The sequence below is a fragment of the Polynucleobacter sp. JS-Fieb-80-E5 genome, from assembly GCF_018882015.1.
In the GTDB taxonomy this organism is placed as follows: Bacteria; Pseudomonadota; Gammaproteobacteria; order Burkholderiales; family Burkholderiaceae; genus Polynucleobacter.
Genome location: NZ_JACVPH010000003.1, coordinates 115,344 through 171,383 on the forward strand (window position 1 = coordinate 115,344; position 56,040 = coordinate 171,383).

General features: G+C 46.2%; 62 protein-coding genes and 2 tRNA genes (2 of these 64 running past the window's edge). 48 read left to right on the top strand and 16 right to left on the bottom strand.

Annotated features, from left to right (window positions below):
• A protein-coding gene (locus tag ICN44_RS05445; RefSeq protein WP_216263045.1) for a bifunctional 2-polyprenyl-6-hydroxyphenol methylase/3-demethylubiquinol 3-O-methyltransferase UbiG crosses the window boundary here: on the top strand, nucleotides 1-75 show its 3' portion. It extends 543 nt beyond the left edge of the window; only the last 75 of its 618 coding nucleotides appear in the window; its start codon lies beyond the left edge, outside the window; it ends in the stop codon at nucleotides 73-75.
• A 10-nt stretch (nucleotides 76-85) separates the two neighbouring features.
• A complete protein-coding gene (locus ICN44_RS05450; protein WP_216263046.1) occupies nucleotides 86-802 on the top strand; it encodes a Crp/Fnr family transcriptional regulator in 717 nt (238 codons plus the stop codon).
• 48 nt (nucleotides 803-850) lie between these two features.
• On the opposite strand, the gene ICN44_RS05455 is transcribed toward ICN44_RS05450, so the two are convergent.
• Genes ICN44_RS05455 through modB form a run of 3 tightly spaced genes read right to left on the bottom strand, consistent with a single transcriptional unit; the run spans nucleotide 851 to nucleotide 2,711 of the window.
• Entirely contained in the window at nucleotides 851-943 is a 93-nt protein-coding gene (locus ICN44_RS05455; RefSeq protein ID WP_216157674.1) for an IS3 family transposase, read from the bottom strand.
• 2 nt (nucleotides 944-945) lie between these two features.
• Nucleotides 946-2,058 carry an ABC transporter ATP-binding protein gene (locus tag ICN44_RS05460; RefSeq protein WP_216263047.1) on the bottom strand — a complete coding sequence of 371 codons (1,113 nt, stop codon included), beginning with the start codon at nucleotides 2,056-2,058 and terminating at the stop codon, nucleotides 946-948.
• Nucleotides 2,058-2,711, bottom strand: a complete 654-nt coding sequence (gene modB, locus ICN44_RS05465) for a molybdate ABC transporter permease subunit (RefSeq protein WP_215321942.1) — start codon at nucleotides 2,709-2,711, stop codon at nucleotides 2,058-2,060. The genes ICN44_RS05460 and modB overlap by 1 nt, the downstream gene beginning before the upstream one ends.
• Nucleotides 2,712-2,812: 101 nt before the next feature.
• On the opposite strand from modB, the gene ICN44_RS05470 reads away from it, so the two are divergent.
• From ICN44_RS05470 to mnmH, 17 genes are all read left to right on the top strand, one after another.
• A complete protein-coding gene (locus tag ICN44_RS05470; protein ID WP_216156792.1) occupies nucleotides 2,813-3,154 on the top strand; it encodes a metalloregulator ArsR/SmtB family transcription factor in 342 nt (113 codons plus the stop codon).
• Nucleotides 3,155-3,189: 35 nt separating this feature from the next.
• Nucleotides 3,190-4,590 (top strand): sulfite dehydrogenase, encoded by a 1,401-nt coding sequence (gene soxC / locus ICN44_RS05475; protein ID WP_216263048.1) that lies wholly within the window; start codon nucleotides 3,190-3,192, stop codon nucleotides 4,588-4,590.
• Entirely contained in the window at nucleotides 4,574-5,662 is a 1,089-nt protein-coding gene (locus ICN44_RS05480; protein ID WP_216263049.1) for a c-type cytochrome, read from the top strand. The genes soxC and ICN44_RS05480 overlap by 17 nt, the downstream gene beginning before the upstream one ends.
• Before the next feature lie 67 nt (nucleotides 5,663-5,729).
• Entirely contained in the window at nucleotides 5,730-6,182 is a 453-nt protein-coding gene (gene soxY, locus ICN44_RS05485; RefSeq protein WP_215363350.1) for a thiosulfate oxidation carrier protein SoxY, read from the top strand.
• A gap of 56 nt (nucleotides 6,183-6,238) precedes the next feature.
• A complete protein-coding gene (gene soxZ / locus ICN44_RS05490; protein ID WP_215363351.1) occupies nucleotides 6,239-6,547 on the top strand; it encodes a thiosulfate oxidation carrier complex protein SoxZ in 309 nt (102 codons plus the stop codon).
• Between the two features lie 56 nt (nucleotides 6,548-6,603).
• Nucleotides 6,604-7,419 (top strand): sulfur oxidation c-type cytochrome SoxA, encoded by an 816-nt coding sequence (gene soxA, locus ICN44_RS05495; RefSeq protein WP_216263050.1) that lies wholly within the window; start codon nucleotides 6,604-6,606, stop codon nucleotides 7,417-7,419.
• A 19-nt stretch (nucleotides 7,420-7,438) separates the two neighbouring features.
• Entirely contained in the window at nucleotides 7,439-8,077 is a 639-nt protein-coding gene (soxX, locus tag ICN44_RS05500) for a sulfur oxidation c-type cytochrome SoxX (RefSeq protein WP_216263051.1), read from the top strand.
• A 45-nt stretch (nucleotides 8,078-8,122) separates the two neighbouring features.
• Nucleotides 8,123-9,853 (top strand): thiosulfohydrolase SoxB, encoded by a 1,731-nt coding sequence (soxB, locus tag ICN44_RS05505; RefSeq protein ID WP_216263052.1) that lies wholly within the window; start codon nucleotides 8,123-8,125, stop codon nucleotides 9,851-9,853.
• Between the two features lie 20 nt (nucleotides 9,854-9,873).
• A complete protein-coding gene (locus tag ICN44_RS05510) occupies nucleotides 9,874-10,311 on the top strand; it encodes a DsrE family protein (protein WP_216154070.1) in 438 nt (145 codons plus the stop codon).
• 43 nt (nucleotides 10,312-10,354) lie between these two features.
• A complete protein-coding gene (locus ICN44_RS05515) occupies nucleotides 10,355-11,275 on the top strand; it encodes an MBL fold metallo-hydrolase (RefSeq protein ID WP_255537434.1) in 921 nt (306 codons plus the stop codon).
• A 58-nt stretch (nucleotides 11,276-11,333) separates the two neighbouring features.
• Entirely contained in the window at nucleotides 11,334-11,651 is a 318-nt protein-coding gene (locus ICN44_RS05520; protein WP_216263053.1) for a hypothetical protein, read from the top strand.
• A gap of 20 nt (nucleotides 11,652-11,671) precedes the next feature.
• Nucleotides 11,672-12,793, top strand: a complete 1,122-nt coding sequence (locus ICN44_RS05525; RefSeq protein ID WP_216263054.1) for a YeeE/YedE family protein — start codon at nucleotides 11,672-11,674, stop codon at nucleotides 12,791-12,793.
• A gap of 24 nt (nucleotides 12,794-12,817) precedes the next feature.
• Nucleotides 12,818-13,255, top strand: coding sequence for a YeeE/YedE family protein (locus ICN44_RS05530; protein WP_216263055.1), 438 nt, complete (start codon nucleotides 12,818-12,820; stop codon nucleotides 13,253-13,255).
• Nucleotide 13,256: 1 nt separating this feature from the next.
• Nucleotides 13,257-13,697: a DUF6691 family protein gene (locus ICN44_RS05535; protein ID WP_216263056.1), complete on the top strand. Its 441-nt coding sequence runs from the start codon at nucleotides 13,257-13,259 to the stop codon at nucleotides 13,695-13,697.
• A gap of 60 nt (nucleotides 13,698-13,757) precedes the next feature.
• Nucleotides 13,758-14,102 (top strand): TIGR01244 family sulfur transferase, encoded by a 345-nt coding sequence (locus ICN44_RS05540; RefSeq protein WP_215321955.1) that lies wholly within the window; start codon nucleotides 13,758-13,760, stop codon nucleotides 14,100-14,102.
• A gap of 16 nt (nucleotides 14,103-14,118) precedes the next feature.
• Nucleotides 14,119-14,538 (top strand): thioesterase family protein, encoded by a 420-nt coding sequence (locus ICN44_RS05545; RefSeq protein WP_216263057.1) that lies wholly within the window; start codon nucleotides 14,119-14,121, stop codon nucleotides 14,536-14,538.
• A gap of 6 nt (nucleotides 14,539-14,544) precedes the next feature.
• Nucleotides 14,545-15,618: a tRNA 2-selenouridine(34) synthase MnmH gene (gene mnmH / locus ICN44_RS05550; protein WP_216263058.1), complete on the top strand. Its 1,074-nt coding sequence runs from the start codon at nucleotides 14,545-14,547 to the stop codon at nucleotides 15,616-15,618.
• On the opposite strand, the gene ICN44_RS05555 is transcribed toward mnmH, so the two are convergent.
• The gene (locus ICN44_RS05555) at nucleotides 15,615-16,799 is read right to left on the bottom strand and encodes an acyl-CoA dehydrogenase (RefSeq protein ID WP_216263059.1); all 1,185 of its coding nucleotides are present in this window, start codon (nucleotides 16,797-16,799) and stop codon (nucleotides 15,615-15,617) included. The genes mnmH and ICN44_RS05555 overlap by 4 nt on opposite strands.
• 105 nt (nucleotides 16,800-16,904) lie before the next feature.
• Here ICN44_RS05555 and ICN44_RS05560 point away from each other — a divergent pair, with 105 nt between their 5' ends.
• Entirely contained in the window at nucleotides 16,905-17,615 is a 711-nt protein-coding gene (locus ICN44_RS05560) for a queuosine precursor transporter (protein ID WP_216263060.1), read from the top strand.
• A gap of 114 nt (nucleotides 17,616-17,729) precedes the next feature.
• Nucleotides 17,730-19,337 (top strand): ABC-F family ATPase, encoded by a 1,608-nt coding sequence (locus tag ICN44_RS05565; protein WP_216122281.1) that lies wholly within the window; start codon nucleotides 17,730-17,732, stop codon nucleotides 19,335-19,337.
• Nucleotides 19,338-19,378: 41 nt separating this feature from the next.
• Here ICN44_RS05565 and ICN44_RS05570 read toward each other — a convergent pair whose 3' ends face one another.
• The 4 genes from ICN44_RS05570 to ICN44_RS05585 all read right to left on the bottom strand — a co-directional run bounded on the left by ICN44_RS05570 (nucleotide 19,379) and on the right by ICN44_RS05585 (nucleotide 22,954).
• Complete coding sequence (locus ICN44_RS05570) at nucleotides 19,379-19,642, bottom strand: DUF1289 domain-containing protein (RefSeq protein WP_216263061.1); 264 nt, start codon at nucleotides 19,640-19,642, stop codon at nucleotides 19,379-19,381.
• Nucleotides 19,639-20,811 (bottom strand): GNAT family N-acetyltransferase, encoded by a 1,173-nt coding sequence (locus tag ICN44_RS05575; RefSeq protein WP_216263062.1) that lies wholly within the window; start codon nucleotides 20,809-20,811, stop codon nucleotides 19,639-19,641. Before ICN44_RS05575 ends, ICN44_RS05570 begins: the two co-directional genes overlap by 4 nt.
• Before the next feature lie 2 nt (nucleotides 20,812-20,813).
• Nucleotides 20,814-21,200 (bottom strand): lactoylglutathione lyase, encoded by a 387-nt coding sequence (gloA, locus tag ICN44_RS05580; protein WP_216263063.1) that lies wholly within the window; start codon nucleotides 21,198-21,200, stop codon nucleotides 20,814-20,816.
• Between the two features lie 83 nt (nucleotides 21,201-21,283).
• Entirely contained in the window at nucleotides 21,284-22,954 is a 1,671-nt protein-coding gene (locus ICN44_RS05585) for an electron transfer flavoprotein-ubiquinone oxidoreductase (protein WP_216263064.1), read from the bottom strand.
• Nucleotides 22,955-23,112: 158 nt separating this feature from the next.
• Here ICN44_RS05585 and ICN44_RS05590 point away from each other — a divergent pair, with 158 nt between their 5' ends.
• The 16 genes from ICN44_RS05590 to ICN44_RS05665 all read left to right on the top strand — a co-directional run bounded on the left by ICN44_RS05590 (nucleotide 23,113) and on the right by ICN44_RS05665 (nucleotide 37,182).
• Nucleotides 23,113-23,814 (top strand): CoA transferase subunit A, encoded by a 702-nt coding sequence (locus ICN44_RS05590; protein ID WP_216122271.1) that lies wholly within the window; start codon nucleotides 23,113-23,115, stop codon nucleotides 23,812-23,814.
• 42 nt (nucleotides 23,815-23,856) lie between these two features.
• Nucleotides 23,857-24,507, top strand: a complete 651-nt coding sequence (locus tag ICN44_RS05595) for a CoA transferase subunit B (protein ID WP_215363397.1) — start codon at nucleotides 23,857-23,859, stop codon at nucleotides 24,505-24,507.
• Between the two features lie 35 nt (nucleotides 24,508-24,542).
• Nucleotides 24,543-26,429, top strand: coding sequence for an alpha/beta fold hydrolase (locus ICN44_RS12410; protein WP_216263065.1), 1,887 nt, complete (start codon nucleotides 24,543-24,545; stop codon nucleotides 26,427-26,429).
• 27 nt (nucleotides 26,430-26,456) lie between these two features.
• Nucleotides 26,457-28,490, top strand: a complete 2,034-nt coding sequence (locus ICN44_RS05605) for a bifunctional (p)ppGpp synthetase/guanosine-3',5'-bis(diphosphate) 3'-pyrophosphohydrolase (RefSeq protein ID WP_216263066.1) — start codon at nucleotides 26,457-26,459, stop codon at nucleotides 28,488-28,490.
• An 18-nt stretch (nucleotides 28,491-28,508) separates the two neighbouring features.
• A tRNA-Val gene (locus ICN44_RS05610) sits at nucleotides 28,509-28,585 on the top strand.
• A gap of 124 nt (nucleotides 28,586-28,709) precedes the next feature.
• On the top strand, nucleotides 28,710-30,632 hold the full coding sequence (gene thrS / locus ICN44_RS05615) for a threonine--tRNA ligase (RefSeq protein ID WP_216263067.1): 1,923 nt from the start codon (nucleotides 28,710-28,712) through the stop codon (nucleotides 30,630-30,632).
• 43 nt (nucleotides 30,633-30,675) lie between these two features.
• Nucleotides 30,676-31,200 carry a translation initiation factor IF-3 gene (infC, locus tag ICN44_RS05620; protein WP_174249837.1) on the top strand — a complete coding sequence of 175 codons (525 nt, stop codon included), beginning with the start codon at nucleotides 30,676-30,678 and terminating at the stop codon, nucleotides 31,198-31,200.
• Nucleotides 31,201-31,327: 127 nt separating this feature from the next.
• Nucleotides 31,328-31,525, top strand: a complete 198-nt coding sequence (gene rpmI / locus ICN44_RS05625) for a 50S ribosomal protein L35 (protein ID WP_046330084.1) — start codon at nucleotides 31,328-31,330, stop codon at nucleotides 31,523-31,525.
• 25 nt (nucleotides 31,526-31,550) lie between these two features.
• Nucleotides 31,551-31,916: a 50S ribosomal protein L20 gene (gene rplT, locus ICN44_RS05630; protein WP_011902675.1), complete on the top strand. Its 366-nt coding sequence runs from the start codon at nucleotides 31,551-31,553 to the stop codon at nucleotides 31,914-31,916.
• Nucleotides 31,917-31,941: 25 nt separating this feature from the next.
• The gene (pheS, locus tag ICN44_RS05635; RefSeq protein ID WP_216263069.1) at nucleotides 31,942-32,988 is read left to right on the top strand and encodes a phenylalanine--tRNA ligase subunit alpha; all 1,047 of its coding nucleotides are present in this window, start codon (nucleotides 31,942-31,944) and stop codon (nucleotides 32,986-32,988) included.
• Between the two features lie 33 nt (nucleotides 32,989-33,021).
• Nucleotides 33,022-35,478, top strand: a complete 2,457-nt coding sequence (pheT, locus tag ICN44_RS05640; protein ID WP_216263070.1) for a phenylalanine--tRNA ligase subunit beta — start codon at nucleotides 33,022-33,024, stop codon at nucleotides 35,476-35,478.
• Between the two features lie 45 nt (nucleotides 35,479-35,523).
• Complete coding sequence (locus ICN44_RS05645; protein WP_072582283.1) at nucleotides 35,524-35,847, top strand: integration host factor subunit alpha; 324 nt, start codon at nucleotides 35,524-35,526, stop codon at nucleotides 35,845-35,847.
• Nucleotides 35,825-36,175: a MerR family transcriptional regulator gene (locus tag ICN44_RS05650; RefSeq protein ID WP_215361724.1), complete on the top strand. Its 351-nt coding sequence runs from the start codon at nucleotides 35,825-35,827 to the stop codon at nucleotides 36,173-36,175. Before ICN44_RS05645 ends, ICN44_RS05650 begins: the two co-directional genes overlap by 23 nt.
• Nucleotides 36,176-36,200: 25 nt before the next feature.
• Nucleotides 36,201-36,277, top strand: a tRNA-Pro gene (locus ICN44_RS05655).
• 23 nt (nucleotides 36,278-36,300) lie between these two features.
• Nucleotides 36,301-36,714, top strand: a complete 414-nt coding sequence (locus ICN44_RS05660) for a PaaI family thioesterase (protein WP_216263071.1) — start codon at nucleotides 36,301-36,303, stop codon at nucleotides 36,712-36,714.
• A gap of 183 nt (nucleotides 36,715-36,897) precedes the next feature.
• On the top strand, nucleotides 36,898-37,182 hold the full coding sequence (locus ICN44_RS05665) for an H-NS family nucleoid-associated regulatory protein (protein ID WP_215360063.1): 285 nt from the start codon (nucleotides 36,898-36,900) through the stop codon (nucleotides 37,180-37,182).
• An 82-nt stretch (nucleotides 37,183-37,264) separates the two neighbouring features.
• On the opposite strand, the gene ICN44_RS05670 is transcribed toward ICN44_RS05665, so the two are convergent.
• Nucleotides 37,265-37,963: an excisionase family DNA-binding protein gene (locus ICN44_RS05670; protein ID WP_216263072.1), complete on the bottom strand. Its 699-nt coding sequence runs from the start codon at nucleotides 37,961-37,963 to the stop codon at nucleotides 37,265-37,267.
• 299 nt (nucleotides 37,964-38,262) lie between these two features.
• On the opposite strand from ICN44_RS05670, the gene ICN44_RS05675 reads away from it, so the two are divergent.
• The 9 genes from ICN44_RS05675 (at nucleotide 38,263) to bamC (ending at nucleotide 49,717) form a co-directional block, all read left to right on the top strand.
• Complete coding sequence (locus ICN44_RS05675; protein WP_216263073.1) at nucleotides 38,263-41,118, top strand: 2-oxoglutarate dehydrogenase E1 component; 2,856 nt, start codon at nucleotides 38,263-38,265, stop codon at nucleotides 41,116-41,118.
• Nucleotides 41,119-41,170: 52 nt separating this feature from the next.
• Nucleotides 41,171-42,379 carry a 2-oxoglutarate dehydrogenase complex dihydrolipoyllysine-residue succinyltransferase gene (gene odhB / locus ICN44_RS05680; protein WP_216263074.1) on the top strand — a complete coding sequence of 403 codons (1,209 nt, stop codon included), beginning with the start codon at nucleotides 41,171-41,173 and terminating at the stop codon, nucleotides 42,377-42,379.
• A gap of 12 nt (nucleotides 42,380-42,391) precedes the next feature.
• Nucleotides 42,392-43,828, top strand: a complete 1,437-nt coding sequence (gene lpdA / locus ICN44_RS05685) for a dihydrolipoyl dehydrogenase (RefSeq protein ID WP_216263075.1) — start codon at nucleotides 42,392-42,394, stop codon at nucleotides 43,826-43,828.
• Nucleotides 43,829-44,932: a cell division protein ZapE gene (zapE, locus tag ICN44_RS05690; RefSeq protein WP_216263076.1), complete on the top strand. Its 1,104-nt coding sequence runs from the start codon at nucleotides 43,829-43,831 to the stop codon at nucleotides 44,930-44,932.
• A 9-nt stretch (nucleotides 44,933-44,941) separates the two neighbouring features.
• On the top strand, nucleotides 44,942-45,793 hold the full coding sequence (locus tag ICN44_RS05695) for a 3',5'-nucleoside bisphosphate phosphatase (RefSeq protein WP_216263077.1): 852 nt from the start codon (nucleotides 44,942-44,944) through the stop codon (nucleotides 45,791-45,793).
• Nucleotides 45,794-45,846: 53 nt separating this feature from the next.
• The gene (locus ICN44_RS05700) at nucleotides 45,847-47,049 is read left to right on the top strand and encodes a tryptophan--tRNA ligase (RefSeq protein WP_216263078.1); all 1,203 of its coding nucleotides are present in this window, start codon (nucleotides 45,847-45,849) and stop codon (nucleotides 47,047-47,049) included.
• 63 nt (nucleotides 47,050-47,112) lie between these two features.
• Entirely contained in the window at nucleotides 47,113-47,622 is a 510-nt protein-coding gene (locus ICN44_RS05705) for a class I SAM-dependent methyltransferase (protein WP_370624872.1), read from the top strand.
• Nucleotides 47,623-47,699: 77 nt separating this feature from the next.
• A complete protein-coding gene (dapA, locus tag ICN44_RS05710; protein ID WP_216263224.1) occupies nucleotides 47,700-48,572 on the top strand; it encodes a 4-hydroxy-tetrahydrodipicolinate synthase in 873 nt (290 codons plus the stop codon).
• Nucleotides 48,569-49,717 (top strand): outer membrane protein assembly factor BamC, encoded by a 1,149-nt coding sequence (bamC, locus tag ICN44_RS05715; RefSeq protein WP_370624873.1) that lies wholly within the window; start codon nucleotides 48,569-48,571, stop codon nucleotides 49,715-49,717. Before dapA ends, bamC begins: the two co-directional genes overlap by 4 nt.
• Before the next feature lie 61 nt (nucleotides 49,718-49,778).
• Here the strand turns inward: bamC and ICN44_RS05720 are convergent, their stop codons facing one another.
• Nucleotides 49,779-49,952 carry a hypothetical protein gene (locus ICN44_RS05720; protein WP_215360080.1) on the bottom strand — a complete coding sequence of 58 codons (174 nt, stop codon included), beginning with the start codon at nucleotides 49,950-49,952 and terminating at the stop codon, nucleotides 49,779-49,781.
• Between the two features lie 110 nt (nucleotides 49,953-50,062).
• Nucleotides 50,063-51,295 (bottom strand): cupin domain-containing protein, encoded by a 1,233-nt coding sequence (locus ICN44_RS05725; RefSeq protein ID WP_216263079.1) that lies wholly within the window; start codon nucleotides 51,293-51,295, stop codon nucleotides 50,063-50,065.
• A 54-nt stretch (nucleotides 51,296-51,349) separates the two neighbouring features.
• On the opposite strand from ICN44_RS05725, the gene ICN44_RS05730 reads away from it, so the two are divergent.
• A complete protein-coding gene (locus ICN44_RS05730; protein ID WP_216263226.1) occupies nucleotides 51,350-51,952 on the top strand; it encodes a peptidylprolyl isomerase in 603 nt (200 codons plus the stop codon).
• A gap of 95 nt (nucleotides 51,953-52,047) precedes the next feature.
• Here ICN44_RS05730 and cysE read toward each other — a convergent pair whose 3' ends face one another.
• On the bottom strand, nucleotides 52,048-52,812 hold the full coding sequence (gene cysE, locus ICN44_RS05735) for a serine O-acetyltransferase (RefSeq protein WP_215360084.1): 765 nt from the start codon (nucleotides 52,810-52,812) through the stop codon (nucleotides 52,048-52,050).
• A 23-nt stretch (nucleotides 52,813-52,835) separates the two neighbouring features.
• Nucleotides 52,836-53,588, bottom strand: coding sequence for an RNA methyltransferase (locus tag ICN44_RS05740; protein WP_216263080.1), 753 nt, complete (start codon nucleotides 53,586-53,588; stop codon nucleotides 52,836-52,838).
• Between the two features lie 140 nt (nucleotides 53,589-53,728).
• On the opposite strand from ICN44_RS05740, the gene ICN44_RS05745 reads away from it, so the two are divergent.
• A complete protein-coding gene (locus ICN44_RS05745) occupies nucleotides 53,729-54,517 on the top strand; it encodes an inositol monophosphatase family protein (RefSeq protein ID WP_072582299.1) in 789 nt (262 codons plus the stop codon).
• A 33-nt stretch (nucleotides 54,518-54,550) separates the two neighbouring features.
• On the opposite strand, the gene ICN44_RS05750 is transcribed toward ICN44_RS05745, so the two are convergent.
• The 3 genes in view from ICN44_RS05750 to ICN44_RS05760 are tightly spaced (each overlapping or abutting the next) and all read right to left on the bottom strand, a layout consistent with a single transcriptional unit that may run on beyond the window.
• Nucleotides 54,551-55,333 (bottom strand): UDP-2,3-diacylglucosamine diphosphatase, encoded by a 783-nt coding sequence (locus tag ICN44_RS05750; protein ID WP_215360090.1) that lies wholly within the window; start codon nucleotides 55,331-55,333, stop codon nucleotides 54,551-54,553.
• A complete protein-coding gene (locus ICN44_RS05755) occupies nucleotides 55,330-55,833 on the bottom strand; it encodes a peptidylprolyl isomerase (protein WP_215360092.1) in 504 nt (167 codons plus the stop codon). Before ICN44_RS05755 ends, ICN44_RS05750 begins: the two co-directional genes overlap by 4 nt.
• On the bottom strand, nucleotides 55,805-56,040 hold the 3' portion of the coding sequence (locus ICN44_RS05760) for a M48 family metallopeptidase (protein WP_216263081.1). Its footprint extends 679 nt past the window's final position; the window shows 236 of its 915 coding nt (coding positions 680-915); the start codon falls outside the window, past its right edge; the stop codon is at nucleotides 55,805-55,807. The genes ICN44_RS05755 and ICN44_RS05760 overlap by 29 nt, the downstream gene beginning before the upstream one ends.

Below are 56,040 nucleotides of genomic sequence, written 5' to 3' on the forward strand. Positions count from 1 at the left end.
TACGAGAAAGAACTTTCTGAGGGCCCGCGCCACACTGGCATGTCTGCAATATTGGGATTGGTTGCTAAGAAGTGACTGCTTTCCTATGAAGACTATTGAAATTAAAAGCGCATGGCAGGGTAATAGTGACTGTAATGCCTGCTCCATCCGTAGCTCTGCACTCTTTGCCGAATTAAATGAAGAAGATTTTTCCAAAATTCATTCGCCAATTGATGATTTACGTTTCGAAGCAAATGCAGGGATTTACACGCAGGGAGATTCTGCTGAGCATTTATTTACCTTGCGTGAGGGTTATATAAAGCTATTGCATATCAATTCCGATGGCTCAACTAGAATAGTCCGATTAGTAATGCCGGGTGATTTGTTTGGTATGGAGGCTTTGTTGGGTAAGAGTTATACCCATTCTGCTGCAGCTTTATCCAATATCCACCTGTGCCGCATACCAAAAGCCATTATTTCCAGCTTGGGTGAAGAGTCTCCACGCTTACATCGCCAAATTGTAAAAAAATGGGGTGAAGCCCTGACTCAGTCGGAGTCATGGTTTTCTGAAATCAATACCGGAAGAATTGAGGCGCGTTTAGCGAGATTTTTCTTGCGAATTGCCAAGATCTCAGGTGATATGGCAGTTGCGCCACTCTTTAAAAGAGAGGATATGGGCCTAATGATGGACGTGAAGTTTGAAACTATTAGTAGAGCCCTTGCTTCTATGGCGGAACAGGGTTTAATTTCCAATATCGGAAAGTTAAGCATTCAAATTCCGAGTATAAAAAATCTTGAAAGTTTTTCTCAAGCCGGCGTTTGAAAATAAAAGAACTTCTTTGTTGGCTTACTAGGGGGGCGATTGAGTTCGTTATTGCGTTGGGCTCAATCCCTTTAGTTTTTGTTTGATTCGAGCATGGTTGTACTGGTGGATGTATTTCTTAAATTCTGTTTTCCTTAAAATCTCTAGTTGCCATCAACAAAACGTCTGGGATCATTGATTGGTCGTAACGGCATGATGTGAATTTGATTGCCATTTAATTCAATATACATTTGGCTGCCAACTTCCATATTCAATCTTTTCACTTCAGATGCTGATGCAACCCATTCAATTTTATGTATGCTATTTTGAATTTGTAGTTGGATCACCGCAATTTGGCCTAAGACACTAATCTCTGCAGCAATCGCTGGAGTGCTGGTCAAGGTTGGTGCGTTATGGATACTCAAACCATCTTGCGGAATCACCCATGCTACTTGGGCATTGGCGGGGATTTTGCCTTTATCGGCCACGGAAAAGGTTTTATCGCAGCCATCCCAAGTGAGATTGCCCGCATTAAATATCCCATGAAATAAATTGCTAATGCCAACCAACTCGGCTACACGCGAGTTTCTAGGTCTTTGAAATAGCACTTGGGGCGCTGCCGTTTGTAAGCTGATGCCGTTATCAATCACGGTAATACGGTCGGCAAGCAGATCAGCCTCACGCAAATCATGTGTAACCAACACAATCGGAATGTTTAAATCCTTGCGTAAATCAGCAAGAGTTTTATATAGACCTTGTCGCGTTGGCGCATCAACAGCGGAAAATGGTTCGTCTAACAATAAGATCTTTGGCTGTCGTGCCAATGCGCGAGCAAGTGCTACGCGTTGCTGTTGTCCGCCCGAGAGTTGGTGTGGAAAACGATGGGCAAGTTCAGCAATGCCCATGCGACCTAGCCAGTCCTGAGCAAGGGCTTTACGCTCAGCCACCTTATGTGCAGAATTCTGTAAAGGGATGAGAACATTCTCAAGCGCGGATAGATGCGGGAAGAGAGCGTATTGCTGAAATAAAAATCCACAAGAACGTTGCGCGGGAGACAGGTTCTGTATTACTCCTGCAAGTTCATTGGCCTCAAACCAGGTCTCACCATTACATTCAATTTTTCCAATCTTAGCTTGGCTGAGGCCGGCAATCGTTCTCAGAGTGCTGGTTTTGCCGCTACCAGATGGCCCCACAAGAGCATGCAATTGACCGGCTGCACATTCCAGCGTAATTTGCAGAGGGTTAGGGAGTGCTTGGCTTATTTTGAGTTTAAGCATCAGCCCCTCCGTTGGCGCTGTTGGGAGACGCTTTTGCCAAAAACACCATATGAAAGGGCAATTGCAATCAGAGATATACCTAGCAGCAATAAGGCCAGTGCGCCGGCGCCTGAGGTATCAAAACTTTGCACTTTGTCGTAGATCGCAATCGATACTGTTTTGGTTTCTCCGGGGATTGCGCCCCCAACCATGAGGATGACCCCAAATTCACCTAGGGTATGAGCAAAGGTCAGCACTGCGGCACTGGTAATGCCTCTCCATGCCAGTGGAAGCTCAATCAAGCGAAAAATTTGCCAATTGGATAGGCCGCTGACTTGGGCGGCCTCAATAATTTCCGGGTTGATAGCTTCAAATGCGCGCTGAATCGGCTGTATTGCAAAAGGCAGGTTGACTATGAGGGAGGCAATGAGGATTCCGGCAAAGGAAAACACCAGTGGAATACCTAAAAAAGTCTTTCCGCCCAAGCCAACCAAAAGGTAATAGCCCAAAACAGTGGGAGGTAAAACGAGTGGCAGGGCTAGGGCAGCTTCCACCCAGGGTTTGCTTCTATTAAGGCCTAAGAGGCTATGGGCAACCCAAACTCCAAATGGAAGGATGAGGACCAGGGTCCAAAGCGCCAGCTTAAGCGAGAGAAGGATTGCATCCGTATCCATGGCTTGATTGTATTGCTAAGCAATGTAGGGTATCTCACTATACCGATTTACCAGCTTAAAGGGTCAAATATATGCGTATACATGCATATATTAAAAGGCTAGTGAAATTGAGGGTAAAGGTTCAAAAGGCGACAAAAAACTTATCTCCAAAACAGATGGAGAAGGTATTTGCGCATGTGGCTGCTTATTTCAATGTTCTATCTGAGCCCGCACGTTTACGCATCATGTATGCAGTCTGTAGCGGTGAAAAATCCGTCTCTGAGGTTGTAGAGATGTGTGGCACGAGCCAGGCCAATGTTTCGAGACATTTATTGGCGCTTCATAAAGCTGGAATTCTAATGCGCCGCAAAGAGGGTGTAACGGTTTATTACTCGATTGCGGATAACGCAACCGTAGAGATGTGTCAGACAGTCTGCGCAAAGATTGCTGAAAGCATTCATTAAGTTTTGCAGTAAATCACTTTTCAAGTAGAGGTCAAATGACTAAGAAGCAGATTGAATTAAGTGCCGAGGATATCTCGGCGGTTGAGAAGCCGGCTAATAGAGCTCGCTTGGTGAAAGCGCCCGAGCACTTTATCTCTCAGAAGTTAATTGCCGATATCAATTCAAATGGCCTAGATGAGACCCGTCGCGGCTTCTTACGTAAGGGCTTTTTATCAGCCATTGGTGGTGCAGCTGCTGGCCTGGCTGCCCCAATGGCTTTTGCTGCTGGAGAAGGTGACCCGGCAATCCTAGAGAAGCAAGAGTGGCAAACCACTTTAGGCAAGAACGTTGCCACCATGCCTTATGGCGTTCCATCTATTTATGAATCTAATCTCATTCGTCGTGAATCACCTGGCTTAACGCGCGTTTCTGCAGCTTCAGTTGCATTTACCCCATTGCAGGGTTTGTTTGGAACTATCACTCCAAACGGTTTGCACTTTGAGCGTCATCACCAAGGTTGGTACAACCTCAACCCTGAAACCCATCGCCTCATGGTGAACGGTTTGGTGAAGAACGCTCGCGTCTTTACGATGAATGATTTAATGAGATTGCCTTCAGTTTCTCGTACGCACTTTATTGAGTGTGGCGCTAATACTGGTTTAGAGTGGGGCAACGTAGCTGTGCCAACAGTGCAGTACACCCACGGGATGCTTTCTTGCTGTGAGTTTACTGGCGTGCCTCTCAAGGTATTGCTTGAAGAATGCGGCGCAGATTTGAAAAAAGGCAAGTTCATGCTTGCTGAAGGTGGCGATGGCTCTGGAATGACCCGCACCATTAATCTAGAAAGCTGCTTAGAAGACACAATCGTCGCCTGGAGTATGAATGGTGAGATGTTGCGCCCAGAAAACGGTTTCCCATTACGCCTGGTAGTGCCTGGTGTGCAGGGCGTTAGCTGGGTGAAGTGGTTGCGTCGCCTAGAGGTTGGTGATATGCCTTGGAATGCGAAAGATGAAGCTGTTCACTACATTGAATTGATGCCGGATGGTATGCACCGCCAATATGCATCGATCCAGGAATGCAAATCAGTAATTACTACACCTTCAGGTGGCCAGCAATTGCTGGATAAGGGCTTCTACAACGTCAGCGGTATGGCTTGGTCTGGTCGCGGCAAGATTAAGCGTGTTGATGTTTCTTTTGATGGTGGTAATAACTGGCGTACTGCTCGTTTAGAGACTCCAATTCAAACCAAGTCTATTACTCGCTTCAATATTGATTGGGTATGGGATGGATCTCCGGCAATATTGCAATCTAGAGCAGTGGATGACACTGGTTACATTCAGCCGTCGATAAAGGTCTTGCGTGATGTGCGGGGTAATCGATCGATTTATCACAACAATGCAATTCAGTCATGGAAATTGGATTCAAACGGTGAGGTGAGCAATGTACAAGTCGGTTAATTTTATTGCTCGTTTGAGTCTGCTAAGTATTGCAGTATTAGCTACCCAGATTTCGTTTGCACAAAGTACACAAGGCTCCGCCAAGTTTCCAGGCATTGGAAGAAATGCAACTCCTGCAGAAGTCATGGCTTGGGATATTGATGTGCGCCCAGACTTTAAAGGCCTACCAAAGGGATCTGGCTCTGTTGAGCAAGGTCAAGCAATTTGGGAATCTAGGTGCGCTAGTTGTCACGGTGTTTTTGGTGAGTCAAATGAGATCTTTACTCCGATTGCTGGTGGAACAACTGTTGATGATGTAAAGACTGGCAGGGTTGCCTCTTTGTCGGATCGTAAGCAGCCTCAGCGTACTACTTTGATGAAGGTGCCAACTGTTTCAACATTGTGGGACTACATCTATCGCGCCATGCCTTGGAACGCACCGAGATCACTTACTCCAGACAATACTTATGCGCTGGTTGCATATATTCTCAGCTTGGGTGAAATAGTCCCGGATGATTTTGTATTGAGTGATGCCAACATTGCCGAAGTCCAGAAAAAAATGCCTAACCGTAACGGCATGACTCGTAATCATGGTTTCTGGAGCGTGAACGGCAAACCCGATGTCAATGGCTCATCTTGCATGAATAATTGCGTGAAGTTTGTACAAATTGGCTCTACGCTTCCAGACTTCGCTAGAAATGCTCACGGCAATATTGCAGAGCAAAATCGCCTCTATGGCCCATATCGTGGATCAGACTCAACCAAGCCGCCGCTTGATAAACTGCCAGGCACATCAGGTGAGGGGCTCGCACATGCCTCTGATACTCATGCTGCAAGCACAAAGGGTCCTGCAGCGCTGTTTAAGAATGAAAACTGCTCGGCATGCCATGCCCCAAATGCGAAATTGGTTGGCCCATCAATTGCCGATATTGCAGCTAAATATAAGGGGCAGAGTGGAGCTCAAGAAAAGCTGATGGCTAAGGTCAAAAATGGGGGATCGGGGGTGTGGGGAGCGATCCCAATGCCGCCACAGTCCCAGTTATCCGATGAGGACAGGGCGACTCTAGTGCGCTGGGTGCTTACAGGACAATAGGTTTACAGAGGTTTTTTTAAAATACCGCTATATTTGAGACTAAGAGTAGATTATTAAAGGAGTTTTTATGAATCAGCAGCGACGCAGTTTATTGAAATATTCAGCCGTTTTCGGCTTAATGGCTTCTGCGGGTCTTATCAGCGTAGCCCAAGCTCAAGAGTGGAATAAAGCCGCTTTTGAAGGTAAGAGCCTAGATGATGTATTCAAGATCTTGGGTGCAGGTAGCCCAGACAAATCTAGTGCCGTTACCTTGAATGCCCCAGATATTGCAGAAAATGGTGCGGTAGTTCCAGTTGGTATTGTTACAACTCTGAAAGCAGAGCAAATGGCAATCTTGGTTGAGAAAAACCCAAGCGCCTTAGCTGCGCAATTCTATATTCCTGCAGGTACTGAGCCTTTTGTTACTACTCGTATCAAGATGGGTCAAACTTCCAATGTGTATGCCTTGGTAAAAGCTGATGGCAAATGGAGTATGGCTGTTAAGGAAGTAAAAGTGACTTTAGGTGGTTGCGGCGGTTAATCAACCCCAGCCCAAATAAAAACCATTAATTAATTACTAGATTACAAGAGGAATATATGTCTGATCCAATGCGCGTAAGAGCGGCCGAAAACGGCGGAATTGTGGATGTAAAAATTTTGATGAAGCACGATATGGAATCTGGTCAGCGTAAAGATGCTGCTGGTAAAACGATTCCTGCGTGGCACATTACTACTATCAATGTCAAAGCTAACGGTAAAGATGTATTGAATGGTCAGTTTGGCCCTGCGGTTTCTAAGGATCCATTCTTGAACTTCAAATACAAGGGCGCCAAAGGTGACAAGATTGTTGTGAGTTGGGTTGATAGCAAAGGTGACAAGCGCACCGACGAAGCAACTGCTTCTTAATTTGCAGGTTGAATCAATAAATCTTTACCACCTCATGGGTTTTGAAAGGGTTGCAAATGCAGCGTAAATTTACATTAGGGCTAGCCTCAGGAATGGCGGCTGCTTTATTAATGGTCTCATCTTCTGTATCAGCGCAAAATAGTGCTACAGACGATATTGCAAAATATCGCGAGATGATTGCTGATGGCAACCCTTCAGAGCTTTACGAGGCAGCTGGTGAGGAGTTGTGGAAAAAGCCTGCTGGCCCTAAGAACGCTACTTTAGAAAAGTGTGATTTAGGTTTGGGGCCAGGTGTAGTAAAGGGTGCTGCAGCTCAGTTACCGCGTTACTTTAAAGACACCAATAAGGTTCAAGATCTCGAATCCCGTTTAATGACTTGTATGCAGAAGCTACAGGGCCGTGATCCGCAAGAGATGATTGATGCCCCGTTTCAAAAGGGCCCTAAGAAGGATATGGAGGCCATTGTTGCTTACGTAGTCACCTTGTCTAAAGGCGACAAAATTAAAGTGAGCACAGCGCATCCGAAAGAAAAAGAAATGTATGAGCTTGGTAAGCGTGCATTTTTCTTCCAGGGCGGCCCAATGGATTTCTCATGCGCCTCTTGTCATGGTGAAGATGGTAAGCGTATCCGCTTGCAAGACTTGCCAAACATCACCACTCAAAAGGGCGCTGCCTTAGGCTGGGGTTACTGGCCCGCATATCGCGTATCGAGTGGACAGTTCTGGACGATGCAGCAACGTTTAAATGATTGCTATCGTCAGCAACGTTTCCCATTTCCAATTTATGCCTCTGATTTAACTATAGCGGTATCAATGTATATGGCTAAGAACGCTAATGGCGGCACAGTTGAAACCCCTGGCTTAAAGCGTTAATGGATAAGAGATAGAGACTATGAACATGAAGAATATTAAATCCCTCTTAGCTATTAGCTGTTTTGCTTTGGCTTCAGTAGTAATGCATGGCAATGTAATGGCGCAGCAAGCCAATGATCCTAAATTCAACAAAATGATGAAGGATGGCTTTAAGGCTGATGGCATAGCTGGCCTAGACCGAATTCAGCAAGATGAAACCCAAAAGTTTTGTTCTGATCCTGTGTTTGCTAATAGCAAGCAGGGTACAAAAATGCGCGAAAAGATTCAGAAAATGAATATGGATAGCATCAAGCAGCCGTCCGATGGCAAGTACATCGGCGACTGGAAAAAGGGTGAGGCGATTGCGCAGAGCGGTCGCGGTGCTACCTGGACCGATAAAGCTGACACTGTTATAGGTGGTGGCTGCTACAACTGTCACCAAATCGATCCTAAAGAAATTTCCTATGGAAATATTGGTCCGTCGTTGACTGGCTATGGAAAGATGCGCGGATATTCTCAAGAGGTGGTGACCTATACCTGGAATCGTATTAATAATTCCAAGGCTTACAACGCATGCAGCAACATGCCGCGATTTGCGCATTTCAAGCTCTTAAATGAGCAGCAGATTCAGGATGTGATGGCATTGCTGCTTGATCCTGCCTCACCAGTCAATAAATAAGTAATAAAAACAGGCCGACAGGCCTGTTTTCACAAAGGGAATGTTATGTCTTTAAGTCGTCGCGATTTTCTACAGGCCTTAGCTATTGCATCTGCAGGCGGAATGAGCTTGCAATCAAACTTTGTTAATGCACAAAGTACTGCGCAAAAATTCTATGACTTGCCTAAATTTGGTAATGTTCACTTTTTGCACTTTACAGATTGTCATGCCCAACTATTGCCAATTTATTTTCGTGAGCCTAATGTAAACCTCGGTATTGGCGCGCAAGAGGGTAAGACTCCTCACTTAGTTGGTGAATATTTCTTAAAGGCTAATGGTATTGCACCGGGTACGCGCGATGCTCATGCCTTTACCTATTTAGATTATGTTGCTGCCGCACAGAACTACGGCAAGATGGGCGGATTTGCTCATATGGCTACATTGATTAAGCAAATGAAAGCAAGTCGTCCTGGCGCTTTGTTGCTTGATGGTGGCGATACTTGGCAAGGCTCAGGAACGGCACTGTGGACCAATGGTCAAGATATGGTTGATGCCGCTCTTGCCTTGGGTGTTGATGTGATGACACCCCATTGGGAAATGACTCTTGGCGAAAAGCGCGTCATGGAAATCGTGAATGGCAATTTCAAGGGCAAAGTTTCATTTGTAGCGCAAAACATTAAAACAGCCGATTTCGGTGACTCAGTATTTAATCCCTATGTCATGAAAGTACAGAATGGCATACAGGTGGCCATCATTGGTCAGGCCTTCCCTTATACGCCCATTGCAAATCCCCGCTACTTCACTCCCGATTGGACATTTGGTATTCAGGAAGAGAATATGCAAAAGACCATAGATGAGGTTAGATCAAAAGGCGCAAAGGTGGTGGTGCTTCTATCTCATAATGGTATGGATGTGGACTTGAAGATGGCCTCCCGCGTACGCGGACTGGATGCTATTTTGGGTGGGCACACCCATGATGGCGTGCCTATTCCAGTGAAGGTGAAGAATGCTAGTGGAGTAACTCTGGTTACCAATGCTGGGTCTAATAGTAAGTTCTTGGGTGTACTCGATTTTGATGTGAAGGGTGGCAAGCCAGTAGATTTCCGCTACAAGCTATTCCCAATTTTCTCCAATATGATTCCAGCGGATCCAACGATGAATAAGTTGATCGCTAAAGTCAGGGCTCCGTATGAAGCCAAGCTCAATGAGAAGTTAGCAACTACAGAGGGTCTCTTGTATCGCCGTGGTAACTTTAACGGTAGCTTTGATCAACTCATCTTGGATGGATTGATGGCGCAGAAGAATGCAGAGATTGCCTTCTCTCCAGGCTTCCGTTGGGGTACCAGCTTATTGCCTGGCCAACCTATTACGCGTGAGAATCTTTTAGATCAAACCGCGATTACCTACCCATACACTACCGTTACCAATATGAGTGGTGAAACAATCAAAACTATTCTTGAGGACGTCGCTGATAACTTGTTTAATCCTGATCCGTATTACCAGCAGGGTGGTGACATGGTTCGCGTCGGTGGAATGCAATACACCATTGATCCAGCACAAACTGCTGGTAAACGTATTTCGGATATGCGCTTAAATGGTAAGGCCATTGATGCAAACAAAACCTACAAAGTAGCTGGTTGGGCACCAGTCAGTGAAGAGGCGAAAAATGCAGGCGGCGAAGCAATTTGGGATGTCATGGAGCGCCACTTGCGCGATGTCAAAGTCGTTAAAGCGGTTAAGCTCAATGAGCCAATCATTAAAGGCGTTTCAAATAATCCTGGCATGGCTCCAATCTAATTATTTACAAGAGAATCAGCATGAAAAAACTACTTTCTATTATTACTGCTTTAGCGCTGACATTAGGATTTTGCTCTGTCGTTTCGGCTCAATCAGCTGGTCCCACTAAAGTGGTTTATCACATTGATGATGCAGAAACTCAAGGTCTAAAAGGCCTGCGCAATATTCGCAATCATTTGGACACTTCTCCCAATACCATCATCATCGTTGTGACCCATGCCAATGGCGTTGACATGTTGATGGAAGGCGCCAAGGATAAGAAAAACAATGTGGAATATGCTCCATTAGTCGGCGCCCTCAAGTCTCGTGGTGTGAAGTTTGAAGTGTGCGAGATCACCTTAAAGAATCGTAACTTGAAAAAAGATCAGTTCACACTCGATGCGGATTTCACGCCATCAGGCGTAGTGCGAGTTGCTGACTTGCAATATAAAGATGGTTTTGCCTACATAAAGCCTTAAGCAGGACATCATGTATTGCTTTAAAAGTCTTGTAGGGATCCTTTTGGGATCCCTTGTTTTTTTCAGTATTGCTTTTGGACAAAGCAACACCCCTGATTCAGTCCTCTTAAAACCTGTGCAGGTAGCGCAGCATACCTATTTTGTACAGGGCTTTCCGGAGATGGGGAGTAGTGCTAATCAGAACTTCATATCCAATGCGGGATTTGTTGTAACGCCGGGTGGTGTCGTGGTTGTAGATGCTTTGGGGTCGCCTATTCTTGCGCAAAAATTAATTGCAGAAATTAAAAAGATTACTCCGCAGAAAGTTGTCGCCATCATTGTTAGTCACTATCACGCAGATCATGTGTATGGTTTGCAAGAATTTAAAAAAATTGGCGCGAAGATTTATGCCCAAGGTGAAGGGCGAAATTATCTTTCTTCAGAAACAGCAAAGCAACGTTTAATTGCGTCAAGAATCGATTTCGCTCCCTGGGTAAATGCAAATACCAAGCTCATTTCTGCTGATGTGTGGATTGATCAGAAATCGAAATTGACGATTGGTGGCATTGATTTCTTTATTAGTAGAGTGGGGCCTGCCCATGCTCCTGAAGATCTGATGGTGTACGTCCCATCCGAGAAGGTGCTTTTTGCGGGAGACCTTGTGTTTAGAGGCCGTATTCCCTTTGTTGGTAATGCTGACAGCAAAGGATGGTTGGCGGCCTTGGACGAAATAGAAAAATTAAATCCCAATATAGTCATACCGGGTCATGGGGGTTATTCAGTAAATCCGACCGAAGATATTGCCTTTACTAGGGGCTATTTGAAGTATTTACGTGAGTCGATGTCTAAAGCAGCAATAAACCTGGATCCTTTTGAGGACGCCTATAAGCAGGCCGATTGGTCGGAATACGAAGGGATGCCTTTGTTTAGGGCTGCAAACCGCATGAATGCCTATAACGTTTACCTGTCTATCCAAGCGGAGTAAGGCAAATTCAGTCATTGGGCCTTAAAATAGAGGATTAATGCTAAATCCTTGATTTGTAATGAAAATGATTTTTCTTCGATCCATTGCGGTGGCCGTATTCAGTGCGCTCCTTAGTGCGCCCGTGTTCGCTACTCCGGATTTGGCGAATGGCAAAACTATTGATCAGCAAAAGTGCTATGCCTGCCATGCCAAAAAAACGGGCTTTGGAAATGGCGACATGATTTACACCCGCTCGGATGGCAAGGTGAAATCCTTGGCCGATTTGAAGAAAATGGTCTCACTCTGCAATGCAGAACTTCGTCTTGATTTATTTCCCGAGGATGAAGTGGATGTGACGGCTTTCCTAAACAAGCAGTTTTATAAATTTAAACCTTAATTTTTCAAGACACAGTCGCTATGGATGTTGTAGATATCAATTCTTTAAGTAAGTCAGTCCTCTGGGCAACCTTTGCTATTACCTTTTTCTTGGGTGCGGTCATGCAAAAGACTGGATTCTGTAGCATGGGGGCAGTGTCTGATGTCTTCATCATGTCTAGTTGGGATCGTTTAAAGCAATGGTTCTTGGCTATTGGGGTTGCCATCATTGGTTTTGCCTTGATGTCTTATTTCGGCTTAATTGATCCCCTGAAGAGTATGTATACCGGTAGTAAATTTTTATGGCTCTCCACTATTGTGGGCAGCGTTATGTTTGGCTTCGGGATGGTCTTGGCCTCGGGTTGTGGCAGCAAAACATTAATTCGTATTGGTGGCGGTAACTTAAAGTCTATTGTTGTCTTTATGGTGCTGGGTTTAACCGCTTATATGACCTTGCGTGGGTTCTTAGGCGTTATTCGTATCAATACCTTGGATACTTTTTTCATAGCTTTCAATACCCCACAAGACTTGCCGAGTCTTTTAAGTGCGTCCCTTGGCATTGCCCGTCCAATTCTTCATTTGGCTCTAGGCTTAATCATTGGCTCGGCATTTATTGCTTATGCTCTTGCGAGCAAGGCATTTTGGACCACTGAAAATATCTTTGCGGGTATAGCTGTGGGATTGGCAATCTGTGCGGTATGGTTTGTATCCGGCAATCTTGGTTTTGTTGCTGAAGATCCCAATACTCTAGAAGAGGTATTTTTAGTAACGAACTCTGGTCGCATGGAGAGCTTATCTTTTGTAGCTCCTTATGCGTATTCACTTGACTGGCTAATGATGTATAGCGATACATCTAAAGTGTTGACCGTTGGCATTATGGCTGTTCTAGGAATGATTCTAGGTTCTGCGGCAGTTTCTATTGCAACAAAATCATTCCGCTGGGAATCTTTTCGTAATTCTGAAGATACAGCCAATCATTTAGTTGGCGGTGCATTGATGGGCTTTGGTGGTGTCACTGCTTTAGGTTGCACAGTAGGACAAGGCTTAAGCGGTATTTCTACCCTAGCCCTTGGTTCATTGCTGGCTTTACCAGGATTTATTTTTGGGGCTTATTTAGGTCTGCGTTACTTACAGGTACGTCTTGCGCCTAACCCTTGCAGTTAATTTTATAAATTGATAGATTAAATAATGCAAATTGACTGGTTCTCGTTTACACCCATTCCCTCTTTACTAGGGGGAATGATTCTTGGGGTTGCTGCAGCTCTTTACGTATTACTTCATGGGCGCATCCTAGGAATCAGTGGCATTGTTTCTGGTTTATTGCATCCCAAATTAACGGACACTGCATGGCGTCTCAGTTTGGTTTTGGGCTTGGTATCAGCTCCATTTATGGCGGCACTGTTTTTTGGAATATTTCCCGTTGTAGAGATTGAGTCTGATTGGTTTGCGATTGTGATTGCGGGCCTTCTAGTTGGCTTTGGTGCGCACTACGGATCTGGCTGTACTAGTGGTCATGGCATTTGTGGGCTTTCTCGCTTATCGCCGCGCTCACTTGTTGCCACACTGTCATTTATGGGCGCAGGTTTTTTGACTGTCTTTGTTCTACGCCATTTGATCGGAGTCTAAGATGAAAAAACATTTTGGCCTTTTGAGTCAGTATGCAATTGGTGTAGTTTTTGGTTGGGGTTTAATCATCTCAGGCATGAGTAATCCCCAGAAGGTATTGGGCTTTTTGGATCTAACGGGTCTTTGGGATCCATCCTTAATGTTTGTGATGTTGGGTGCAGTAATGGTTGGGCTTGGTGGGTTTTATGTGGTTAGCAAGCGGACTGAAGCATTTTTTGGCGGCGCCTTGCATATTCCAAGCCGTAGAGATATCACGAAGCCCCTCATAATTGGCAGCCTCATTTTCGGTGCCGGCTGGGGAATTGCTGGCTTTTGCCCTGGTCCAGTCTTAGTTGCCTTGGGGGCTGGGCACCTGAAGGCCTTGGTATTTGTTGTCGCCATGCTTGTGGGTATGGAAATAAGCGAGCGTTTCTTCTCGGCCCATAAAAAGGCTTCCAGCTAAGTCCCATGAGCCTGATTTAAAATCAACCCTATTACGTCATTATTCAATGTAGAGGGTTTCATGAGTCTTCCTATTTCTTGCCATAGCGATCAGTTCGGTACCATCGGTCAGATCGACGCCAGTCATTTAGCTGAAATTGCGGCACAAGGTTATAAGAGTGTGATTAATAACCGTCCTGATGGTGAGGGCGGTCCAGATCAGCCAACTAATGCCAGCATTCAAGCTGAAGCAGAAAAGTTGGGCTTAAATTATGCATACCTACCAGTTGTACCTAGTGCAATCAATGTTGATCAAGTAAGAGAGATGGCCCGTTTATTGAGGACCATGCCCGGACCAGTATTGGCATTTTGTCGCTCTGGCGCGCGCTCTACGAATCTGTATCAACTTGCATTGCAAGTGAAATAGTAAGTTACTGACCCGCATGCGCATCACCATCCCCGAAGAAAGAAAGCTAGTACATGAAATGATCATGCCTATTCGTTGGGGTGATATGGATGCGTATGGGCATGTCAACAATACTGTGTACTTTCGGTATATGGAGCAAGCTCGCTGTGAATGGATCACATCTTTGGGTTATGACGTCGCTCCTGGTCGCGAGTCCATGTTGATGATTAATGGCTTTTGTAATTTCTTTCAACAACTCACTTATCCAGGTGAATTAATCCTCAAGACTTCTATTGGCGCTATTGGTAGAACAAGCCTGGATCTATACACCAGCATGGCTTTAACTACCGATCCCGAAGTAGAGGCCGCTATTGGTGGTGCAACCATGGTTTGGGTAGACCTCACCACGAATAAGTCAGCGCCTTGGCCTGAGCATGTTTTGCAACAGTTGCGCTAGTCCCTCGTGCAGCCGATTAATCCGCATATCTTAAGATCTGATCAATTTTTATCTGAGCTAGATCAGTTTGATCTTGTGATTGATGTCAGGTCGCCAGCTGAATTTGCCCTTGATCATATTCCGGGTGCGGTAAATTACCCCGCTCTGAATAATGAGGAGCGCGCCACAATTGGTACGCTCTATAAACAAGAGTCTCCTTTTGCAGCTAAAAAATTGGGTGCAGCTTTAGTCTCTAAAAATATTGCTGCACACTTAGAAAATCATTTTCTGGAATTCCCACGTGAGTGGCGTCCATTAATTTATTGCTGGCGCGGTGGCGAACGTAGTGGGGCGTTTACCCATATTCTCAACCGCATTGGTTGGAAAGCCAAGCAGCTCGAGGGCGGGTATCAGGGCTTCAGAAGAACCGTGATTGATGGTCTTGATTACGCTGCAACACAATTTACATTCCAGGTGATCTGTGGAATGACGGGTAGCGGCAAAACAAAAGTGTTGCAAGAGATCGGTGCTCTAGGGGCTCAGATTCTGGATCTAGAAGGCTTGGCCGTGCACCGTGGATCCGTATTGGGTAATGAGCCTAATATCGAGCAGCCATCCCAAAAAGGCTTTGAGACTGCACTTTGGAATGCGTTACGTTTGCTCGATCCAGCTAAGCCTGTATTTGTGGAGTCTGAAAGCAAGAAGGTTGGCGGCTTGCATGTACCTGATGCTTTGATGGAAAAAATTCGCAATGGTAGTTGTATTGAGCTTCGATCCAGCACACAGACTCGCGTCTCTTGGTTGATTCGTGAATATCACCACTTCTTAACCGATACTGATAATTTCAAACAGAAACTGGCCCTACTTACTGCGCATTATGGGAAAGTACAGATCGCCAAATGGAATGAAGCCATTGATGCGGGTAATTTTCCGGAGTTAGTGGAAGAGTTATTGGTAAAGCACTACGACCCTTCATATCAATCTTCGATCGTACGCAATTTTCCCCAATACAAGATTGAAAATTTTGTACAACTGGAAAATGATAGTGACAAGGCCTTTGCCAAAGCAGCAAAGGCCATCATCAGTAAATCAGGTTCTTAGCTAAAAGCTTGGATACCAGTTTGCGCACGACCTAGAATCAAGGCGTGAATATCGTGAGTACCTTCATAGGTGTTCACAACCTCTAAATTCAGCATATGACGTACAACGCCATACTCATCAGAGATGCCGTTACCACCATGCATATCGCGTGCCATGCGCGCGATGTCTAATGACTTACCGCAAGAGTTGCGCTTCATGATGGAGGTGATTTCTGGAGATGCAATGCCTTCATCTTTCATGTGACCTAAGCGCAAGCAACCTTGTAGGCCAAGAGTGATTTCAGTTTGCATGTCAGCCAATTTTTTCTGAATCAGTTGATTGGCGGCAAGTGGCTTACCAAATTGTTTGCGGTCCATGGTGTACTGGCGAGCAGCATACCAGCACCATTCAGCGGCACCTAGTGCACCCCAAGCAATACCGTAGCGAGCAGAGTTTAAGCAAGTGAAGGGGCCCTTCAAGCCCTCAACTTCAGGGAATTCATTTTCTGCTGGTACAAATACTTCGTCCATGACGATTTCACCAGTGATGGAGGCACGCAGACCCATCTTGCCGCTAATTTTCGGGGCGCTTAAGCCCTTCATGCCCTTTTCTAAAATGTAACCACGAATGATGCCTTCATCATTTTTCGCCCACACTACAAATACATCAGCAATCGGAGAGTTGGAGATCCACATCTTCGAACCCGTTAATGAAAAGCCACCGGGCACTTTCTTGGCGCGAGTAATCATGCCGCCTGCATCAGAACCATAGTTTGGCTCCGTTAAACCAAAGCAACCAATCCATTCGCCGCTCGCTAATTTAGGGAGATACTTTTGTTTTTGCGCTTCGCTACCAAATTCATTTATAGGAACCATGACTAAAGAAGACTGCACGCTCATCATGGAGCGATAGCCAGAATCCACGCGTTCAATCTCGCGCGCAATTAAACCGTAAGAGACATAGTTCAAGTTGGCGCCGCCGTACTGTTCAGGAATCGTGATGCCTAAGAGACCAAGCTCGCCCATTTCGCGGAAGATGGCTGGGTCGGTTGTTTCATTGCGGTAAGCGTCATGAATGCGGGGCATCAGGCGCCCTTGAGCGTATTCAGCAGCTGCATCACGAATCATGCGCTCCTCTTCGGTTAGCTGGGTATCCAGAAGAAGGGGGTCCGCCCAGTTAAAGCTGGCCTTACTTTTGCTCATTGCTTTGGCATCCTATATTTCATTTTTGTCTTGATTTTTAGCTGCTTCCTGCGAATTTTCAGGAATACAGATATTCTTGTTTCTATTATCCATTTTTCTTGACTTATGGACTTGCCTAGACCTCGCCACCGCTATTACGACCTGATTTTGGCTGCCTTTGTGGTGGTCTTGCTCTGTTCAAACTTTATTGGTGCCGGTAAAGCAGCTGTGGTTGATTTGCCTTACTTTGGATCCGTGCCTTTTGGTGCAGGCATTTTGTTCTTCCCCATCTCCTATTTCTTCGGCGATATTCTGACTGAGGTCTATGGCTATGCCTATGACCGTAGAGCGGTTTGGACTGGGTTTGCTGCGCTTGCATTTGCGGCAATCATGGCGCAGATAGTGATTGCTTTGCCGGTGGCGCCAGGCGCTTATATGTCTAATTATCAGCAGGGGCTAGAGACTGTCTTTGGAAACTCATGGCGTATCGCCTTAGCTTCCATGTTCTCCTTTTGGTGCGGCAGTCTGACGAATAGCTATGTGCTGGCGAAGATGAAAATCATGACCCAAGGGCGCTTTCTCTGGATGCGTACTATTGGCTCGACAGCTGTAGGGGAGTTGGTTGACTCTTCTCTCTTCTATATGTTGGCGTTCTATGGCATCTGGCCTACCCATGAAGTCATTCAGGTAGCGTTGGCCCAGTACGTGCTAAAGACTGCCTGGGAGGTTCTAGCAACTCCTATGACCTATTGGGTTGTGAACTTCCTCAAGCGTAAGGAAAATGAGGATTTTTACGATATTCATACGAATTTCACCCCATTTAGGGTCAAAGTCTAAGCAAGACCACAGGCTTCCCGCCTACAAAGACCTCTAAGCCGTTAAAATAACGGTCTTTGCCCCCAAATTCGGGGGTAACTATCCAATTGAATTTCAGAAAGCTAGAAAACATCCGTGCTGTCAGCATCTAATATCACCATGCAGTTTGGGGCAAAGCCTCTATTTGAAAACATTTCCGTGAAGTTTGGCGGCGGTAATCGCTATGGCCTGATTGGCGCAAACGGTTGCGGTAAATCCACCTTCATGAAAATTTTGGGTGGCGAGCTAGAGCCAACGAGCGGTAATGTGAGTTTGGATCCTGGTATTCGTTTGGGTAAGTTGCGTCAAGATCAGTTTGCTTACGAGGATGTGCGCGTACTCGACGTTGTGATGATGGGTCACGAAGAGATGTGGAAGGCTGCAGCTGAACGCGATGCTATCTACGCCAATCCAGATGCTACTGATGAAGATTACATGAAGGCTGCTGAGCTTGAGGGCAAGTACGCCGAATACGGCGGCTACACCGCAGAAGCAAAAGCAGGAGAGTTGTTGTTAGGCATTGGTATTCCTATTGATCAACACAATGGTCCGATGAGCAACGTTGCACCAGGTTGGAAGCTGCGTGTATTGCTAGCGCAAGCATTGTTCTCCGATCCAGATGTATTGCTGCTCGATGAGCCAACGAATAACTTGGATATTCACTCCATTCATTGGCTTGAAGACATTCTCAATCAAATTAAGAGCACCATCGTCATCATTTCCCATGACCGTCACTTCCTCAATGAAGTCTGTACGCATATGGCCGATATGGATTATGGAACCTTAAAGGTTTATCCAGGCAACTACGACTCTTACATGCTGGCTTCTGTGCAGGCAAGAACACAGCAGCTCAGCAATAACGTGAAAGCCAAAGAAAAAATTGCTGAATTAGCAGCTTTCGTGGCTCGCTTCTCTGCAAATGCTTCTAAAGCTCGTCAAGCGACTTCACGTCAGAGGCAGCTGGAGAAGATTGAAATTGTTGAGGTAAAGCCTTCATCACGTCAGAACCCATTTATTCGTTTTGATGCTGAGAAAAAATTACACAATATGGCGGTAGAGTGCAATGCACTTACTAAAGCTTATGATCGCGTGATCTTCAAGAATTTCAAGCTAGGTGTTCGTGCTGGTGAAAAGATTGCGATCATCGGTCAAAACGGTGCTGGTAAGACAACACTTCTCAAAACGATCTTGAGTAAGCGCTTTGATGGTATTGCCGCTGATAGCGGTGATGTGAAGTGGGCTGAGAATGCTAACGTCGGCGTAATGCCTCAAGACAATACCGAGATGTTCGCTAAAGACGAATTGCTCATGGACTGGATGAATTGGTGGCGCAATACCGGCGATGATGACCAAGTGATCCGTGGCACTTTGGGCCGCCTCCTGTTCTCTGGTGACGATATTGGCAAGTCTGTCAAAGTCCTTTCTGGTGGTGAAAAGGGCAGAATGATTTGGGGCAAACTCATGCTCCAAAAATACAACGTCCTGGCAATGGATGAGCCAACCAACCACATGGATATGGAATCGATTGAGAGTTTACAAATCGCTCTTGAGAAATTCGACGGTACTTTGATATTTGTTTCTCATGACCGCGAGTTTGTTTCTGCATTAGCCAACCGCATCTTAGAAGTGAAGATGGATGGTACGGTGGTGGATTACTCTGGCACTTACGAAGAGTACCTACGTAGCCAAGAGTTGGCTGGTTAATTAAGGCCCAGTTGTAAAGCTGGCAATAAAAAAATAAGCCCCTAAGCGGGCTTATTTTCTTTGGCTTGTCTCTGGAAGCGGGTTGCAGTACCTTCTGCACGAATGCGTTTCCATACGGAATCTTTTTCTTCTTGAGAAAAGAATACCCAATTACTCACTTCACCTAAAGTGCGACCACAACCTTGGCAGATCTCATCGTATAGCGTGGTGCAAACACCAATGCAAGGCGAGTCAGAGTCTGCATCCCCTGTAGAAAGGGAGTGGGAGCCATCTTGCACAATAGATTTGGTGTCTTTAGAATTCATGGCTGTACTTTAGACGATTTCAAAGGACTGTGCTCGGCGAGCTCATCTACATAAGCCCCTATGCCTTGATGTTCACGATCTAGGAAGTGTTGCACAGCTTTGGCAAACTGAGGATCCGCAATGAAATGGGCAGATTGAATGGTAGTGGGCAAGAAGCCGCGCGCCATCTTATGTTCACCTTGTGCACCACCTTCAAAGGTTTGAATCTGATTAGAGATGCAATATTGAATTGCTTGATAGTAGGCGGTTTCAAAGTGCAGGCAGGGTATATGTTCGATAGCACCCCAATACCTTCCATAAGCCTTAGAGCTTGTGTGGTCAACAACTATTAAAGACGCTGCAATTGGATTTCCATTGCGCTCTGCAATGATGAGGTGTAAGTTTTCAGGCATACGCTGTGCCCATAACTTCAAGAATACCTCATTGAGATAGGGGCTAGATCCATGCTCTAAGTAAGTGTTTGCGTAACAGCGATAAAAGAATTCCCAATCAGCATTGGTTGAAGATATTCCCGGGACATGTCTAAAAGTAATTAGCTTTCTCTCCACCTGTTCTCGTTCGCGTCGAATATTCTTACGGCGCTTCATAGTGAGGACTGCTAAAAATTGTTCGAAATTCTCAAAGCCTTGGTTATGCCAATGAAATTGCACCGAGTCTCGCAACATGAAGCCTTGGCCCTTGAGGCCCTTTGCTTCTGAAGCATGGGGAAATAAAACATGTGCTGAAGATAGATTATTTTGCAAAACTAAAGTCTTCAAACCTGCAATCAATTGTTGTTGCACTAAATCAGCAGCTACATTGCTCGCACTTAAAATCCTTGAGCCTTGAACTGGTGTAAACGGAATGGCGCAAAGCGCTTTCGGAAAATACTGCATACCTTGTTGCTCATAGGCCTGCGCCCAAGACCAGTCGAAGACAAATTCTCCGTAGGAGTGTTGCTTCAAATACAGGGGCATTGCCCCAATGAGCTGGTCGCCATCTTTTAGAAGTAGGTGAGCCACTTGCCAACCAGTATTAGCTCCAACGCAGCCAGTTTCCTCTAGCGCACTGAGAAACTCATGGCGAAGAAAAGGGCCTGCATCAGCAGGAAGCAGAGCGTTCCACTTCTCTGAGGTGATATCGCAAAGGCTATCAACTATTTCTAATTGAAATGAATCGGGCTTTGCCACGATTAACGCTGAATGAGCTCTATTTTGTAACCATCAGGATCGGTAATAAATGCAATGATGGTGTCACCGCCAGCTACAGGACCAGCCTCACGGGTCACATTGCCGCCGGCCGCCTTAATGGCAGCACAAGCTGCATAGGCATCCGGAACCTCAATTGCAATGTGTCCATAGGCCGTGCCTAGGTCATAGGATTGAACGCCATGGTTGTAAGTCAGTTCAATCTCCGACTGGCCATCACCATTCCCTTTACCGAAACCCACAAAAGCCAGTGAATATTTTTGTTCAGGACGTTCAGTCGTGCGCAGTAAATTCATGCCCAAAACTTTGGTGTAGAAATCAATCGAGCGATTAAGGTCGCCAACGCGAAGCATAGTATGTAGGATCATCATGGGTTAAATATAACGCTATTTATTTAATCGTGTTGAGATGAAAAACCCCGGCATTGAACCGGGGTTTGCTGTATTGCATTTCTTTACATGGATGCATAGTTTGGACCGCCGCCACCTTCTGGGGTAACCCAGACGATATTTTGTGTTGGATCTTTGATATCACAGGTTTTGCAATGTACGCAGTTTTGCGAATTGATTTGCAAGCGCGCCTTACCATCGGTTTCGACAAACTCATATACGCCAGCGGGGCAGTAGCGTTGCTCTGGTCCTGCATAGGTTTCCAGGTTCACGCCTACAGGAATAGATTCATTCTTCAGCGTTAAATGAACTGGTTGATTTTCAGCATGATTGGTATTGGAGATAAATACTGAAGAGAGGCGGTCAAACGTAATCTTGCCATCTGGCTTAGGGTAGTCAATCGGCTTGTGTTGTGCTGCAGGCTCCAAACATTCATGGTCTGCATGTTTTAAATGCACGGTCCATGGCATATTGCCACCCAAAAGCTTTTGTTCTAATCCCACCATCAGCGTGCCAACATAAAGTCCTTTTGACATCCAGGGCTTGAAGTTGCGCGCCTGATTGAGTTCTGTATGCAGCCAACTATTTTGAAATGCAGTTGGGTACGCAGACAAAACATCCTCAGAGCGGTTCTCATTGATAGCAGCAACTGCTGCTTCAGCAGCAAGCATTCCAGTCTTAATTGCTGCATGACTTCCCTTGATGCGAGATGCATTAAGGAAGCCGGCATCACAACCAATGAGCGCACCACCGGGAAATACAGTCTTAGGAAGGCTGTTCAAACCACCAGCGGTGAGTGCGCGTGCGCCATAAGAAATGCGCTTACCGCCTTCAAAAGTTTCACGAATCTTTGGATGTAATTTGTAGCGTTGGAATTCTTCAAAAGGAGAGAGGTAGGGATTCTTATAAGACAAGCCAACCACTAACCCAACAGCAACCTTGTTATCAGCTAAGTGATAGAGGAATGAGCCGCCATAGGTATCGCTCTCTAAAGGCCAGCCTGCGGTGTGCACTACAAGTCCAGGCTTACTCTTGGAGGGTTCAACCTCCCAAAGCTCTTTAATGCCAATGCCATAGCTTTGTGGGTCTGCATCCTTATCTAATGCAAACTTAGCAATCAGTTGTTTGCCAAGATGGCCGCGCGCGCCTTCAGCAAAGAGGGTGTACTTGCCGCGCAATTCCATACCAAGCTGAAACTGATCCGTTGGATTGCCTTCTTTGTCTAAACCCATTGAGCCGGTGATGACACCATGGACTGCGCCTTGCTCGTTGTAGAGAATTTCTGCTGCTGGAAAACCGGGGAAAATCTCAACGCCGAGACTTTCAGCTTGTTGGCCTAACCAACGGGTTACGTTAGCAAGACTGACAATATAGTTGCCTTCATTCTTAAAACAGTGCGGCAGCATCCAGTTTGGAACCTGGTATGAGTTATCACTGGTTAAGAACAGAAATTGATCTTGCGTTACTGGGGTATCAAGTGGGGCACCCAATTCTTTCCAGTCGGGGAATAATTCAGTGAGTGCCTTGGGGTCCATGACGGCGCCAGAAAGGATGTGGGCTCCGATTTCAGAACCCTTTTCTAGAACACAAACACTGATTTCTTTTCCTGAGGAGCTGGCTAATTGCTTGGCTTTAATAGCAGCCGACAATCCTGCGGGACCGCCTCCAACAATGACTAGGTCATAGTCCATAGAGTCCCTGGGACCATATTGCTCTACCAACTCTGCAGAATTCATTCAATTTCTCCGAAATTTCTTAAAAATGGGGCATTTAAGCTCTGTTAGTTTAGTTCTAAGTGACAAAAACCGATTTAGTGCCAAGACCGCCTAGCCCCGGGCGTCTTAAGCGTTATGATTGTTTTTTTACCCATTTTGGCAATATTAGGACAAAAGTTATGAATAAAACTTACCCATCGGCAGTGGATGCCTTGCGGGATATCTTAAAAGACGGACAAAAATTAGCTGTTGGCGGTTTTGGTCTTTGTGGCATTCCTGAGGCTTTAATTCAGGCCGTTAAGGACTTGGGTGTTCAAAACCTCACCGCAATCGCTAATAACGCTGGAGTTGACGGCTTTGGTTTGGGTTTATTGCTCAACTCACGCCAAGTGAAAAAAATGGTTGCCTCATACGTTGGCGAGAACAAAGAATTTGAACGTCAGTATTTAGCTGGCGAATTGGAGTTGGAATTTACACCGCAAGGAACTTTGGCTGAAAAATTGCGTGCTGGTGGTTGCGGTATTCCTGCTTTTTATACTAAAACTGGCGTTGGTACTTTAGTTGCCGAAGGTAAAGAAGAAAAAGAATTCGATGGCGAGAAATACATCATGGAGCGTTCAATCGTTTCAGATATCTCTTTAGTAAAAGCCTGGAAGGCAGATAAGTCCGGTAACTTAGTCTATCGCTATACAGCACGGAACTTCAATCCAGTAGTTGCTATGGCTGGCAAGATCACCGTTGCAGAAGTAGAAGAGATTGTTGAGAACGGCAAACTCCATCCTGATGAGATTCATACGCCCGGTATTTATGTCCACCGTTTGGTGCTGCATAAAACACCAGAAAAGCGCATTGAACAGCGCACTATGACTGCAACAGCGTAATTCCCAGAACAGCAATAGAACAGAATACTTAGGAATATCGAAATGCCTTGGACTAGAGATGAAATGGCAGCACGTGCTGCTAAAGAATTAAAAGATGGTTACTACGTGAACTTGGGCATTGGTATGCCTACTTTAGTAGCGAACCATGTGCCTAAAGATATGGAAGTATGGCTTCAGTCTGAAAATGGTTTATTGGGTATTGGACCGTTTCCAACAGAAGAAACAATTGATGCAGACTTAATCAATGCTGGTAAGCAAACGATTACAACTTTGCCTGGTTCATCCATTTTTTCTTCTGCCGATTCGTTTGGAATGATTCGTGGTGGAAAAATTAATATTGCGATCTTGGGTGCAATGCAAGTAAGCGAACATGGTGATTTGGCCAACTGGATGATTCCAGGAAAAATGGTCAAGGGCATGGGCGGTGCAATGGATTTGGTCGCCGGTGTTAAGCATGTTGTCGTATTGATGGAGCACGTTGCCAAGAAAAAAGATGGCACTGAAGAGCTCAAAATTTTGCCGCATTGCACATTACCTTTAACGGGTGTAGGCGTTATTAGCCAGATCATTACCGATCTTTGTGTTCTTGATATCACCCCTAAGGGTTTGAAGTTAACTGAATTGGCTCCAGGCGTGACTAAGGAAGAGGTTATCGCTAAAACAGGAGCCCCTGTTGACACAACAGGTTTCTAATCAGAGTCATCAATTAATGGAATAATGGGTTCACCATGTCGGGCTCCCATCATTTCCATTCGAAGCCATCTAAACCCCAGAATCAATCTGGAGTAGATCCTTCTCTACATGCCCATAAGAAGGGTGATGCACGGCATACCCATAGCAAGCAAGCCTCTAATCAAAACCTACTATTAATTGCCTTAGTACTGACCTTAGGTTTTTCAGGGGTTGAGGGCGCTGCTGCCTATTTCGCAAATTCATTGGCGTTGATTTCTGATGCGGGTCACATGGTGACTGATGCTGCCGCTTTGGGTTTAGCGCTACTTGCGCAGATTATTTCCCGTCGCCCACCATCTCCAAAGCATTCATTTGGTTTTGGGCGTGCTGAAGCGCTAGCTGCATTTGTTAATAGCATTGCGATGCTAGCTTTGGTGTTATGGATCGTCATTGAGGCTGTCAGTCGTTTTGCTAATCCCCATAAAGTGGATGGCTTGACTGTCACGGTTGTTGCTGCAATCGGTCTTCTGATGAACGTCGTCGTAGCATGGGTTTTATCTCGTGATAAGCAAAGTGTGAATACCCGTGCGGCACTAGTTCATGTCATGGGTGATCTATTGGGTTCAGTTGCGGCATTGATTGCTGGTGTTGTGATTCAGCTTACCGGTTGGATGCCTATCGATGCCATTCTCTCTATTTTGGTATCGCTGCTTATTCTGAAGTCCACCATCTCGATTCTGCATGAGTCTTATCACTTCCTGATGGAGGGTGTACCTCTACATATTGATTACTTACAAGTAGGTACTGATTTAAGAAATATTCCAGGCGTACATGCGGTACATGATTTACACGTCTGGGAGATGACCCCTAGCTTCCCAGCCTTGATTGGCCATATTGAAATCGCTGAGATGCAGAAGTGGCCAGAAATTATGGCCAGAATCAATTCGATGCTCTTGGATAAGCACGGCATTGATCACGTGACCTTGCAGCCTGAAGAGGTGGGCGACGATCATGAGCATGAGATTGAGATTGAGAATGATCATCAAGATCATCAAGATCATGATGCCGCACAGGCAGTAAATGTATTTCATGATGGCGACACCTTTTACGTAGAGTGCGCTAGTGGCGATTCCACGCATCGTATGGCCTATCACGCTTGGGGAAACCCAGGCAATAAAGTATTGCTGTGTGTTCATGGCCTTACAAGGCGAGGCAGTGACTTTAAAACGCTCGCGCAGGCCATGTGTAAAGACTATTACGTTGTATGTCCCGATGTGGTGGGTAGAGGTGATTCAGATCGTCTGAGCAATCCAATGCTGTATGCCGTGCCACAGTACGTTGCTGATATTGCTGCGTTAGTTAAGAAGCTTGGTGTTGCACAAGTGGATTGGCTGGGAACTTCCATGGGAGGCTTGATTGGCATGGTGTATGCCGCAATGCCAAACTCACCCATACAGAGAATGATCATCAATGATGTGGGTCCCAAGATTGAGCCAGAGGCAATTAAACGCCTAGGATCATATGTTGGTCAGCCCTTTAGTTTCTCGGATCGCACTGAAGCACTTCAACGCTTAAATGAAATCTGCGCCACTTTTGGCGAGCACACTTCAGAAGAGTGGGAAATTTATAACGGCCCAATGCTGGTTCAAATGGAGGGCAAATGGATCATGCATTACGACCCAGATATCTCGGTGCCGTTTGCATCAGTAAGCCCAATCATGGCTAAAGCAGGCGAGATGGCGATGTGGCATGCCTTTAAGCACATTCATATTCCGATGTTGATTGTTCGTGGCGGAGTTTCTGACTTACTATCCGCAGCTACTGTTGCAGAAATGTGTAAAGTCAACCCTTATGCACGCAGTATTGAGATTCCCAATGTGGGACATGCACCCGCGTTTGTGAAACCCGAGCAGATTGCTTTAGCAAAAGAATTCTTCAGTTAATTACTTCTTAATCACTCCACATTGCCAATGGCAAATGCCCCTAGCAATTCATTAAAAGAGCCAGTATTCGTAGATGCCTGGTATGGTGAGCCGGCAGAATTGCACGCAGCCGGCGTATTGCAGGTATTGCAGTCTCTTAATCTGGATGAGGCGACATTAACTGCTGCCAGCAATATTGCCCGCACCCATGGCAAAGAAGCCCTCATCAAACTCATTGGCGAAGAGCCTGCGAAATTACTGATTGGTTACCGTGGCTTACGTCAAGCGCAAGCAAAGCTAGTTCGTAGTGATGGTGGTTTAAGTGTGACCGGCCAAGAAGAAATGTTGCGCAAAATGCTGTTGGCATTTGGCGATGATTTGCGTGTGGTTCTGATTTATCTCGCTTCCCGCTTGCAGACCTTGCGCTGGATCGCACAAGAGAAGATCGAGATGCCTGCAGCCTGGGCTCAAGAGATCTTGAGTATCGATGCCTCATTGGCTAATCGATTAGGTATTTGGCAAATGAAGTGGGAGATGGAGGACTTAGCATTTCGAGCGCTCTCACCGCAGACTTATCGTGATATTGCCAAGATGCTGGATGCTAAACGCATTGAGCGTCAATCTTTCATCGATCAAATCGTCTTGCAACTGCAGGGCGAATTAAAGGCTGCGCAGATCGAAGGCGAAGTGCTTGGAAGGCCAAAACATATATACAGCATCTGGAAAAAGATGGAAGGTAAATCATTAGACTTTGCCAATCTTTATGATGTCAGAGCATTTCGGGTATTGGTCGCCGATGTCAAATCTTGCTACGCTGTATTAGGCATCGTGCACAACGTCTGGCAGCCCGTACCAAGAGAGTTTGATGATTACATTGCGCGACCTAAGCCTAACGGTTATCAATCACTGCATACAGTAGTGATGAACGAAGACGGTACCGCATTTGAGATTCAGGTCCGCACACAAGAAATGCATCAGCAGGCAGAATATGGTTTAGCTGCGCATTGGCGCTACAAGGAGGGGGCATATGCAGGTATGGCCACCCCCCCAAATCCTGCCAAAAAAAACAAGCCAAGTGTTACTCACCAGCAAGGCACGCATAGCGCAGAGGTTGCCTATGAAAGGCAAATCGCTTGGGCTCGCCAGCTTATCTCTTGGAAAGAGGATGCCTGGGAGCAGCTTAAGCACCATGAGATTGACGACCATATTTATGTGCTTACACCTTTAGGGAAAGTGATTTCTTTGGAGAAGGGCTCAACGCCAATCGATTTTGCTTATGCGGTTCACACTAATCTTGGTCATCGTTGCCGGGGTGCACGTGTAGATGGCGCAATGGTGCCGCTCGAGACGGCATTGAAGAATGGACAAACCATTGAAATCATTGCTGTCAAACACGGTGGCCCATCACGCGATTGGATTAGCCCTGATAAGCACTATTTACGCTCACAAAGAGCACGCCAACGAGTTCGCGCTTGGTTTAATGCGCTCGATGATGAAGAGGCTGGGCAATCTGGAAAAGCTTTAGAGGGTAAAGCTGAGGCAATCCCTGAATTAAAGACCCCATCCACAACACCTGAAATCGTTTTGCGCAACAGCACCCATAAAGCAGGGCGAGGGGGCGATGTTTTGGTCGTTGGCGTGGATTCATTATTGACCCAGTTAGCGCGCTGCTGCCGACCCGTTCCACCAGACACCATTGCGGGATTTGTGACCCAGGGTAGAGGCGTTTCGATTCACCGTCGCTCCTGCAAAACCTTTAGAGGTTTGCTTGAGAGGGCGCCTGAGCGGGTCATTCAAACTGCTTGGACTGCTTCTGCTGCTGATCCTGTGGTCAATCAAGAGCAAAAACGCGTCTTTCCAGCTGATTTGGTGGTGACTGGCTTAGATCGCCCCGAGTTAATGCGGGAGCTCTTTGAAATTCTGACTAGGCAGGGTGTGCATGTGATCGATTTGCGTAAATCAGCCAAAAAAGGTCTTGCTCAGATCCTTTTAACGATTGAGGTGAAGGATTCTGAAGTGCTGCGAGTCGTGCAAAACAGCCTAGAAGAGGTCAAAGGGGTCACCCAAGTGCGCCGCCGGTGATAAACTCTATGGCTGTATAGGCTCGTAGCTCAGCTGGTTAGAGCACCACCTTGACATGGTGGGGGTCGTTGGTTCGAGTCCAATCGAGCCTACCAACGAATAAGACCCAAAAGAAGTGCTATGTATGGCTTCAAAGAGGCGCGGATGCCCAAAAGCTACCGCGCTTTCTTTTTGGGAAAGATGTCAGTAATGAAGTTCAGTAAATAATATGGGGTCATCATGCTTGTAGTTACTCTACCCGATGGATCAAAACGTGAGTTTGAGGGACCTGTTCGCGTAGCGGATGTAGCCCAAAGCATTGGTAGCGGTCTTGCAAAAGCTGCCCTAGGTGGCATCGTTGACGGCAAGATGGTGGATTTCAGTTTTGTAATTGATAAAGATAGCCAATTAGCCATCATCACTGACAAGAGTCCAGAAGCGCTAGAGATTGTTCGTCACTCCACAGCGCATTTATTAGCCTACGCCGTTAAAGAGTTATTTCCTGAAGCACAAGTAACTATCGGTCCAGTAATCGAGAATGGTTTTTACTATGACTTCTCTTATCACCGCCCATTTACTCCGGATGACTTAGTCGCTTTAGAAAAGAAAATGACTGAGCTTGCTAAAAAAGATGAGCCAGTGACTCGCACCGTAATGCCGCGCGATAACGCTGTCGAGTTTTTTAAGAAGCAAGGCGAAAACTACAAAGCAGAATTGATTGCCAGCATTCCGCAGGGCGAAGATGTTTCCTTGTATGCTGAAGGTAAATTCACCGATTTATGCCGCGGCCCGCACGTGCCTTCTACCGGCAAGCTCAAGGTATTTAAGCTCATGAAGCTGGCCGGCGCTTACTGGCGTGGCGATAGTAAGAATGAGATGCTGCAGCGTATTTACGGCACCGCATGGTTACGTAAAGAAGATCAAGATGCTTACTTACATATGCTTGAAGAATCTGAGAAGCGTGATCACCGCCGCCTCGGTAAGCAACTTGATTTATTTCATTTTCAAGAAGAAGCGCCTGGTTTAATTTTCTGGCATCCAAAAGGTTGGTCCATTTGGCAAGAAGTTGAGCAATACATGCGTCGCGTGTATCAGCAAGAAGGCTACCAAGAAGTAAAAGCTCCGCAGATTTTGGATCGCGGTCTTTGGGAAAAATCAGGCCACTGGGAAAACTATAAAGAAAATATGTTCACGACGGAGTCGGAGAATCGTGCTTACGCATTAAAGCCGATGAACTGTCCTGGTCACGTACAAATTTATAACTCTGGCTTGCATAGCTATCGTGAGTTGCCATTACGTTTTGGTGAGTTTGGTCAATGTCACCGTAACGAACCATCAGGTGCATTGCATGGTTTGATGCGTGTGCGCGGCTTCACTCAAGACGATGGCCATATTTTCTGTGCTGAAGATCAAATTCAATCAGAGGTTGCTGCTTTTGATAAAGCAGTGCGCGCTGTGTATCAAGATTTTGGGTTTACCGAGGTGGCTGTAAAGCTAGCCTTACGTCCTGCTAAGCGTGTAGGCGATGATGCTATTTGGGATAAAGCAGAAGAGGCCCTCCGTGGTGCCCTCAAGGCTTCAGGCCAAGAATGGGAAGAATTGCCAGGTGAGGGTGCTTTTTATGGCCCTAAGATCGAATATCACCTTAAGGACTCGATTGGTCGTACTTGGCAATGTGGCACGATCCAGGTCGATTTCTCAATGCCAGCCCGTTTAGGTGCTGAATATGTTGCAGAAGACAATAGTCGCAAGACCCCAGTTATGCTCCATAGAGCAATTGTGGGCTCCTTAGAGCGTTTTATCGGTATTTTGATTGAAAACCATGCTGGAAACATGCCAGTTTGGCTTGCCCCAACCCAGGCTGTTGTCCTCAATATCTCTGGAAATTCTGCTGCATATGCACAACAAGTGCAGCAATTGCTGAAAAAACAAGGGTTTAGAGTCGAATCTGATTTGCGGAACGAGAAAATTACGTATAAAATACGTGAGCACGCATTACAGAAGACCCCATTTTTGCTAGTTGTAGGTGATAAAGAGTCTGAAAGCAATACGGTGGCCGTTCGTGCCCGTGGCGGAGTGGATTTAGGTGTAATGCCTCTTGATGCCTTCGTTGCCCGACTCCAGCAGGATATATCCCAGAAAGTCGGACCCGAGCTTAGCTAGGGTTAGAACGGTTTTTTATTGTTTTTTTAAAGGAATTAAGAAGATCGCTACTGAAAAATTGCAGCGCATTAACCGGGAAATTACTGCTCCTGAAGTGCGTTTGATTGGAATTGATGGAGAGCCCATCGGTGTAGTTAAGTTGAGTGAAGCCTTGGCTTTGGCAGAAGAGAAAGAGACCGATTTGGTTGAAATTGCTCCGACGGCTGTGCCACCTGTAGTCCGCATCATGGACTTCGGCAAATTCAAATACCAAGAAGCCAAGCGGATGCATGAAGCTAAGCTGAAGCAAAAAGTAATTCAGGTGAAGGAAGTGAAGTTCCGCCCTGGTACTGATGATGGTGACTACGGTGTGAAGCTACGCAATCTAATCCGCTTTTTGGAAGATGGCGATAAGACAAAGATTACGCTGCGGTTTCGGGGTCGTGAAATGGCCCACCAAGAAATCGGAGTCAGAATGTTGGAGCGTTTGAAGTTGGATCTCGTTGAATACGGCCAAGTCGAACAGTTTCCAAAGATGGAAGGCCGCCAGATGGTGATGGTATTGGCCCCTATCCGTAAGGCTAAGTAACTAGGTTCTACCTGGTTCTTATGTAGGGAGGTATCGAAAGATATCGGTAGTTTGAAGTGCTTCTGGGTACAGGAAGAGTAACCGTCGGTTACCACCTATGTTGCACAAGTAATTGAAGGGGTGCTTTATGCCCAAGATGAAGAGCAAGAGTAGCGCTAAAAAGCGCTTCACGGTTCGCGCAGGCGGAACGATTAAACGAGGACAGGCTTTCAAACGCCATATCCTCACCAAGAAGACCACAAAGAATAAGCGTCACTTACGTGGTACCACCGAAGTTGCGAAAGCTGACGTTAAGTCAATTCGCTCCATGCTTCCATACGCTTAACCTCAGACTAGATTAGGAGAAATAAATGCCAAGAGTCAAACGTGGGGTTACAGCAAGAGCCCGTCATAAGAAAATTACCGATGCCGCTACAGGTTACCGTGGCCGTCGTAAGAACGTATTCCGTATTGCTAAGCAAGCGGTTATGCGTGCTGGTCAATATGCCTATCGTGACCGTCGCAATAAGAAACGTGTATTCCGCGCATTGTGGATTGCCCGTATCAACGCGGCAGTTCGTCAGCATGACATGACCTATAGCGTATTCATGAATGGTATGAAGAAAGCTGCGATCGAACTCGACCGCAAAGTGCTTTCTGATATGGCCATTGCTGACAAAGCAGCTTTTGCTGCTTTGGTTACTCGGATCAAATCCGTAGTAAACGCTGCAGCTTAATCTTAGTTTTCTAAACTAAGCTGCAATGGTTTCTCTCGACCACATTGTCGAGGATGCTAAACGTGATTTCCTCGGAGCTGCCGATGCGGCAGCTCTAGAGGACGCGAAAGCCAAGTATCTCGGTAAGTCAGGTGTTCTCACTGAGCGTTTAAAAGCGCTTGGTGGAATGTCGCCTGATGAACGCAAGAGTGCTGGCGCCCAAATTAATCAAATCAAAACCCAAGTAGAAGCTGCATTACAAGAGCGTCGCCAAGCTTTGGCTGATGCCGTCTTGTTGCAACGTCTTGCAGCAGAGTCTATCGATGTTTCCTTGCCTGGCCGTGGCCAAGCAGTAGGTAGCTTGCATCCTGTGATGCGCACTTGGGAACGTGTTGAAGAGATCTTCCGCTCAATAGGTTTTGATGTAGCAGATGGCCCTGAGATTGAAACCGATTGGTTTAATTTCACCGCCTTAAATAGCCCTGAGAATCATCCTGCACGTTCAATGCAGGATACTTTTTATATCGATGGCAAAGACTCTAACGAGAAGCCGTTGCTATTACGTACGCATACCAGCCCCATTCAGGTTCGTTATGCGAGCGAACATGTTAAGAAATACGCTAACGCCGATGTCATGCCGCCAATCAAAGTAATTGCGCCAGGAAGAACATATCGTGTTGATAGCGACGCAACCCATTCACCCATGTTCCATCAAGTTGAAGGCTTGTGGATTGCTGAGAGTGTTTCATTTGCAGACCTCAAAGGCGTCTATACAGATTTCTTGAGAACCTTCTTTGAAACGAATGCATTGCAAGTTCGTTTCCGACCTTCATATTTCCCGTTTACAGAGCCTTCAGCTGAGATTGATATGGCCTTCGGTAGCGGCAAACTTGTCGGCCGTTGGTTAGAAATCTCCGGAGCAGGGCAGGTTCATCCTAATGTCTTACGCAATATGGGTATCGACCCAGAGCGCTATACCGGCTTCGCATTTGGATCTGGTCTAGAGCGCTTAACGATGCTGCGTTACGGTGTAGATGACTTGCGCCTCTTCTTTGAAAACGATCTGCGTTTTTTAGCGCAGTTCCCTGCATAACCAAACTATTTATTACTAAACTAAGATCGCGCTATGCAATTTTCTGAATCTTGGCTTCGTCAGTATGTAAACCCATCACTGGATAGTGATGCGCTTGGTCATGCAATGACAATGGCCGGTTTAGAAGTTGAAGAGCAACATTCAGTAGCCCCTGCATTTACTAAGATCGTGATTGCGCAAATCTTGTCTGCAGAGCAACATCCTGATGCAGACCGTTTACGTGTTTGTAAAGTAGACGCTGGTACTGGTCAAGAGTTACAAATTGTTTGTGGTGCGCCTAATGCGCGTGCCGGGATCAAGATTCCGTGCGCTATGGTTGGCGCTGAATTGCCCCCTGCTGAAGCCGGCGGCAAGCCATTCATGATCAAAGTGGGTAAGCTACGCGGTGTTGAAAGCCAAGGTATGTTGTGCTCTGGCCGTGAGCTTGGCTTGGGCGATGATCACGAAGGCATCCTAGAGTTACCTGTGGATGCGCCAGTTGGCAAAGATATTCGTGAATATCTGAATCTTGATGATCAAATCTTTGTTATTAAATTAACCCCGAATAAAGCAGATTGCCTCTCATTAATGGGTATGGCAAGAGAAGTTTCCGCCATTACTGGCGCTACGCTCTGCGCGCCGAAGTGGACACCACCAGCAGTATCGATTGACGATAAGCGCAAAGTTACCGTAGAAGATAAAGAACTCTGTGGACGTTTTGCTGGTCGCGTGATTCGTGGTGTTAATCCGCAGGCTAAAACACCCGAGTGGATTGTGCAGCTTTTATCCCGCGCAGGTCAAAGAAGTATTTCTGCATTAGTAGATCTCTCTAACTACGTCATGCTAGAGATGGGTCAACCTACCCACGTATTTGATATTGATAAATTGAATGGCGATATCACTGTTCGTTGGGCTAAAGCAGGCGAAACTCTTGAATTATTAAATGGTCAGACTGTGACTTTGCAGGGCCCCGACTCTGCGGGCAAGTTACAGGAAGCTGGCGTGGTTGCTGATCAGAATGGCCCGGTAGCGCTTGCCGGAATCATGGGCGGCAATCATTGCGCCGTATCTGATGACACCAAGAATATCTATGTTGAGGCTGCATATTGGTTGCCTTCAGCTATTCAGGGCCGTGCCCGCCGCTTTAACTTCAGCACAGATGCAGCGCATCGCTTTGAGCGCGGTGTAGATCCCCAAAATACAGTTAATTGTCTAGAGTATCTCAGTGCCTTAATTATTGAGGTCTGCGGTGGTCAAGCTGGCCCAGTGGATGATCAAGTATTGAACGTGCCAGACCGTAAGCCAGTCAAAATGCGTTTGGCTAGAGCAGAAAAAGTAATTGGTATTCCACTAACAAATGAAGTGGTTGCTGATGTATTTCAGCGTCTTGGTTTTGAGTTTAAGCAAGAGGGTGATGCCTTTGTTGTAATGCCCCCAAGCTATCGTTTCGATATTGAGATCGAAGAAGATTTGATCGAAGAAGTCGCACGTATGTACGGCTTTGAAAATATTCCGGATCAACCACCAGTAGCCTCATTGAAAATGAGTGCTAAAGCAGAAGCAAAACGCGGTGTTCATTTATTGCGCCAGCGTTTGGCTCTCCAAGGTTATCAAGAGGCAGTAAATTTTGGCTTCACAGATCTCGAAAGTGAAAAGCGTTTAACTAGCGCCACTGAAACAGAGATCATTGCGGTGTTAAATCCTATTGCCAGCCAATACGGTGTGATGCGCAGTACGCTATGGGGCGGTTTGTTAAATAACCTCAAGGCGAATTTGAACCGTGGAGCAGGGCGTGTACGCCTGTTTGAGACTGGCCGTGTATTTAAGCGTGACGTGAATGTTCAAGAAGAGGCTGGCAAGGTGGCTGGCTTTTATCAGCCCCAAAAAATTGGCGGCCTTGCTTATGGATCTTTTGTTCCTGAGCAATGGGCCAATGCAACCCGTGCGGTTGATTTCTTTGATGTGAAGGGTGATCTGGAGCGTGTTTTAGATCCCCTGCATTTTGTCAATGAAGCCGCACAGCACCCTGCATTACATCCGGGTCGCAGTGCAAAGATATTCTTGACTGCAGCCAAGAATCGTATTGAAGTAGGATTCATTGGAGAGCTTCATCCTGGTTTGCAACAAGCATATGAGTTGCCACAAGCGCCTGTTTTATTTGAATTAGACTTAGATCCTATTCGTGAGCTTGGCTTGCCGGTGCCTGAAGATTTGAGTAAATTTCCTGCAGTGCAACGTGATTTGGCCTTGGTTGTGAAGCAAAGCGTTTCTGCGCAGTCACTGTTAGATGTTATGGCTGCTAGCAAGCAAAATTTTGTGCGTAATATTGAACTCTTTGATGAGTTCAAGCCTAAGGCTGGATCAAGTAGTATGGCGGATGATGAGAAGAGCTTGGCTTTCCGAGTAACCCTCTTAAACCCTAATGAGACATTACAGGATCCCCAAATTGATGCAGCAATGGCTGCTTTATTGGGCGCAGTTGAAAAAAAGTGCGCAGCTCGTTTGCGCTAGGTTTAATATTAAGCATAAATCATACAATTACAGAAAAGACTTGCGATGACTGAATTGATTTCTAACGACACCGTTACCAAGAATGAGCTATCCGAAGCCCTTTTTGATCAAGTTGGACTAAATAAGCGCGAAGCAAAAGATATGATCGATGCTTTTTTTGATCGTGTTGGCCAATCTCTTGAAGCCGGCGTAGAAGTTAAGATTTCCGGTTTTGGTAATTTCCAGTTGCGCAATAAGTCGGCTCGTCCTGGCCGAAATCCAAAGACAGGTCAAATGATTCCGATTGCTGCTAGACGCGTTGTTACTTTTCACGCAAGTCAAAAGCTTAAAGATGTAGTGGAGTCACATGCTCGAGAAAACCGAGTTTGATGCTAGCTCAGCGCTGCTGAGCTCTCAACTTCCCCCGATACCAGCAAAGCGCTATTTCACCATTGGTGAAGTAGCTGATCTTTGTGGTGTGCGCTCACACGTATTGCGTTATTGGGAGCAGGAGTTTACTCAACTCAGCCCACAAAAGCGCCGCGGTAACCGTCGTTACTACCAGCACCATGAAGTGGTCTTGATCAGAAAGATTCGCTCACTCCTCTATGAAGAAGGCTTTACGATTAGCGGTGCTCGCAATCGCCTTGAAGAGGCTCGTGGCGATCTCCGTCTGCGTGAAGAATTGCAAGCTGTCCTGCAGATTCTCTCTAAATAGTTACTGATACAATTTTGCTTTTCGTCGGGGCGTAGCGCAGCCTGGTAGCGTACATGCATGGGGTGCATGTGGTCGGAGGTTCAAATCCTCTCGCCCCGACCATTCAAACTAATCCCACCATCTCCATGACAAGCGAAACAAAACCCGTTGAATACTTTGGTCTCAAGATTCCTTTTTTGGCGCATTTGGGCGTAGTTCCTGAGTATGCGAAAGAGGGTAAGTCCCGAATTAGCCTTGACCTTAAGCCTGAGTATGAGAATAGCTTTGGTATTGCCCATGGCGGTGTCATCATGACACTACTGGATTTTGCAATGGGGGCAGCAGCTAGGAGCATTTCCGAGGCTCCCTTGGGGGCAATGACGATTGATATGTCGGTCAGCTTCCTGCGTCCCAGCACCGGCAAAATCGTGGTGGAGGGCACCATTCTCAAACCAGGAAAGACGATTAACTATTGCGAAGCAATTGTGTTGAATGAGGCAGGGGAGATAACTGCAAAATCCAGCGGTACATTTATGCTCAGAGAATCAAAAACAGTTTAATTAAATATAATATTTATAAAGATTATGTCTTTTATTAACCTGAGCTGATATAGCCCTAATAAATATTGTTAATTATTCCGAATAATATATATTGCCTGATAGATTAATGTATATATAATAAACATCTAATAAGGCTTATATAAGCCCTATAAAACAAACTATTATTCGGAGAGTGAAAAGAATATGTCTTCTTATAAAGAGCTTTTAGCCCAACGCGAGCAGTTGGATAAACAGATTAAAGAAGCAATTGCTCATGAAAAGGCTGATGGCATTGCCAAGGCCAAAGTCATTATTGAGCAATATGGCTTAACTGCATCCGATCTATTTAGCCGTAAAGCCGGTGTAAAGAGTGCTGGCGGTAAGGTGGCTCCTAAATATCGCAATCCATCTACAGGCGAAACTTGGACTGGAAGAGGTAAGGCGCCAAAGTGGATTGAAGGCAGAGATCGTAGTAGCTATTTGATCTAAGTGCTTGTTTTGCTTAAGTTTTGTACCAAAGGCCGCTTATAGCGGCCTTTTCATTTACCCCTTCCTTGAGCTTAATTGCCCTCTAAGCGCACTTCCTAGCCAAAGCTTCTACAAATAGGGGTTCTAGTAACTCATGCCGACTACCATGAGGCCAGTTTCCCTCAGTCTCTGGATTGGTTGCGGGGTAGCCAATAATGAGTGGGTTGAGGTCAATTAAGCCGTTTTCAAGCTCCTGTTTGATGCTTTCGCTCAAGGGATGCTTACCGCCAGAGTTCTCGTCAGCCAGCGCAACTACGCCAGGGTGTAGCTTGATAAAGCCTTCATCTACTAGTATAGGTATGCGCTGAGTGTCCTTGTTTTTGCTCAAATAATGGATTAAATGGACTTGCTCTACAGGTGGAATAAGAGCATCTAAAAAGATCAAATCGGGGGCAATGGAAACTGCCTTCATTAAGCCCTCTAGGCTATCTACCGCCATTTCCATGTCTACCTTGAGCTGCCAATCGGCAATAGACTCTAATAATTCTTGGCCATTCTCGGATCTTCTAAATATCCCCATGGCTACACAGTTTTGAGTGGTCTTTTGACGCATAGCCCTTTTTCTGCGTTGTAATTGCTGTTCTAAGGAGCTTGCCAATATACGTCTGTGCCCGCCACGGGTTTTCCAAGCAATAAGTTCGCCTAATTCCACCATTTTCTGAACGGTGCCTAGGGAAACCTGTAAAACCTTGGCGCTTTGGCGAGTACTGAGATATTCCGTTTCTGGGGTAATTAATTTCATATTTGCCTTAATTTCATTTAATTGTTTGAAGATTTAGAGAATAAAAATCAAATTCATTTGAATCTGTCGGCAAACCTTTAAAGCGGAGTAGGAAAGTTCTTATTAATTCTCTTTGATAGGGAGATACCCCCAAATTCTTTGAAATCAGGGAAAGCCCTTTAAGTACCAATGGGCATTCGTGTTAAATTACACCTGTAGCACCAGTATTCGCACAGATCAATTCGCTAAACGGTAGAGCCGTGTAACGAATGGTTTTAACCACAGTTTTTATTCGGGAAACCCGATGAAAGGTGAGCATCATGATGCAGGATCAAAGAGATAATTCCTATCTCTTCGGCGGAAACGCACCCTACGTAGAGGAACTCTACGAATCCTACTTGCACGATCCAGCTTCAGTAGCTGATCATTGGCGAGATTATTTCGATAACGTGAAACAGGTTCCTGCGGTTGACGGTTCATCTCGAACTGACATTGCCCACGCACCTATTGTTGCTTCATTTGCTGAGCGCGCTAAGCAAGGCCCAATCAGAACGATATCTGATTCGGCTGACTCAGAGATGGGCCGTAAGCGCGTTGCTGTTCAGCAGTTAATTGCTGCGTATCGCAACGTTGGTAATCGCTGGGCTAATACTGATCCTCTCAAGCGGACAGAGCGCCAGGATATTCCTGAGTTAGATTCTGCTTTCTATGGCTTCACTGACGGCGATATGGATATCGTCTTCAATACAAGTAATACATTCTTTGGTAGAAACGAGATGTCCTTGCGCGATTTGCTGCAAGCATTGCGTGAAACCTATTGCGGGACTATTGGCGCTGAATATATGTTCATCGCTGACCAAAAAATTAAAAAATGGTGGCAGGAAAAGTTAGAGTCCATACGCTCGAACCCATCATTTAATCAAGAAAAAAAACGTCAAATCCTTGATCGCGTTACTGCTGCAGAAGGCTTGGAGCGCTACCTTCAAGCTAAATATGTTGGCCAAAAGCGCTTCTCTCTCGAGGGAGGCGAAAGTTTTATTGCCTGTATGGATGAGGTCATTCATGAGGCTGGCGCTAAAGGCGTCCAAGAGATTGTAATTGGCATGGCCCACCGTGGGCGCCTGAATGTGTTGGTTAATACCTTAGGAAAGATGCCCAAGGATCTATTTGCAGAGTTTGAGCACAAAGGTCCTGAAACATTGCCTGCTGGTGATGTGAAATATCACCAAGGATTTTCAAGCGATATCTCTACACCAACCGGACCAGTACACGTATCTTTGGCATTTAATCCATCGCACTTGGAGATTGTGAATCCTGTGGTTGAAGGTTCTGCACGCGCTCGAATGGATCGTCGTGGAGATGTTTTGGGTCAGCAGGTATTGCCTGTTCTAGTTCATGGTGATGCTGCAATTGCAGGCCAAGGAGTGATGCAAGAAACCTTAGCAATGGCTGAGGTTCGTGGTTACTCGACTGGCGGCACTTTGCATATTGTGATTAACAACCAAATTGGTTTTACGACTTCAGACCCGCGTGACTTGCGTTCAAGCTTGTATTGCACGGACATCATGAAAATCATTGATGCACCGGTATTGCATGTGAACGGTGATGATCCTGAAGCGGTTGTGTTGGCAACTCAGCTGGCGATAGAGTTCCGTACACAGTTTCACAAGGATGTAGCCATTGATATTGTTTGCTTTAGAAAATTAGGCCACAACGAGCAAGATACGCCATCAATGACTCAGCCTTTGATGTATAAGATCATTGCCGCTCATCCTGGTACTCGTAAGCTTTATGCCGACAAACTAGAAGCTGAGGGAACATTGCCCGCCGGCTCTGGCGAGGAGATGGTGAAGGCCTACCGTGCTGCGATGGATGCGGGTATACAGACTTCAGACCCAGTGCTGAGTAACTACAAGGGTAAGTTTGCGGTTGATTGGTCACCATTCTTAAATAAAAAATGGACAGACGAGGCTGATACAGCAATTCCTTTGACTGAATGGAAGCGATTGGCAGAACGCATTTCCACTCCTCGTGAGGGCTTTAAAGTTCACCCATTGGTAGAAAAGGTCTTAAATGACCGTGCTGCAATGGGTCGCGGCGAGGTCAATGTCGACTGGGGTATGGGGGAGCATATGGCTTTTGCATCCCTGGTTGCTAGTGGCTACCCCGTTCGGCTATCTGGTGAAGATAGTGGTCGTGGAACATTTACCCATCGTCATGCAGTGCTACACAATCAAAATCGTGAAAAGTGGGATACCGGAATTTATATTCCACTGCGCCACGTCGCTAAAGATCAAGCACCATTTTTGGTAATTGACTCCATTCTCTCTGAAGAGGCGGTGCTTGGTTTTGAATACGGTTATGCCGCTGCAGAACCTAATACGTTAACTATTTGGGAAGCCCAGTTCGGCGACTTTGCTAACGGAGCACAGGTAGTAATTGACCAATTCATCGCCTCAGGCGAGGTGAAGTGGGGTCGTGCTAATGGCTTAGTCATGATGTTGCCGCACGGTTATGAAGGTCAAGGCCCAGAGCATTCTTCTGCACGTCTTGAGCGTTTTATGCAGTTGTGCGCTGATACTAATATGCAAGTCATTCAGCCAACTACTGCTTCACAGATATTCCATGTATTACGTCGTCAGATGATTCGTCAATTCCGCAAGCCGCTAATATTGATGACTCCAAAATCACTGCTGCGTAATAAGGAGGCAGCATCGCCTCTGTCTGAGTTTACCAAGGGTGGATTTAAGACTGTATTAGGTGAGCGTGATGACTCGATTGATGCCAGCCAGGTAACTCGACTTGTAATGTGTTCTGGTAAGGTCTATTACGACTTAGTTAAACAACGTACGGAGAAGAAGATTGGTGATGTTGCCATTATTCGCTTGGAGCAGTTGTATCCATTCCCACACAAAGCATTAACTGCTGAGTTGAAGAAATATCCAAAATTGGAGGAGATTATTTGGTGCCAAGATGAGCCTCAAAACCAAGGCGCCTGGTTCTTTGTACAGCACAACATCTTGGAAAATATGTCTGATGGTATGAAACTAGCTTATGCAGGTCGTCCTGCATCAGCATCACCAGCCTGTGGTTATGCCCATCTTCACCAAGAACAGCAGAAGTCATTACTGAATACGGCATTTGCCAAACTCAAAGGGTATGTGATCACGAAATAATCGTTTTCATAACTCAACATACACACATACATACATATAAACAGGATTAATCATGGCTATTTTCGAAGTTAAAGTTCCACAACTCTCCGAGTCAGTTGCTGAAGCAACTTTGTTGCAATGGAAAAAGAAGGTTGGTGACGCTGTTGGTCAAGATGAGATCTTGATTGAAATTGAAACCGATAAAGTGGTTCTCGAGGTTCCAGCGCCTTCCGCTGGTGTCTTGACAGAAATCGTTGTTGCTGACGGTGGTACCGTTGTTGCTGAGCAATTGATTGCAAAGATCGATAGCACTGCTGTTGCCGCTGCCGCACCTGCTGCAGCCGCACCTGCTCCAGCTGCCGCTCCCGCAGCAGCCCCAGCAAAAGCACCTGCTCCTGCCGCTAAAGCTGGCACAGCGGCTGCACCTTCCGCTGCAAAAATTCTGGCTGAGAAAAATATCGACGCTGGTCAAGTTGCCGGTTCTGGTCGTGATGGCCGTATCACCAAGGGTGATGCATTGAATGCTTCTACAGGCGGTACTAAATCTGCTGCATTACCAAGCGCACCAGTTCCAATGGGTGATCGCCCAGAAGAGCGTGTACCAATGAGCCGTTTGCGTGCTCGTATTGCTGAGCGTTTGCTTGAGTCCCAAGCTAACAACGCCATCTTGACTACATTCAATGAAGTCAATATGGCTCCAGTAATCGCTATGCGTAATAAGTACAAAGATCAGTTTGAAAAAGTCCATGGTGTGAAGTTGGGCTTCATGTCTTTCTTCGTTAAAGCGGCTACACATGCTCTGAAGAAATTCCCACTCCTGAATGCTTCGGTTGATGGCAATGACATCGTTTACCACGGTTACTTTGATATCGGTATCGCAGTAAGCTCACCACGCGGCTTGGTAGTTCCTATTTTGCGTGACGTTGATCAAATGAATTTGGCTGACATTGAGAAGAAAATTGCTGAGTTCGGTGCTAAAGCACGTGATGGTAAATTGTCGATTGAAGAGTTGACTGGTGGCACATTCTCCATCTCTAACGGCGGCGTATTCGGATCGATGTTGTCCACTCCGATCATCAACCCACCGCAATCGGCTATTTTGGGTATCCACGCAACTAAAGATCGTGCCGTAGTTGAAAACGGTCAAGTAGTTGTTCGTCCAATCAACTATCTTGCTTTGTCATATGACCACCGCATTATTGACGGTCGCGAGGCTGTACTTGGTTTAGTTGCTATGAAGGATGCTTTAGAAGATCCTTCTCGTCTTCTCCTTGATTTGTAAGAAGGGAAGATCATGATCCAAGTTTTTGACGTAGTAGTAATTGGTGCTGGCCCTGGTGGCTATATCGCCGCGATTCGTGCAGCGCAACTTGGTTTTAAGGTTGCCTGTGCTGAATCTAGTTCCTATGATGATCCTAAAGGTGAAACACGTTTGGGCGGTACCTGCTTAAACGTGGGTTGTATTCCCTCTAAGGCATTGTTAGCATCTTCTGAGGAATTTGAAAAGATCAGCCATCATGCTGCAGATCATGGCATTAAAGTGGGTGCAGTAAGCATCGACTCTAAAAAGATGATTGCCCGTAAAGATGACATCGTTACCAAGATGACTGGTGGTATTCAGTACTTATTCCGTAAGAACAAAATCACTTTATTAAAAGGCCATGCTTCGTTCGAAGGTAAGGGCGCCGATGGATATCAAGTGAAGATTGCTGGCAAAGACAAAGAAACGGTTACTGCAAAGAATGTAATCATTGCTACCGGCTCTAAAGCGCGTCACCTCCCAGGCATTAATGTTGACAACGTCTTGATCTGCGATAACGAAGGTGCACTCAAATTTGACTCCGCCCCTAAGAAATTAGGTGTAATCGGTGCTGGTGTAATCGGCCTGGAGTTGGGATCTGTATGGCGTCGTCTCGGTGCTGAAGTGACTGTGCTTGAAGCTATGCCTTCATTCTTGGGTGCTTGTGATATCGGTATTGCCAAAGAAGCTCAAAAGCTCTTTGCTAAGCAAGGCTTAGATATTCATACTGGCGTGAAGATTGGTGATGTTAAAGCCGACAAGAAGGGTGTAGTAGTTAATTACACCGATAGCGCTGGTAAGGCTGCTAAGTTGGAATGTGATCGCTTAATTGTTTCCGTTGGTCGTGTACCTAACACCGACAAATTGGGTTTAGACAAGATTGGTCTTAAAGTGGATGAGCGTGGCTTCATTCCAATTGATGATCACACTTGTGCTACTGCGGCTCCCGGCGTTTACGCTGTTGGTGACGTGGTACGTGGCCCAATGTTGGCCCATAAAGCAGAAGACGAAGGCGTCTTGGTTGCTGAAGTGATTGCCGGTCAAAAGCCTCATATCGATTACAACTGCATACCTTGGGTTATCTATACCGATCCTGAAATTGCCTGGGTTGGTAAAACTGAACAAGCACTCAAAGAGGCGGGCATTGCTTATAAAGCAGGTCAGTTTCCCTTTGCTGCTAACGGCCGTGCGTTGGGTATGGGTCGTGCTGATGGTTTCATCAAAGTGTTAGCAGATGCTAAGACAGATGAGATTCTTGGCGTACATATTATTGGTGCCAATGCTTCTGACTTAATTGCTGAAGCAGCGGTTGCAATGGAATTTAAAGCAGCAGCAGAAGATATTGCTCGTATCTGTCATGCGCATCCAAGTTTGTCTGAAGTGATGCGCGAAGCAGCATTGGCGACAGACTCACGTGCATTAAATATGTAATTGAAAACCATTGAGTTTTACCAACAAGAGTTAAAGGCGCGCGGGTATCAAAGTGATCCCGCGCAGCTTCGTGCTGTTGAGCGTCTTCAGGAGTGTGAAGATGAATGGATCGCTTACAAAGAAATCCGCAGCAATACCTTAAAGAAAAAGATATTTAAACCAACGCTTCCCCGCGGTATTTACCTATGGGGTGGGGTAGGTCGTGGCAAATCCTTCTTGATGGACTGCTTTTATGCGGCCTCACCATTAGAAAAGAAAATTCGCATTCATTTTCATGAGTTTATGCGTGAAGTCCATCGCGAACTCCATGAGTTATCGGGTTTATCAGACCCGCTTGATGAGCTTGCTAAGCGTATTTCAAATCGCTATCGTCTTATTTGCTTTGATGAGTTTCACATCAACGACATTGCGGATGCGATGATTCTCTATCGCTTGCTAAGTGCATTATTTGCTGACCGCGTGCAGTTTGTGATGACATCAAACTATCGTCCAGATCAGCTCTATCCGAATGGTTTGCATCGAGATCGATTGATTCCTGCAATTAAGCTCCTAGAAGAAAAGCTAGATGTCTTAAACGTAGATGCAGGTAATGATTACCGCCGGGTTCAAATGGCGCAAGTCGAGGCCTATCTCACTCCGGTCAATGCAGAAACACAAGCAACGCTCGGTCAAATGTTTCAAACCTTAATTGGTAATCAGAAAGAGGCGCGTAATCCAGTCCTTAATATTGAGTCGCGTGAGTTACGACCACTTCACATGGCGGACGGTGTGGTTTGGTTCGACTTCAAAACTTTGTGTTGTGGCCCACGCTCGCAAAATGATTACTTGGAGATTGCTAACCAGTTTCATACGGTGATTTTGTCTGGGGTGCCTTATATGCCCCCAAGAATGACAAATGAAGCCCGCCGCTTTATTTGGCTAATCGACGTCTTGTATGACCACAAGATTAAGTTAATCATGTCTGCTGAGGTTCCAGCTCCAGATTTGTACACTGAGGGCCAAATTACGTCTGAATTCTCTCGAACCGTCTCCCGTTTGATTGAGATGCAGTCTCGTGACTACCTAGATGCACCGCGCCGGGTAATTGATACCAGCTTGACCTAAAATAGGGTTATGAGCAGCTTTTCTCCCATAAACGCCGACTTGCATTGCCATTCAGTGATTTCTGACGGGACTTTGACGCCTGAACACTTAGCGGAGCGTGCTAAAGCCAATGGAGTGCATTTGTGGGCCTTGACCGATCATGATGAATTGGGTGGTCAGAAACGTGCTCGAGAAGCAGCTAGCGCATTAAAGATCGATTACCTTGCTGGTGTAGAAATTTCTGTCACTTGGATGGGTGAGACTATTCATATTGTTGGTCTTGGAATTGATGCTGAGCATGTTGGCATCATCGAAGGACTTCGTCGCACTCGTGATGGCCGAGGCAATCGCGCCAAACTGATGGCCGAACAATTACTCAAAGCAGGTATTCCTGCAGCTTATGAAGGCGCACTGCATTTTGCAGGGAATCGCGATTTGATTTCAAGAACACACTTTGCGCGTTTCTTGGTAGAGCAGGGTGTGTGTCGTAATACCGAGCATGTATTTAAAAATTATTTAATTGAAGGCAAGCCAGGATATGTACCTCATCAGTGGGCTACTCTAGATGACGCTGTTAGCTGGATTAAATCAGCAGGTGGTGTAGCGGTGATTGCTCATCCTGGACGCTACAGTAGACTCAATGCCATGCAAATGGATGAGCTCTATAAACACTTTAAGGACATTGGTGGCCTAGCAATTGAGGTTATTACAGGTAGCCATAGCCCGGACCAATACAAAACCTTTGCAAAGATTGCGGAGCAATATGGCTTTTTAGCTTCTCGTGGTTCCGATTTTCATGACCCAAGCGAGAGTCATATAGATTTAGGCAATTTGCCGCACTTACCGGATCACCTTACGCCAGTATGGTCTGCATTTCATTAAACGATTAATCCATTAACTCCATCATTACTTAACCACTTAGAAAAAGAATACAGATGTTTGCTGAACGCGTTCTCTCTGGCATGCGACCAACCGGTAGCTTGCACTTGGGTCACTACCATGGTGTATTAAAGAACTGGGTGCGCTTGCAGTCAGAGTATCCATGCTTCTTTTTTGTAGCTGATTGGCATGCATTAACTACTCATTACGAGACTCCGGATGTCATTGAGCAGTCTGTATGGGAGATGGTGATTGATTGGTTGGCAACGGGCGTTGATCCAAATCAGGCGACCTTGTTCATTCAAAGTAAAGTGCCTGAGCACGCTGAACTGTTTCTATTGCTCTCCATGGGAACCCCATTGGGCTGGCTTGAACGGGTACCTACCTATAAAGATCAAATTGAGAAACTCAAGGAAAAAGATCTCCAAACTTATGGTTTCTTGGGTTATCCATTGCTGCAGGCAGCTGACATATTGATGTATCGCGCACAGTTGGTGCCGGTTGGTGAAGATCAGGTGCCACACGTAGAGATGACTCGTGAAGTAGCGCGCCGCTTTAATTATTTGTACGGACGCGAACCCGGATTTGAAGAAAAAGCTTTAGAGGCAGTTAAAAAATTAGGCAGCAAGCGCGCCAAAATGTATGCAGAATTACGAGTGGCCTTCCAAGAGCGCGGTGATGATGAGGCATTGGAGCAGGCTAAGGCATTGCTACAAGAAGCGCAGAGTTTATCAATGGCTGATCGTGAAAGACTCTTTGGCTTTTTAGAAGGTGCTCGCAAAATTATCCTGCCTGAGCCACAAGCACTACTCACAACGGCATCACGTATGCCTGGTATTGATGGTCAAAAGATGTCGAAGTCTTACGGCAACACCATTAGCATTCGCGAAAATCCCGAAGATGTCATTAAAAAGATTCGTACGATGCCAACCGATCCAGCGCGCGTCAGAAGAACTGATGCCGGAGATCCAGCACGTTGCCCCGTATGGCAACTGCATACCGTTTACTCCAATGAAGAAACGAAACAATGGGTTGATAAGGGCTGTAAATCCGCTGGTATTGGATGCCTCGAGTGTAAGCAACCGGTAATCGATTCAATTTTGGCTGAGCAGCAGCCGATGTTTGAGTGTGCTCAGAAGTATTTGGATGACCCTAGTTTGCTGCGCTCCATCATTGCTGATGGTTGCGACAAAGCACGTAAGGTTGCTCAAGAAACCATGCGTGAGGTTCGCGAAGCAATGGGCCTTGCTTACGATTGAGTCTTAATCTTGCCTATCCCGCACGATGCCATTTTGAATGCCTCTCCTTGGGTAAGGAGATTTGTGCCCCTCATTCCAAAGGGTGGGGTGGTACTGGATTTAGCTTGCGGATCAGGGCGACACTCTGAGTTATTGGCAAGCATGGGTCATGAGGTGCTGTCAGTTGACCAGGATGTCACGGCTGCAGGGTCTCTTGGTAATCCCTTAATCATCGCAAAATGCCTCAATCTTGAAGAGACTGACTGGCCGCTGACGGGTTCTGAGTTCGGCGCGATCATAGTGACCAACTACCTCTATCGTCCACACCTTGATCAATTACCCAAAATGCTACAAATGGGTGGTGTTTTGATCTATGAAACCTTCGCCATGGGGAATGAGGAATTTGGTAAGCCATCCAACCCTCATTTCCTGTTAAATCCAGGGGAATTGCTCACTTTTGCCTCCCGTCATGGTCTTAAGGTAGTGGCTTATGAGGATATTTACGTAGACCAACCCAAACCAGCCATGGTTCAGCGCCTATGCGCGTCAAAAGGCGAGCTAAAAAAGCGCATTCCGTTACAATTTCAGGGTTAAGACAGCTAAAAATCGGTGCATATTCGGTGACAATTACAGCTCATTCCAAAGGTAGCAAAAAGCCCATCGCTGGCAGTATGCCGGCTATCGTGACTCCCATGTTCGAAGATGGCAGCTTGGATTACGCTAGCTTGCGTTCCTTATTGGATTGGCATGTAGCGGAAGGCACCGACGGAATAGTGATTGTTGGCACTAGTGGAGAGTCTCCAACAGTTTCGGTTGAGGAACATTGCGAGCTCATTCGCGTGACAGTGGAGCAGATTGCTGGACGTATTCCAGTGATTGCTGGCACTGGCGGTAACTCTACGATTGAAGCAATTGAATTAACTCAATTTGCTAAACAGGTTGGCGCGGATGCCAGCTTGCAGGTAGTACCGTATTACAACAAGCCAACGCAAGATGGCATGTTTGCCCACTTTAAGAAGATTGCTGAGTCGGTTGATTTGCCAGTGATTTTGTATAACGTTCCTGGCAGAACGGTTGCTGATTTGGCTGGCGATACGGTCGTCCGTTTAGCGGGTGTGCCAGGCATTATTGGTATTAAAGAGGCAACAGGTAGCTTAGAGCGTGGCACCTTATTGATTAATGATCTCAAGCGTGCTGGCCATCAAGACTTCTCCGTATTTTCGGGTGACGATCTGACTGCAGCCATGTTGATGTTGATGGGTGGCAAGGGAAACATTTCTGTCACGGCCAATATTGCTCCGCGTTTGATGCATGAGCTCTACGTAGCTGCTATGTCAGATGATGTGAAAAGAACCCGTGAGATTCAATATCAATTGATTGCAGTCCATAAGGCCATGTTCACAGAGGCTAATCCAATTCCAGTGAAGTGGGCATTACACGAGATGGGCAAGATTACTGCTGGCATTCGTTTGCCGCTAACGCCTTTAAGCAATTCCTTGCGCGAGCCTTTGAAGGCAGCGTTAAAACAGGCCAACCTATTATGATGAATTTGCTCCAACTATCCCGTCGATACTTATCGATTCTCTCTTTAATTGTTATTGCCTCTGCTGCATTGACTGCTTGTAAGTCAGTTACGAGTAGCGATACCGTTGACTACAAGAGTGCAGGTGCAGTGCGCGGCCCTAATTTGTCATACCCGCCAGACTTAATCACAGCACAGGCTGATCGCCGCTACATCGTTCAGGATGGTACAGCGACGATGTCTGAATACAATGCCGCGGTTAAGAAATCATCACAGATGCGCAGTAATGTTATGACGGGTATTCCCGGCATGCGCATTGCGCGTGATGGTGAGCGTCGTTGGTTGGTGGTTGAAAAACCAGCTCCTGAGCTCTACCCACAAGTAAAAGATTTCTGGCAAGAGAATGGCTTCTTGTTGGTAATCGATTCGCCATCAACTGGCATTATGGAAACCGACTGGGCAGAAAATCGCGCAAAGATTGCACAAGATTGGATTCGTTCGACGATTGGTGGTGCATTAGATTCTATATATGACACTGGTGAGCGTGACAAATATAAAACACGTTTAGAAGTTTCTAAGCCTGGCGAAACGGAGATTTACATTACCCAACGCGGCGCGATTGAGAAATGTACTACCGACACAACTGGCGCTTGTTTATCCACTATTTGGACTCCTCGTCCTAGCGACCCAGAATTAGAAGCAGTATTCTTGGCTCGTTTGATGGAGCGCTTGGGCATGACGCAAGAGCAAGCAAAAGCAATGGTTGCAGTGCCTCTTGGCCCTAAAACACCTAAAGCAAAGTTTGTTCAAGAGGGCGTCAACCAGGCTTATATTGAACTCAGCACAGGCTTTGATCGCTCTTGGCGTGATGTTGGATTAGCCCTAGATCGTTCTAACTTCACGGTTGAGGATCGAAATCGCTCAACTGGTGTTTACTATGTTCGTTACGTGAACCCTAAAGACTTGGGCGACACCAAAGGCTTCTTCTCCAACCTCTTTAGCAGTAAAGATGACTCTGGTATGAAGGCTAAAAAATATCAGGTGCTTGTGAAGAGTACTGGTGAGAATTCTGCAAATGTTTATGTACAGAACGCTGATGGTAAGCCAGAAAATACGCCTGCTGGTTATCAATTGCTGACTTTGTTAACGGAGCAACTAACAAGGTAGTAGTTATTGAAGACAAATAAAAAAGCCGCTTTTCAGCGGCTTTTTTTCTTCATGAAGAAGATTACTTCTTAGCGTCAGCAGCAGGAGCAGCTGGAGCTGGAGCAGCAGCAGGAGCTTCAGCAGCAGGAGCAGCTGGAGCAGCAGCAGGAGCTTCAGCAGGTTTTGCTTCTTCTTTTTTACCGCAAGCGGCCAAGGCGATTGCTAACATAGCAGCGAATACGAGTGACTTCTTCATTTGTAAATTCCTTTAAAAAAATTAATAACAATTACCGGTAATTGTTCTTTGGATATACCGAGGGATTGCCCCTAAGTAGTTTCCAGTAAATATTATATCCATCTCCGTATTCAGTGTTCAAAAACCAACCATCCGGCTAAATAAGCCTCATAAAGGCTGGATTGACCAAGCTGTTTGAGTTTGCCCACCCTGAGTTCTTTATGTGCCGAGAGGCTCTGCCAGGCCGAAAGAATATCTGAGGATTGCCCCCGGGTCATGGATTCTCCATTGCAATACACCTGTTTTCCAAGGCTCAGAATACGGGTTTGTGCATGGGGGAGAAGTCTGTTAGACCCAAGTTTCTTAAGGAATGCATTCGGTTTTAGGGGTCTATCGGGGGCGTCAAAAAGGGCTTGTTGTTTGGGTTCTGATAGATAGGCGGTAATCCCGGGTAAAAATCCATCAATTTGGTCTAGTTTTAGCTCTTTGAGCTTTGAGCCTAGTTGTTTGATGAGCTCTTCGGGCAATTGCTCTGCACTATGAGTTGCGCCTTGTTTAGGATCTGCAAACTTGCTCTCTAGGGCGGGAATATCTTCCAAAGATTCGGCTAGGCGCCACAAACCTTCTTGCAGTAATTCTTTAAAGCTGGGGGAGCGAAATCCAACAGACCATGTTTGGCAACCCGCATCGAGTGCAATGCCATCATGAGCAACATGTGGCGGTAGATACAACATATCGCCAGGATCTAGCGTCCACTCTTGCTCAGGTTTAAAGTTACGCAGAATTTTTAGTGGAAGATCAGAGCTAAGGCTCAGATCTTTTTGTTCTGAAATTTTCCATTGCCTTCTGCCGGACATTTGAATCAGAAAGACATCATAAGAATCAAAGTGGGGGCCAACACCGCCTCCAATACCAGCAATGCTAATCATTAAGTCATCTAAGCGCGCATCAGGAATAAAGCGGAACCAAGACAGAATGTTTGCAGCTGCTGGATGATGGGCCTCCATTCCTTGAAGCAATAAAGTCCAGTCGGGCTTGTCGATCGATGGAATTGCCCTTTTAGAAAACGGCCCGCTATCAAAGCTCCATGGATAGGACTTAACCAGGCGGGCTTCCACCGCATCTTGCAGGGCAAATTTGAGTAACTCTTGGGTGGGAATTGGGCTATCCAGGAGTCCACCGGCGTGAGCCGAAAGGGCAAATGCCGGAATCGCCCCACGGATGAGAAGGGGCTTTTTATGCCAATACCGCGCCATGAACTGGTTTGGGCTAATACCCCCAAATAAGGCCCAGGGCTCGCCTAAAGGGAGGTTTGCAGGGGCCCGGGGAGGCTCATAGGGTTTGCTCAAGTAAAATGAGGTCATAAAGTAAAAAGCTATTTAGAAACTGATTAAAAACGAATGTTCGACAAATTCCGCATGAAGATTGAAAAAAATACCATCGTATCCCTTCGCTATAAGTTAACCGATGCGCAAAACAATGTTATCGAGGAACCCGATTCTCCGATGGTATACCTGCACGGTGGTTATGAAGGCACTTTTCCTAAAATCGAGACCCTGCTTGATGGCCAAGATATTGGTTATGAGGCAACGATTCAGCTAGAGCCTAGTGAAGCCTTTGGTGAATATGATCCTGAGTTGTTAAAGATCGAACCGCGCACCCGTTTCCCTGAGCCTTTAGAAGTAGGGATGCAATTTGAAGGTGTTCCTGATGCAGATGAGGATGCCGCAGTAGATGATCCTGAAGATGATGAGCCTTTAATCTATACCGTTACAGATGTTGCAGATAGTCAGGTCGTGTTAGATGGCAATCATCCCTTAGCAGGCATGGCATTACGTTTTTGGGTTCAAGTTGAAGATGTTCGCGCAGCCACTGATGATGAAATTGAAAATCGTCATCCAGAAGGTGGAGAAAGTTTTTCGTTTGGAATGCCCAATGATGATGGCGATGACGATGAAGGGGAGGAATTTCCAGGCGGTGCATTAGGTAGTGATAGCACTGGCCCACGTACGCTGCATTAATTAAAACCAAACTTGCATAAAAAAAGGAATAGCATGCTATTCCTTTTTTTATACATTATTTCTTCTGCATGACCCCAAGGGGTAACTAAGAATCACTATTCTCTCAACCACTGTTTAATCGCATCAAGGTCGCGTTTGGTATCACTAGAGCCTTCAGCATCAATGCCAGCAGGGGTGTTGCTTAACTTGGCTAATGCCTTCTCTAGCGCTGCAATCTTGGCTTCCTGTTCGATCGTGGCATCAATTAAACCTTTGAGTGCCATTGATACAGGATCATCTACATTCGGTGTCACTCCATAAGCAGAAAAATATTCTTTTGTTTTGCTATCAGGACTTTGCGGTAAATCTGGATGCAGGATGCGCGCAGGAATACCAACAGCAGTCGCACCCGCAGGAATTTCTTTTAGTACTACGGCATTGGATCCAACGCGTGCGCCATCGCCTACAGTAAATCCACCGAGAACTTTTGCACCGGCACTGACCACAACACCTTTACCAAGAGTAGGGTGGCGTTTAACGCCTTTATAAAGCGAAGTACCGCCCAAGGTAACGCCTTGATAAATCGTGCAGTCATCACCAATTTCTGTGGTCTCGCCAATCACAATGCCAAGTCCATGATCCAGAAATACTCGGCGACCAATCTTTGCACCAGGATGAATTTCTATCCCAGTGAAAAAACGCGCAAACATGGACAACACGCGGGCAAGCCATTTCAGACCAAGATTCCATAAAAAATGGGAGATGCGATGCAGCCAAACTGCATGCAAGCCTTGGTAGCAAGTGATGACCTCGAGACGATTCCGGGCTGCTGGGTCTCTGGCAATAATGGAGTCGACTTGGTCGAATAGGGGATTTGACATAGCTTGATTTTAACGGGATGCGCTTATTTTCTCAGGAGCATCTGTTTTGCAATACCGCGCAGCAGATCAATCTCTTCTTTATGAAGGCGGCTACGAGCAAACAGCGCTTGAATACGGGGCATTAGTTTCTTGGGGTTGGCTGGATCTAAATACCCAATGGCCTCCAGACCTTCGCGCCAATGTTCCACCATCGCTGCAACGGCCGCAGGATCGGCAAAATCAGCCATTTCTTCCCGGCTAGATAAGGTATTTCGCCCTCCCAAATGCCGGGAGAGTGTTTCCCTAAGGGTGTAGGCGCAGACCATAATTGCCTGGGCCAAGTTAAGAGACGGGTAGTCAGGATTGGCATCTAACCAGACCCTATGGGTGCATAAGGCCAAATGATCGTTATCCAAGCCAGTTCTTTCTGGACCAAAGAGCAGGGCAACCTGTCCTCCTACTGATGTCGTATCGGCTATTAAGGTCCGAGCGGTCTCCCAGTCTAAGGCTGGCGGGCCAAATTCTCGATCACGGCTGGTTAAGCCTAAAACTAGTGAGCAACCCTCTACGGCGGAAGATAGGGAGCTGGTTTCTGAGGAGCACTCAAGGATATCTGCCGCACCGCTGGCTAGAGCGATTGCATCGGGATTTGTTGCTACACCCTTGATCTTAGGATTAATAAGGCGCAGGTCGCTAAAGCCCATCGTTTTAAGGGCGCGAGCAGCAGAACCCACATTTCCTGGGTGACTGGTTTCGACTAAAACCCAGCGCAGTAGTTCAGATTTGTCGATATTCATCAATGCCAATGGGGGTGTTTATAGGGGGTAATAGATGCTAATCGTTTAGAATCAGTCTGTTAGCTTCGTATTGTCACGCAATTTTCCTTTTTGCAGGCATTACAAGGAGCTTGTTCTTATTTAATTTGTCCATCAATACTATGCATCCCATGTTAAATGTGGCCGTCAAGGCCGCCCGTCGCGCTGGAACAGTCATTAATCGTGCTTCTTTGAATTTGGAGCGCTTGCAAGTTGACCGTAAGCAACACAACGATTTCGTCACCGAGGTGGACAAAGCCGCAGAAGCGGCCATCATTGAAACGCTTAGCGAAGCCTATCCAACTCATGGATTTTTAGCTGAAGAAACAGGCGAGCACAATGCCGATGCAGAAAACGTATGGATCATTGATCCACTCGATGGCACAACTAATTTCATTCACGGCTTTCCGCAGTATGCGGTTTCGATTGCGCTCGCAGTCAATGGCGTGACTCAACAAGCCGTAGTTTATGACCCAACACGTGATGAGTTATTCACCGCTACCCGTGGTGCGGGCGCATATTTGGATCGTCGGCGTTTACGTGTAGCCACTCAAGATCGCTTGGCAAATTCTTTACTCGGTACTGGCTTTCCATATCGTGAAGACCAGGACTTAGAAAAGTATTTAAAGATCTTTGCCGAAATGTCACGTCAATGCGCGGGCTTGCGTCGCCCAGGTGCTGCATCATTGGATTTGGCTTATGTAGCAGCTGGTCGTTACGATGGATTTTTTGAGAGCGATCTCAAACCATGGGACATGGCTGCTGGTGCTTTGCTGATCACTGAAGCGGGCGGACTGATTGGTAACTATCGCGGCGAAGAAGGCTTTCTGAAAAGCGGTGAAGTCATGGCTGCTAATCCACGCATCTTTGCGCAGATGGTGCAGTCGCTCTCTAAGTACTCAGTTTCTTAATAGACATTTCTCGACTCGAGAAGTCAGTAGTGCTTAGTGCTTAATGAGGTCGAGATAGCGCGCTCCAGCACTATCGATCAGTAGGGCGCTTGCCCGAGGGTGAAGGCTCTCAGGGTGATCGAGATCCCAGTCAGATAAAACCCAGCGCTGCCAAGCCTGGGTATCCAAAGATTCTTCATGATGGGCTGGCAAGTGAGTATGCCCATGAATCAATCTGTCTCCAGATTGATCTTTCATCACAGTTGCACAAGCTTCTCGCGTGACATCCATTTTGAGTTGACTTGCAGCCGAGCGTTGCTGTGTTTGATATTGGCTATGGCTATTGCTACGTAGATGTTGGGCAACACCTCTGCGCCAATTGACGGGCAAGGTTAAAAAGAGTTTTTGCACCCAAGGTTTTCTAACCCAACTACGAAATACCTGATAGCCAAAGTCTGCGGTACATAAAGCATCACCATGGGCTAAGACCCATTTGTGTGAAGCTAATTCGACTACGCTAGGGTCTGGCAAGAGCGTCATGCCAGTCTTTTTAATAAAACTTTTGCCGATTAAAAAATCTCGATTGCCATGGATGTAATACGTTTTTACTTTGGCAGAAAGATTGGCGATGGCACGCTGAACTTCTTGTTGAAAAGGTGAGGATGCGGATGCATCGTCACCAACCCAATACTCAAATAAGTCACCTAGAATAAATACAGCCTCAACTTTAGGGGCGTCTTTTTCACAGAAGTCAAAAAAGCGTTGCGCCGTCAAGGGCATTGACGGCGTGAGGTGTAAGTCTGATATGAGCAGCGCGCTCGCGTGTTGCGGAATCATTCCTCGAGAACAGTAGCCTTCTCAATCACAACATCTTCAGCAGGAACATCTTGGTGAAAGCCGGAGCTACCAGTTTTGACTTTGCGAATGGTGTCAACAACATCCATGCCGCCAGTAACTTTTCCGAATACCGCATAACCCCAGCCTTGGGCATTCGGAGCAGTGTGGTTTAAGAAATCGTTGTCATTCACATTGATGAAGAATTGAGCGGTTGCAGAATGAGGGTCGCTGGTACGCGCCATGGCTACAGTGTAGCGATCATTCTTAAGGCCATTATTGGCTTCGTTTTCAATTTCTGCACCTGTTGGCTTTTGCTTCATGCCGGCAGTCATGCCGCCGCCTTGCACCATAAAGTTATCAATGACGCGGTGGAAAATCGTGCCATCGTAATGACCGCTTTTTACATACTGCAAAAAGTTAGCAACACTTTTCGGTGCCTTAGCTGCGTCAAGAGTGAGGGTGATCTCACCCTTATTGGTTTTTAAGAGTACTTTCGCCATTATTAGGTCTACTTTCTAGAGGGTTAGTGGATGGAGTATTGCTAGGCAGAGAATCTGCAGAATTGAGGGCGCGATTAACGGGGCGCTTTGCAGGGGGCTTGAGCACATCTAAGAGTGCTTTAGCGCGGTTGGAGTATTGACGCTGATTCAGCGTTGCATTTTTCGCAGCGTCTTCATACGCTTGAGCGCCAAGGCGAATATAGATCT

Bases quoted from the DNA above. Each gene is read 5' to 3' on its own strand.
- ICN44_RS05450 (WP_216263046.1), top strand. From the start codon at position 86: ATGAAGACTATTGAAATTAAAAGCGCATGGCAGGGTAATAGTGACTGT.
- ICN44_RS05460 (WP_216263047.1), bottom strand. From the start codon at position 2,058: ATGCTTAAACTCAAAATAAGCCAAGCACTCCCTAACCCTCTGCAAATT.
- modB (WP_215321942.1), bottom strand. From the start codon at position 2,711: ATGGATACGGATGCAATCCTTCTCTCGCTTAAGCTGGCGCTTTGGACC.
- soxC (WP_216263048.1), top strand. From the start codon at position 3,190: ATGACTAAGAAGCAGATTGAATTAAGTGCCGAGGATATCTCGGCGGTT.
- ICN44_RS05480 (WP_216263049.1), top strand. From the start codon at position 4,574: ATGTACAAGTCGGTTAATTTTATTGCTCGTTTGAGTCTGCTAAGTATT.
- soxY (WP_215363350.1), top strand. From the start codon at position 5,730: ATGAATCAGCAGCGACGCAGTTTATTGAAATATTCAGCCGTTTTCGGC.
- soxZ (WP_215363351.1), top strand. From the start codon at position 6,239: ATGTCTGATCCAATGCGCGTAAGAGCGGCCGAAAACGGCGGAATTGTG.
- soxA (WP_216263050.1), top strand. From the start codon at position 6,604: ATGCAGCGTAAATTTACATTAGGGCTAGCCTCAGGAATGGCGGCTGCT.
- soxX (WP_216263051.1), top strand. From the start codon at position 7,439: ATGAACATGAAGAATATTAAATCCCTCTTAGCTATTAGCTGTTTTGCT.
- soxB (WP_216263052.1), top strand. From the start codon at position 8,123: ATGTCTTTAAGTCGTCGCGATTTTCTACAGGCCTTAGCTATTGCATCT.
- ICN44_RS05510 (WP_216154070.1), top strand. From the start codon at position 9,874: ATGAAAAAACTACTTTCTATTATTACTGCTTTAGCGCTGACATTAGGA.
- ICN44_RS05520 (WP_216263053.1), top strand. From the start codon at position 11,334: ATGAAAATGATTTTTCTTCGATCCATTGCGGTGGCCGTATTCAGTGCG.
- ICN44_RS05525 (WP_216263054.1), top strand. From the start codon at position 11,672: ATGGATGTTGTAGATATCAATTCTTTAAGTAAGTCAGTCCTCTGGGCA.
- ICN44_RS05530 (WP_216263055.1), top strand. From the start codon at position 12,818: ATGCAAATTGACTGGTTCTCGTTTACACCCATTCCCTCTTTACTAGGG.
- ICN44_RS05535 (WP_216263056.1), top strand. From the start codon at position 13,257: ATGAAAAAACATTTTGGCCTTTTGAGTCAGTATGCAATTGGTGTAGTT.
- ICN44_RS05540 (WP_215321955.1), top strand. From the start codon at position 13,758: ATGAGTCTTCCTATTTCTTGCCATAGCGATCAGTTCGGTACCATCGGT.
- ICN44_RS05545 (WP_216263057.1), top strand. From the start codon at position 14,119: ATGCGCATCACCATCCCCGAAGAAAGAAAGCTAGTACATGAAATGATC.
- ICN44_RS05555 (WP_216263059.1), bottom strand. From the start codon at position 16,799: ATGAGCAAAAGTAAGGCCAGCTTTAACTGGGCGGACCCCCTTCTTCTG.
- ICN44_RS05560 (WP_216263060.1), top strand. From the start codon at position 16,905: ATGGACTTGCCTAGACCTCGCCACCGCTATTACGACCTGATTTTGGCT.
- ICN44_RS05570 (WP_216263061.1), bottom strand. From the start codon at position 19,642: ATGAATTCTAAAGACACCAAATCTATTGTGCAAGATGGCTCCCACTCC.
- gloA (WP_216263063.1), bottom strand. From the start codon at position 21,200: ATGATGATCCTACATACTATGCTTCGCGTTGGCGACCTTAATCGCTCG.
- ICN44_RS05585 (WP_216263064.1), bottom strand. From the start codon at position 22,954: ATGAATTCTGCAGAGTTGGTAGAGCAATATGGTCCCAGGGACTCTATG.
- ICN44_RS05590 (WP_216122271.1), top strand. From the start codon at position 23,113: ATGAATAAAACTTACCCATCGGCAGTGGATGCCTTGCGGGATATCTTA.
- ICN44_RS05595 (WP_215363397.1), top strand. From the start codon at position 23,857: ATGCCTTGGACTAGAGATGAAATGGCAGCACGTGCTGCTAAAGAATTA.
- ICN44_RS12410 (WP_216263065.1), top strand. From the start codon at position 24,543: ATGTCGGGCTCCCATCATTTCCATTCGAAGCCATCTAAACCCCAGAAT.
- ICN44_RS05605 (WP_216263066.1), top strand. From the start codon at position 26,457: ATGGCAAATGCCCCTAGCAATTCATTAAAAGAGCCAGTATTCGTAGAT.
- thrS (WP_216263067.1), top strand. From the start codon at position 28,710: ATGCTTGTAGTTACTCTACCCGATGGATCAAAACGTGAGTTTGAGGGA.
- rpmI (WP_046330084.1), top strand. From the start codon at position 31,328: ATGCCCAAGATGAAGAGCAAGAGTAGCGCTAAAAAGCGCTTCACGGTT.
- rplT (WP_011902675.1), top strand. From the start codon at position 31,551: ATGCCAAGAGTCAAACGTGGGGTTACAGCAAGAGCCCGTCATAAGAAA.
- pheS (WP_216263069.1), top strand. From the start codon at position 31,942: ATGGTTTCTCTCGACCACATTGTCGAGGATGCTAAACGTGATTTCCTC.
- pheT (WP_216263070.1), top strand. From the start codon at position 33,022: ATGCAATTTTCTGAATCTTGGCTTCGTCAGTATGTAAACCCATCACTG.
- ICN44_RS05645 (WP_072582283.1), top strand. From the start codon at position 35,524: ATGACTGAATTGATTTCTAACGACACCGTTACCAAGAATGAGCTATCC.
- ICN44_RS05650 (WP_215361724.1), top strand. From the start codon at position 35,825: ATGCTCGAGAAAACCGAGTTTGATGCTAGCTCAGCGCTGCTGAGCTCT.
- ICN44_RS05660 (WP_216263071.1), top strand. From the start codon at position 36,301: ATGACAAGCGAAACAAAACCCGTTGAATACTTTGGTCTCAAGATTCCT.
- ICN44_RS05665 (WP_215360063.1), top strand. From the start codon at position 36,898: ATGTCTTCTTATAAAGAGCTTTTAGCCCAACGCGAGCAGTTGGATAAA.
- ICN44_RS05670 (WP_216263072.1), bottom strand. From the start codon at position 37,963: ATGAAATTAATTACCCCAGAAACGGAATATCTCAGTACTCGCCAAAGC.
- ICN44_RS05675 (WP_216263073.1), top strand. From the start codon at position 38,263: ATGATGCAGGATCAAAGAGATAATTCCTATCTCTTCGGCGGAAACGCA.
- odhB (WP_216263074.1), top strand. From the start codon at position 41,171: ATGGCTATTTTCGAAGTTAAAGTTCCACAACTCTCCGAGTCAGTTGCT.
- lpdA (WP_216263075.1), top strand. From the start codon at position 42,392: ATGATCCAAGTTTTTGACGTAGTAGTAATTGGTGCTGGCCCTGGTGGC.
- ICN44_RS05695 (WP_216263077.1), top strand. From the start codon at position 44,942: ATGAGCAGCTTTTCTCCCATAAACGCCGACTTGCATTGCCATTCAGTG.
- ICN44_RS05700 (WP_216263078.1), top strand. From the start codon at position 45,847: ATGTTTGCTGAACGCGTTCTCTCTGGCATGCGACCAACCGGTAGCTTG.
- dapA (WP_216263224.1), top strand. From the start codon at position 47,700: ATGCCGGCTATCGTGACTCCCATGTTCGAAGATGGCAGCTTGGATTAC.
- bamC (WP_370624873.1), top strand. From the start codon at position 48,569: ATGATGAATTTGCTCCAACTATCCCGTCGATACTTATCGATTCTCTCT.
- ICN44_RS05720 (WP_215360080.1), bottom strand. From the start codon at position 49,952: ATGAAGAAGTCACTCGTATTCGCTGCTATGTTAGCAATCGCCTTGGCC.
- ICN44_RS05725 (WP_216263079.1), bottom strand. From the start codon at position 51,295: ATGACCTCATTTTACTTGAGCAAACCCTATGAGCCTCCCCGGGCCCCT.
- ICN44_RS05730 (WP_216263226.1), top strand. From the start codon at position 51,350: ATGAAGATTGAAAAAAATACCATCGTATCCCTTCGCTATAAGTTAACC.
- cysE (WP_215360084.1), bottom strand. From the start codon at position 52,812: ATGTCAAATCCCCTATTCGACCAAGTCGACTCCATTATTGCCAGAGAC.
- ICN44_RS05740 (WP_216263080.1), bottom strand. From the start codon at position 53,588: ATGAATATCGACAAATCTGAACTACTGCGCTGGGTTTTAGTCGAAACC.
- ICN44_RS05745 (WP_072582299.1), top strand. From the start codon at position 53,729: ATGCATCCCATGTTAAATGTGGCCGTCAAGGCCGCCCGTCGCGCTGGA.
- ICN44_RS05750 (WP_215360090.1), bottom strand. From the start codon at position 55,333: ATGATTCCGCAACACGCGAGCGCGCTGCTCATATCAGACTTACACCTC.
- ICN44_RS05755 (WP_215360092.1), bottom strand. From the start codon at position 55,833: ATGGCGAAAGTACTCTTAAAAACCAATAAGGGTGAGATCACCCTCACT.